The following is a 55,558-nucleotide window of genomic DNA, read 5'->3' on the forward strand; positions in this document are numbered from 1 at the left end:
CGCGCAGGGCGGCCAGGCCGCGTTCTGGTCGCTCGACGTCACGCATGAGGCCGATGTGGCGCGCGTGTTCGGCGAGATCGTCGCGCGCTTCGGGCGCCTCGACGTGCTCGTGAACAACGCGGGCATCGAAGGCCACAACGTGCCGACGCACGAGCTCACGCTCGCGCAATGGCAGCGCGTGCAGGACGTGAACGTCAACGGCGTGTTCCTGTGCACGCGTGCGGCGATTCCGCATATCGACGCGGCCGGCGGCGGCTCGATCGTGAACCTGTCGTCGATGTACGGGATCGTCGGCGGCCCCGACGTGCCCGCGTATCACGCGTCGAAGGCGGCCGTGCGGATGATGGCGAAGGTCGACGCGATGCTGTACGCGGCGAAGAACATTCGTGCGAACTCGGTGCATCCCGGCTATATCCGCACGCCGATGCTCGAGGAAGCGTTCCGCCAGATGGGGCAGGACCCCGATCGCGCCTTCGAGTACATGCAGACGAACGTGCCGATGGCGAAGATCGGCAGCCCGCGCGACATTGCGGCCGGCATCCTGTATCTCGTGTCGCCGGCAGGCCGCTACGTGACGGGTGCGGAGCTCGTGATCGACGGCGGCTTTACCGCGCGCTGACGCGGCGCGGCGCATGCAACGAAACAGGAGACAGGCAGTTGAAAGTGCTCGTGGCAGTGAAACGCGTGGTCGACGCGAACGTGAAGGTCGGCGTGAAATCCGACCTGACGGGCGTCGACATCGCGAACGTGAAGATGTCGATGAACCCGTTCGACGAAATCGCGGTGGAAGAGGCCGTGCGGTTGAAGGAGGCCGGCGTCGTGACCGAAGTGATCGCCGTGTCGGTGGGCGTCGTGCAGGCGCAGGAGACGCTGCGCACGGCGCTCGCGATCGGCGCGGATCGCGCGATCCTCGTCGAATCGCATGACGGCGTCGAGCCGCTGGGCGTCGCGAAGATCCTGAAGGCGCTGGTCGACAAGGAACAGCCGCAACTGGTGATCCTCGGCAAGCAGGCAATCGACGACGATTCGAACCAGACGGGCCAGATGCTGGCCGCTTTGGCAGGCCTGCCGCAAGCGACGTTCGCATCGAAGGTGACGATCGCCGACGGCCGTGCAACCGTCGCACGCGAAGTCGACGGCGGCGCGGAAACGCTGTCGCTTCAACTGCCCGCCGTCATCACCGCGGATCTGCGCCTGAACGAGCCGCGCTACGTGACGCTGCCGAACATCATGAAGGCGAAGAAGAAGCCGCTGGACACGGTGAAGCCGGAAGATCTCGGTGTCGATGTGAAGACACGCCTGAAAGTACTCAAGGTGGCCGAACCGCAGAAGCGCGCAGCCGGCATGAAGGTGCCGGACGTGCAGACGCTGGTCGCGAAGCTGAAGACCGAAGCCAAGGTGCTGTAACAAGGAGCGGATAGAAATGACGATTCTGGTGATTGCGGAACACGACAACGCGTCGATCAAGGCCGCGACGCTGAACGCCGTGGCAGCCGCACAGGCGCTCAACGCGGTGGGCGGCGGCGACGTTCATGTGCTCGTCGCTGGACACGACGCACAGGCGGCAGCCGATGCAGCGGCGAAGATCGCCGGTGTGACGAAGGTGCTGCTGGCCGATGCGCCGCAGCTGGCCGACGGTCTGGCCGAGAACGTCGAAGCGACGGTGATGAACGTCGCGAACGGTTACGCGCACATCGTTGCGACGGCCACGGCCTATGGCAAGAACATCGCGCCGCGCATTGCGGCGAAGCTGGATGTCGCACAGATCTCCGAGATCACGGCGGTGATATCGGCCGATACGTTCGAGCGTCCGATCTACGCGGGCAACGCGATCGCGACGGTGCAGTCGGGCGATCCGGTCAAGGTCATCACGGTGCGTGCAACGGGTTTCGATCCGGTGGCATCGGAAGGCGGCCGCGCCACGGTCGAGAAAATCGACGCGGCGGCCGATGCCGGAACATCGCGGTTCGTGAGCCGTGAAGTGACGAAGCTGGACCGTCCGGAACTCACCAGCGCAAGCATCATCGTGTCGGGCGGCCGCGGCTTGGGCAGCGGCGAGAACTACACGAAGGTGCTGGAGCCGCTGGCGGACAAGCTTCAAGCCGCACTCGGCGCATCGCGCGCCGCAGTCGACGCAGGCTACGTACCGAACGACTACCAGGTCGGCCAGACCGGCAAGATCGTCGCGCCGCAGCTGTACATCGCGGTCGGCATCTCGGGCGCGATCCAGCACCTTGCCGGCATGAAGGATTCGAAAGTGATCGTTGCGATCAACAAGGATCCGGAAGCGCCGATCTTCAGCGTGGCCGACTACGGCGTGGTCGGCGACCTGTTCACGCTCGTGCCGGAAGCGGCCGCGGCGCTCTGACCGATGCCGCTGTTCGAATTCAACGGGATGCGGCCGCGCATCGACCCGTCCGCGTATGTCGATCCGAGCGCGGTCGTGATCGGCGACGTGACGATCGGCGCGCGCTGCTACATCGGCCCGCATGCGAGCCTGCGCGGCGACTTCGGCGCGATCGTCGTCGAAGCCGGCAGCAACGTGCAGGACGGTTGCGTGCTGCACGTCGGGATCGGCGAGACGTGCCGGCTCGGCGTCAACAGCCACGTCGGCCACGGCGCGATCGTGCATGGCGCCACGCTCGAACCCGACACGATGATCGGCATGAACGCGGTCGTGATGGACGGCGCGACGATCGGCGCCACGACGATCGTCGCCGCGTGTGCGTTCGTGAAAGCCGGCTACGACGTGCCGCGCGGCGTGCTGCTCGCGGGCGTGCCGGGGCGCGTCGTGCGGCGGCTGAGCGACGCGGAGATCGACGCGAAGGCGAACGGCACGCGCATCTATCAGCAACTGGCGGCGGACTGCCTGCGCACGATCAGGCGGATCGACGGGTGAGCAGCGGGCATCCGGGCGGCCCAGGATGCGACGGATTGCCGGGCGGGTTGCCGTTGCCGTAAGATCGGCACTGGCTTTCCCACCGGCATCCGCGCCACATGAAAAAGCACGTCCGTTTGCGGCTCACAGTCATTGCGTCGGCTTTTGCCGTCTACAGCGTTTATATGCACATCCAGCAGTTCATCAATGGCTGCGTGTGGGTCAGGGGCCATCAGCGCTGCAGTTTCGAAAACAGCACGAATTTCGAAGGCTGGATGGATCTCGACCTGATGATCGCGTGCTGCTGGGTCGCCGCGGCGGTGGTGGGCTGGATTTCCGTGATGCAGGCCGCGAAGAAGCCGGGCTGAAGGCGGGCGCTTCCTTCACCTGGCGCCGATCGCTGTCAATCCGTGACAACGATCATTCATGCGGCATCGCCGCAATCGTCAATGCCTCTCCCGCATCCCCGCGCCGCAGGCGCAGCCGGCCACCCCACCGGGATCGGGCTCCGCTCCTTCGACGTGCTGGTCGGCTCCGACGTCGGTATGAGCGTTGCCGTCCATCGGCCGTCGTTGTGCTTTTTCCCGCCGTGCCGGGATAATGACCCGGCGTCGCGCACGCTGCGCGAGGGGAGGCTCCCATGCAATTTCCGACGGGATCGGTGGTCGCGCTCAGTTCGGCCGCCGCGACGATGTTTTCGATGGGCATGCTGTTTCTCGGCTACTGGGGCTGGCACGAGCCGCTGCCGTGGCGGTTCGGCGACTACGTCGTGATCCTGCCGGCGCTGGCCGGGTTCGCGTGCCTCGTCAGCGTGCCGTTTCTCGCCACGTCGCCGATGAAGACCCCCGACGACGAATCGCGGATGTTCGTCGCGCGGCGCGTGTTTCTGTGCGGCGCAAGTGCGTTGTGGTGCGCGATCGTCGCGTCGCTGGTCGTGTGAGATCCGTGCAGGATTCGCACGAGCCGACGTCCGCCGGTGGGGTCTTGCACGAGCGCGCCGAAGCGTCTTCCACGCGTGCTTGACTGGCGGTTTTCATGCGTCGATTCGGGCCGCCACGACGGCTTTGATTTCCCCTGTGCCGTGCACTAGATTCGAATCATTCCTGTGTAGCCGAGCGCGAGGTGGAGCCATGACGCCGTGGGAGATTCAGGGTACCGAATTGATCAATTGCAATTGCTCATACGGTTGCCCATGCCAGTTCAATGCGCTGCCGACCCATGGCCACTGCGCGGCGATGGGCGCGATTTCGATCGACAGCGGCCACTACGGAGACGTGGTGCTCGACGGCGTCAGGATCGCGGTCGTGTTCGAGTGGCCGGGAGCCGTCCACGAGGGGCGGGGCCGGTGCCAGCCGATCGTCGACGAGCGCGCCAGTCCGGCGCAGCGCGAGGCCGTGCTGAAGATCATGACTGGTCAGGATACCGATCCGTTTGCGACGATGTTCTCGGTCTATGCGTCGACGCTCGAGCAGGCGTTCGATCCGATCTTCGCGAAGATCGATTTCGAAGTCGATGTCGATGCGCGGCGTGGCCGGATTCATGTCGACGGCGTGTTCGACCTCGCGGGCGATCCCATCCTCAATCCGGTGACGGGCGCCGAACATCGCGCGAGGATCGACCTGCCGCACGGCTTCGAATACGAGGTGGCCGAAATCGGCTCGGGCACGTCGCGCTCGCAGGGCCACATTCCGCTGACTCTCGACGGCAGCTATGCACAGTTCGCGCGGCTGCACCTGAACAACCACGGGGTGGTCCGGCATCGCGTCGCGGCATGACTCCCGTCGACCCCTGGCTCGGGCGCGAGCGCGTCGTCACGCTGCTCGGTATGGCCGCGCTCGTCGGTCTGTGCTGGTTCTATCTCTGGACGGGCGCGGGAACCGGCATGTCGGCGCTGGAGATGACCGCCGTTACGCTCTTTCCGCATCGCCTGAAGGGCGCCATGGGCAGCATGGATCCGTCGCTGCCCACCGTGATCGTGATGTGGTGGGTGATGATGATCGCGATGATGACGCCCAGCGCGGCGCCGCTCGTGATGCTGTACCGGCGGGTGCTGCGGCAGCGCGGCGTGGATGGAGCGGGTGCGGCGTTCACGTCGCTGGCGCTGCTGGCCGGCTACCTCGCCGCATGGCTCGCGTTCTCGATCGGCGCGGCGTTGCTTCAGGCGATGCTGCAGCCGGCCGGGCTGATCTCCGCGATGATGCTGTGGTCGAAGAGCGCCATGCTTTCCGCGATCGTGCTGTCGCTCGCCGGGCTCTATCAATTCTCGCCGCTGAAACGCGCGTGCCTTCGGCAATGCCGGGCGCCGGCAGGGTTCCTGGTCGCGCACTGGCGCCCGGGCGTCGCCGGCAGTTTCCTGCTCGGCGCGCGGCACGGCATGGTGTGCGTGGGCTGCTGCTGGTTGCTGATGGCGCTGCTGTTCGTCGGCGGCGTGATGAACGTCGTGTGGATCGCCGCGCTGTCGCTCTTCGTGTTTGCGGAGAAGATCCTGCCCGGCGGCGAACGTGCCGGGCGCGCGCTGGGCGTCGTGCTGATTGCGTGGGCCGGTGTGACGTTGATCGTGTGACGGGCCGTCATGGTCAGGCCGGCGCGGCCTCGCGGAATCGCTGTGCACGGGTGACGGCCGGCCGCGGGCGGTCCTGCGTCGAGCGATGCCGGCATCACGCACTTTCGGTGCCGAGATCCACGAAGACCTTGTTGGCGCCCGCCTTGTACAGCCGCTTGCCGAGCTTCGGATAGTCGCACACGTCGTGTTCCGGCCGGTTGCCCGCCACGAGATAGACCAGCGGCTGATCGCCCGTATTCAGCATCGTGTGCGCGCTGCCGCCGCGCGGAAATCCCATGAAGTCGCCCGGGCCGATTGCATGGGTCCGGCCATCGACGACTGCCTCGCCGGTTCCCGACAGGACGTAGACGCATTCCTCCGCGTAGAGATGCCGGTGGTATTCGGTGGATTCGTGCCCGGGCATCAAGGTCATGAGATGAAAGCCGAGTTGCGTGAGCCCGGTTGCGTCGCCAAGCGAACGCTTCAGGCGGACGGCATTCTCGTTCAGCGGGTGGGTGGAATGCTCCGGTTCCATCGCCGCGATGTCGGCGGCTTTCAGCACTTCACGCGGAGTGTTCATCGTCTGTCCTTGTCGGGAGTCGGGGCGCCGTTCGTGCAGCGAGTGTGAATGATGAGGCGAGTGTCGGCGACAGCGCCGTTTCGCAGACTCGAATGATAGGGACAGGAGCAGGACTGCGTCTTTCTCCGCGCGATGCTACGTAACGCAGGGCCCGCGTTACGCACGCGTTACCCGGGACGCAAGGCTCGATCACGGCTGGTGAAGTCAGGCCCGTATGCCGTGCGTCGCACGCCGGACGGCCGTCGGGACGCGGCCGGCCGAGGCGGCTTGGCAGTCGTCGGCGATGCCGATCTCAATGGCACGATAGATGCTTGTCGGGATGATCGAGCTGAAAAAGAGAGCGGGGGCTTCCATGCAAAATCATTTCATCAAGGCGAACGTTGCGCTCGCCGCCATTGCGACGGCTTGCGCACTGGCTGCGTGCGGCGGCAGCGATGTGACGGCGCCGAAGCCGGGCGGTAACACCATCGGAACGAGTACGAGTGGCACGGGTGGGACTAGTGGCACGAGCGGGACCGGCGGCACGAGCGGAACCAGCGGGACGAGCGGCACGAGCGGAACCAGCGGAACCAGCGGAACCAGCGGAACCAGCGGAACCAGCGGAACCAGCGGAACCAGCGGAACCAGCGGAACCAGCGGGACGAGCGGGACGAGCGGGACCAGCGGTACGAGCGGAACCAGCGGAACCAGTGGCACAAGCGGTACGAGCGGAATCGGTGGCACAAGCGGCACGAGCGGCACCCCGGGCACGAACGGCATCGTCAGCGCCGTCGGCGCGGTCGTCATCGACGCCGGCGTCACGCTCGGCGACATGAGCCCGCCAGTGGGCAAGGGCGTGACCACCGGCCTCGGCAACACGGTCACGGGCGCGGGCACGATCATCCGCGACACGTCGAACGCCGTGAGCAACGGCATCGGTCAGATCGGCTTCACGGCGAACCCGGTCGGCACGACGGTCGCCGGGCTGGGCTCCATCGTCGGCTCGAGCAGCAACCCGGTCACCGGCCTCAGCGACACGGTGAAGGCGCTCGGCACCGGCCCGCTGTCGCCGCTGGCGCCGCTCACGACGCCGGTCGGCGGGCTGCTCGACACCGTCGCCGGCGGCCTCAAGACGGGCGGCACCATGCTCGGCGCGGCCCTGTCGTCGGGCCCGGTCCAGCAGACGACGCAGGCGATCAGCACGGCGATCACGCCGCTCGTCACGACCGTCGGCCAGGTCACGCAGCAGGTCGGCACGGCGACCGGCCTCGGGCAGCCCGTCGCGGGCCTGCTCGGACAGATCGGCGGCGCGATCACGTCGGCGGGATGGAAGGTGACGTCCACGTCACCCCAGCCGCTGGTCGGCGGCGTCGGCGACCTCGTGCGCGCGGTCGGCAACACCGTGACCAACGCGGGCGGCCTCGTGAACCCGGGCGGTGCGAACGGCGCGGTGCCGGTCGCGGGCCTGGTGACGAGCGTGGTCGGCGGTATTCCGGCGACCGTCCACAACGGTTCCACGACTGGCACGGGCGGCGGCTCACCGCTGGGTGGTCTCTCCAATCCGCTGGCACCCGTGACGGGGCTGGTGGGCGGCCTGCTGGGCGGCTTGGGCGGTCTCGCCGGCAAGTAGTCGATCGATGTCGATCGTCACGGCGGTAACCGGCCGAACGATAATCGGCCGCCGGTTACCGCCCGTCGGAATTGCCTGATGATCCCGTGCGGGAAGCGGATCGGACGGGCCTGTCGATGTGTCAATCGCGAACGACGTCGCGCCGCGACGGCGGCCGCGCCAGCCCGCGTGCGGGCAGCGGTGTCGACATCACGATCGACGTTCGGGTTTCACCGTACAGGTTGATGCGTTCGATCAGTTGTTCGAGATGGGTCATGCTGATGGCCGCGAGCCGCATCATGTACGAGTCCGCGCCCGTCACGTGATGGCATTCGACGACTTCGGGAATGGTCTCCAGCAACCGGAGGAATTTTGCCTTTGCCGGTTGCGGCACCGTGATGCCGATCAGCGCGCCGACCGGATAGCCGGCCGCGGCAGGATTGATCCGGGCCGTGTAGCCTTCGATGACGCCGGCCGCTTCAAGCCGCTTCACGCGTTCCGTCACCGCCGGCACCGACAGGTGCACCTGGCGCGCCAGCTCCGTGTAGCTGATGCGGCCGTTGGCCTGCAGCAGCGTCACTATCTTCCAGTCCAGATCGTCCATCACGGCGGTATTTTTTAAGGCGAAGTTGGCATTTTTCCTTAAAAACCGCATTCAGCGATGACGGGACTTTCCCTACGATGCCTGTTCAACATGTGACATGTCGCAAGGAGCAGGCAATGCTGTTCATCAAGTCCGTCGTCATGGGGCTGTCGATCGCGGTGCCGGTCGGGCCGATCGGCATGCTGTGCATCCAGCGCAGCCTGAGCCGCGGTTTTCAGGCGGGATTCGCGACGGGCGTCGGCGCCGCGTGTGCCGATGCGATCTACGGCCTGCTCGGCGCGCTCGGCATCGCGGGTATCGTCACGGCGTTCCCGATGCTGACCGTCGGCCTGAAAATCGGCGGCGGCGCGTTTCTCGTGTGGCTGGCGTGGACCATCGCGCGCCAGGCGCCGGCCGCGTCGACGGCGCAGCGCGACCTGCCGCGCACGTCCGTCCTGCGCGATTTTGTGACGACGTTCGGCCTGACGCTGTCGAACCCGATGACGATCCTGTCGTTCGTCGGGATTTTCGCGGCGCTCGGCCCGCTGTCGGGCGCGCGGGAAGGAGCGGTGTGGCCGGCCGTGGCGCTGATGGTCGCCGGTGTGTTCATCGGTTCCGCGACGTGGTGGCTGTGCCTGAGCGGTACGACCGCCGCACTGCGCACGAAGATGTCGTTCGCGTTCATGCACGGGCTGTCGCGCGTGTCGGCCGCGGTGATCGCGGTATTCGGCGTGATTCAGGTGGTCGCGGGCGTGCGCGGGGTCATCTAGGTCGGTGCGTCGAGCGGATCGCGTCGCCGTTCATCGATTGGCGCTCGACGGGTTCAATTCAACGTCGAACGCCGGCAAATGCGCATGCACGAAGCGCGCGATTTCCTGGCTCAGTTCCCTGTCCTCGGGCGCGCCCATGAATCCGCCATGCGGCATCCCTTCGAATACGTGAAGCTCGGTCGGCACCTGTGCGCGTCGCAACGCGCGATGCAGGCGCACCGCGTTCGACAGGAACAGGTCGCGCGTGCCGCTCTGGATGAAGGTCGGCGGGAAGCCGGCGGAGAAATCGCCGAACAGCGGCGACAGGTACGGATGCGCGAGATCGGCGCCGTTCGCGTAGAGCAGGTTGTTCGGCATCAGCGACGCGGGCAGCACGACATCGACGAGACGGTTGGTTTCGAAGCTGTCGCCGGATTCGGTCAGGTCGACTTCCGGCGACAGCAGCACCAGCGCGGCCGGCAGCGGCAAGCCTTCGTCGCGGGCGCGCAGCACCATCGCCGCGGCGAGGTTGCCGCCCGCCGAGCGTCCGCCGATGACGATGTTTTCCGGTGCGTAGTGCTTCAGCACATAGGCATAGGTCGCGATGCAGTCGTCGAGCGCGGCCGGATACGGATGCTCGGGCGGCAGGCGATAGTCGACGCCGTAGCATCGAATGCCGAGCCGGTCGGCCTGCATCTGCGCGCCGGCGCGACACGCGGCGCCGCCGCCGAGCACCAGCGCACCGCCATGCAGCTCGATGTACGCGCATTCGCTGGACGCTGCTGCTTCGGGCGTGGCGACATGCACGTCCGCCGCGCCGGCCCGGATCGTCTCCACGCTCGAACGCAGATAGCCGCCGAGTTGCTCGATGGCCGCCGCGTAGTGCGCATCGGCGGCCGCCTTGACGCGCATCCATGCATCGAAATCGTCCGGGGACGGCATCACGTGCAGCGCGTTCAGCGGCACGCCGTCGCTGCCGACCAGTCGTTGCAGTGCGGTTCGCGCTTCGTCGCTGATCGACGTCGGGAAGGGGACGACGCGGCTCGGCAGGGCGACACCGTCGGGTTTGTCTTTCATCGATTCGGTTCCGTTGGACATTGCGCGAGTCATGCGGCAGCAGGCCAGTGGCGCAGCATCACGTCCAGCGCATCGAGACTGCGCGACCACGACGCGTCGGAAGCCGGTGCGCTGTGCGCGAAACCGCCCGCGCTTTCGAGCGTGACGTAGCCCATGAAGAAGCCGCCGAGCAGGCGGATCGCATGCGCCTGTTCGGCGTCCGGAATGGCGTAGCTGCGCAGCACGGCCGAGGTCATCCTGACGAGCTGGCCGCCCGCGCTTTCGGCGGCGCGTTCGGCGCTTACCGGGTGGCGCGCTGCGGCGAAGCGACCAGGGTGCTCGCGGGCGTAGTCGCGATAGACGTTGGCGAGGGCGGTGAGCGCGTCCTTGGCGGTGCGGCCGGCCAACGCGTCGGTCGCGCGATCGGCGAGTTCCTTCAGCGCGAACAGTGCGATGCGGCTCTTGAGGTCGTCGAAGCTCGGGATGTGGGAGTACAGGCTGGCCAGTTTGACGTCGAAGTGACGCGCCAGCGCCGCGCCGGTCAGGTGTTCGAAGCCGGTTTCGTCGGCGAGTTGCGCGCCGGCTTCGACGAGTTTGTCCAGGGTGATGCCGGCACGTGCCATGGCGAATGCTATTCGAATTAGTGAAAAGGCTAATTGTATTAGGTTTTGGGGTGGCGTCAATTTCCCGAATTCGGCCGCCGCCATGTTCGTGACGATCACCCCAGCTCGAACGACGTCACCCCGAACACGCGATCGATCGCTATCTCCGGTGCTTCCTTCGTATACATCCGTGCGGTTTCGAACACGCTCGTCATGCCGTGCCGCTCGGCCAGCGCGACGGCCGCGGGGTTCGTTTCCGGCACGTCGAGCACGATGACTTCGCCGGGCATGCGCGCCGCCAGCGCGCGAAACAGCCCGGTGGCGACGCCCGCGTCGTCGGCGAAAAGCGGGCCGATCTTGCAGCCGGTCCTGCAACGGCGCACGACACCGTAGCCGGCGACACGGCCGCCGCTGATCGTCGCGAGCGCAACGGCCTCCGGCTGCGCGATCCAGGCGGAGACGAAACGCTCGCGCGCCGTGGGAAAGCACGCGCGATCATAGGCAAGCAACTGCTCGAACGGCACGTCGGCCGCCGCTACCACGTGCGCGCACCCGATGCCGTCCACGCGTCCCTCGTAGCGGATGTTGCGGTAAGCAAGCTCGAATCCGGACTTCCTGTAGTTCGCCTGCTGGGCGACGACGCCATCGAGCCCGATGTTGCGGTCTCCGAGGTAACGCAGGCCGTGCTGCCAGGTTCGGATACCGAAGCCTTTGCCGCGAAACCCGGGTTTCACGATGTAGAGGCCGATGAAGCCGAAGTGCTCGTCATAAGCGACAGCAGACAGGCACGCGACCGGCTCGCCGCGCCAGACGCCGATAAAGAACCCGGCCGGGTCCGCTGCCCTGAAACAGGAAGGATCGTGCAGGCCGGGGTTCCAGCCTTCTGCCGCCGCCCATTCGATCGACATGGCGACCTCGTCGGCCGACATGGTGCGCACGATGAAGTCTCCGCCTTGGTCCATGGTTCACCCCCATTCGCTGCGTTCACTGATTGCGCGTTGCGGTACCGGCTCCGGCGCCGAAGCAGCCATGACGGGCGATATACGCCGTTTGGCCCCATTCCTGTCGGCGAAAGATCTACGGATGGATGGTTTCGCCGCGATTCAGCATGTCGATGAATTCCCCGATTTTGCGCGCCCGTGTTTCCGGCTTTTTGGCATGCTGTATCCGAAACAGGATGGCATATCGGTTGCGGCTGTTCAGTGTTGCGAAAAACTTGCGGGCTTCCGGATTGGCGTCCAGGGCCGCCTGCAGGTCGTCCGGCACGATCGAGTTGCTGGCCGACGTATAGGCAGCCTGCCAGCGGCCGTCCGTTCTGGCTTTCTCGATTTCGCGCAAGCCGGGCGGGCGCATCCTGCCGGCGGCGATCAGCGCTTCAGCCCTGTCCGTGTTGAGTTTGGACCAGATGCTTTTTGCGGAGCGCGGGGTGAAGCGTTGCAACCAGTATTGCGCGCTCTCAGCCCGTTTTTGACCATCGATCCAGCCATGGCAGAGGGCGCTTTCCAACGCCTGTTCATAGGTGATGGTTTGCTGCGCGGTGCCTTTTTTCGCCAGACGCAGCCATGTTCCGTCCGACGTGCTGCCGTTTTGCTCCAACCAGTTTTCCCATTCGATCTGGCTGGTCAATGTCAGCGCGCATTCGGTCATGTCACTGTCCTGAATGGTGGAGTCCATGTGCGGGGAAGGCGTCCGCAGTCTAACAGTGTTGATACGGACAGCAACGTGTGCGGTGCGACGAAAGACCGACGGCTCGGTAGCCGTCGGTCCATCGCCCGGTTTTGGGGTGGCATCACCCGTTTCACGAACCCGGCGGCGCAGGCATCGGATGCGCCATGTCAAATGGGAGGCCCTGCCACCTGTCCGGCCAAAGCTTGCCCATTCCCGTCAGAACGTATAACTCACCTTCCCGAACGCCGTGCGCCCGAGCGTGTTGTACCCATACGCGGTCATGTACTGACGATCGAACAGATTCGACACCGTCGCCGACACCGTCAGATGCGAATTGATCCGGTACGACGCGCGCAGGCCCACCGTCAGGTACGAAGGCAGATAGGCCGAATTCGCCGGATCGTCGAACGTCGTGCCGCCATAAAGCAGCGACGCCCCCGTGCTCAACGCATGCAGGTGCAGTTCATCCCATGCGTGATCGATGTTGAGGCTGACCGTCTGGCGCGGCCGGCGGTTGAGCCACGAGTCGTTGGTTTCGTCCTGCGGATTCAGGATCCCGACCGCGACGCTCACCGGCGTCGAGCGGCCGATCGTTCCCTTGTACGACAGGTCGATGCCGCGAATATGCGCGCGGCCGATGTTCATCGGCGAGAACGTCGCCGGGTTGTACGCGATCAGGTTGGTGACGCGCGTATCGTAGATCGCGGCCGTGAACGTGCCATACGACGTGTTCGCATCGATCGCTGCCTCGACCGACGTGTTGCGTTCCGGGCTGAGGTTCGGGTTGCCGTAGCCGGGGTAGTACAGGTCGTTGAACGACGGCAGCTTGAACGCGTTGCCGTACGACACGCGCGCCGTGTACACCGGCGTGATCGCCCACGCGAGCGCCGCGTTACCCGTATTCACAGACTGCCCGGCGATGATTTCATGACGCCCCGCGAGGAACATCGTCACGCTGCCGAGCGTCGCCGACTGGTGCAGCGAGAACGCGGAATCGTTGCGCGTCGGCACGCCGTTCGGAATGTCGACCGGCAGGAATGCCTGCTCGCGCGTGAAGTCGTATGCGAGCTTGGTTTCGCCCGACAGCGGTAGCCCGAACAGATGGAATCCGCGCTCCTGGTGCGTCAACGACGTCGACGTGCTGACGCGCTGCGAATTGATCTGGTCGGTCGGGATGCTCGGATCGCTCGCGTAGATGAACCCGCGATCGTTCGCATAACCGAACGACTGGTCGAACTGCGTGTCCGGCGTGATGTCGAGGTGGAACGCGATACCGGCAGTCAGCTGATGATCGAGCTGGCGGTTCGCATAGCCGCGGTTGTCGTAGGACAGATCGGACCGGTGATACAGCGCGAACGTCGAGACCGACCAGTTGTCGCGTGCGTAGCCGACGCGCGCATCGAGATCCTGTGCGTGGTACGGGTTGCGACCTGCCTCGTGCCCGTACGCGAAGGGCCGCGTCGCGTCGATGCCGGCCGTGTTGTACGAGTGCAGGCCCAGCGAGTAGGTGAGCCCGCCGAGTGCGGCGAGCGGCCCGGTCGACGGCACCGTGCCCGACGTGCGCAGTTGCGTGTCGAACGTCTTGTTCGACCCGCCGCCGAACGACACGGTGGTCTGGTTCGGCTGGTTGGCCGCGCGGCGCGTGAAGAGCTGCACGACGCCGCCCATCGCATTGGCGCCGAACGACGCGGCGGCCGGCCCCGAGATCACTTCCACACGTTCGAACGCTTCGGTCGGCAGGTCGGCCCACGGCGCGATGCCGGTGGTCGGCGAGCCGATGCGGATGCCGTCGATGAACACGGCGACCTGGCTGGCCGACGAGCCGCGGATGCTGACCGACGCGGACGAACCGGGGCCGCCGTTCTGCGAGACGGTTACGCCGGGCAGCGTCGCGAGCGCCTGCGTGATGCTCGGGTCGCTCGGCGACAGCCGGTCGAGATCGGTGCGCGTGAGCACCTGGGTCGTCGCATAGCGCTGGTCGAACGACTCGGGCAGCCGGCGTGTGTCGGCCACGTTGATCGTCGGCAGGTCGGCGGCGTCGGCGGCCGGGGCCGGTTGCGCAACCGCGGTGTCGCCGGCGGCGTGGGCGAGCGGCGAGAGAAGCGCGGTCGCGGCGGACGTGGCAAGGAGGTGTCGAATCTTCATGAGGCTGTCGTTGTGGTCGGGCTGCGCATGCGTCGATCGTGAGCGGGCGGCGGCACCGGTTTTGTTGTCCGTGATCGGGCTATCGCGCGGCCGGGTCGAGCGGGCAGCAGTCGAGGGCGTCGGTGCGGCACATGCCGGCGGACGCGGTCGATCGGGAGCGGCGCGCGCGAGCAGGCGGGCCGTGCATGCCGGCGGTGTGCCGGCGCGACGCTTCCGGGGAGGAAGCGGATGCGGTAACAGTGGACATCGGGCGGATCCTGAGGTCGGGCCGTCCATGCAACGGGCGACCGCCAATGGCGGTGCCTGGCGCGCCGGGACACCCCGCCCGGTGCGGCTGCTTGGACCTCGGGTCGATGGCAGGTCTCCTGGCTCGCGGGTCCTGATTCGTGCCGGCCTTCCCGGTTTCCCAGTGGCATGCAGTGGCACGGATTCGCCGCTCACAGTTGCGGGGGCAGCCGCAGATTCGAGGCGCGGCCTCTCCTGCGTTCCCTTTTGATCCCATCCCTGGGAACCATCAGCGCGCAAGGGTAAAGGCGCGCGCTCCTGCGCGTCAATTGTCGGGCAGCCCCCGGATGCGAAAAAACGTCATCGATGCGCAAAAACTTTCGAAATCCTGTCTTTCATGCGTCGATGGCGCGTTTCATGTCTGACGAAATGGCGTGGTTTGCTGCCATGCAATCGCGCCGGAACCGGCTCGGGGCGATACCCGTCCACCTGACGAACGCGCGGCGGAAGGCCTCCTCGCCGCCGAACCCGAGATGCGCGGCAATCCGCGCGACCGGCCAGTCCGACTCGCGCAGGCAGCGTTGCGCGGCATCGGCGAGACACTGCTCCCGCAGCACGTGATAACCGCTGCCTTCGGCTACCAGCCGCCGCCGCAACGTCGCCTCGCTCACACCGAGCCACACGGCCAGTTCGGCGAGTGCCGGCAACGCCTGCTCGTGCGCGAGCGCCGCATCGAGAAAGCCGCGCACCTGCTGCGCCCACGACACGACGGCCGGCGCCGCATCGATCAGGCGAAACGGAAAATCGACGAGAAATGCGTCGAGCTCGGCCGGTTGCCGGATCACGCGGCACTCGAGCCGCGCCGCATCGAATGCGAAGCCGTAGCTCTTGCGGCCCACCTCGACCGGTGCATTGAACAACCCGAGCAGCGGCATCGCGTCGTCGCGGCGAGGATGACCGAGCCACACGTCGGTCGGCTGCAGCGGCTGCCCGATCAGCCAGCCGAACAGCTGCAGATAGCAGAACAACCCCGTCAGGTCGACGAGGCACGCGGCCGGGCTGCGTGTGCGGCGCAGCGAATCCATCCGGAACGTCGCGCGCCCGTCACGCACGGCGAGCGACAGCGCGCCGGCGCGCGGCGTCAGCATCTCGCCGAATTCGCGCGCACAGCGGATCGCGTCGGCGAGCGTCGCGCAGCTCAGCAGGCAGCGGCACATCAGGTCGACTTCGCGCTTGCGCATCGGCGGGTGGCCGTCGCCACGCGCGACCTGCGCCTCGAGGCGTTCGATCGCGTCGCGGTACAGCGCGACGAAATCGCCCGGCGTCGCTGCCGGTTGCGGCGGCTGCGCGTCGCGATCGGCCGGCGGCGCGCCGCTGCGCGTGAGTTCGCTCAGCAGGCGTGCACCGAGGCCCGGCAAGATGCGGCCGCGGGCCGGCATGACGCGCGGTTTCATGAGTCTCCCGATCTGAGCGTTGTGACAGGGGCCGGTGAGCGCGGTGGTAGGGGTCCGACGACCGTCGCCACGCAAGAATGCTATCCACGCCGACCGCCTTTGGCCTCACCGAAACGGCGTAGGCACGCTGCGCATCCCTGTCACGAACGACCCCGAACGACACGCGAATGATCCAGATCGTAGACGAAATCACGCTCGCGCCCGAGCGTATTCCCGACGTGCTTGCACTGCTGCGCGACCGTTACCTGCCGGGCCATGCGGCGCGCGGGCTGACGGCGGCCGGCCGCTGGGTGTCGCCGCCCGTCGCGGTGCCGGGGCAGTCGAGCACGCTGTGGCTGACCTGGCACGTGGCCGACGCGCCGGCCTACTACCGGATGCGCGCGCTGACGGATGCCGACGTGGCCGGTTTCTGGATGGCCGTCGACGCGCTGTGCGACGTGCGCCGCCGCCATGTGATGACGGATGCCGATGCGCCGCTGCCCGCGCTGACGGAGGTCGATCATGCGGCATGACACGGCACAGGTATTCGTGTCGGCGAATTGCGATGCCGGCGCGATCGAGCATGCATTGCACGAAGCCGCGCACGCGCGGCCCGGCACGAAACGCGTGGCATTGGCACGCAATCTGGACGGCAGCTGGGGCGCGGGAGACTACACGCTCGACGTATTGGACGACGAGTCGGCGGCCGACGGTACGGCGGATTTCACTGTATTGGCTCGATTGCCGGGCATCGAGCGCATCGACGGCGCTCGATGCCGCGCGATCGGCGGCGGCCTGCGCGAACCGGCGCTGCGCGACGGCGTGTGGCGCACGCTGATGCTGCGCGTGCGGCCGCAGGCCGGCACCGCGCGGATCGCCGCGCTCGAACGCGACCTGCTGCAGATGCCCGCGTTCATGCCCGGCATCCGCAACTGGCGCCTGAGCCGGATCGAGACCCCCGGCGCATGGACGCACGTGTGGCAGCAGGAATTCGCGCACGTCGGCGATCTGCTCGGCGAATACCTGATGCATCCGTATCACTGGGGCTGGGTCGACCGCCGGTTCGACGCCGAAAGCCCCGACTGGACGGTCGATGCGATCTCGCATGCGTTCTGTCCGCTCGCGTCGAGCCTGCTGGCCGATACGGCGGCGTGACGCGCAGCCCACATCGAGCCGACATCAGACCAACCCTGGAGACACGAAGATGCGAGCCCTGTTGATCGACCGCGTCGGTCATTCCGACACCTTGCGAATGGCCGACGTGCCGGCCCCGACGCCGGGCCCCGGCGACGTGCTGATCCGCGTCGCCTGCGCGGGCATCAATCCCGCCGACTGGAAATGCCGCGAAGGCTACCTCGGCGCATTCATGCAATACACGTTTCCGTTCGTGATCGGTTTCGACGCGGCGGGTGTGGTGGAAGCGGTCGGCGAGGGCGTCGACGGATTCGAACCCGGCATGCGCGTGTTCGCGCAGACCGACGTCGGCGCGGGGCGCTGGGGCGCGTTTGCGGAATACGTCGCGGTGCGTCACGACTCGGTCGTGCGCGTGCCCGACGCGGTGAGCCTGGCGGAAGCCGCCACGGTGCCGACGCCCGCGCTCGCCGCATGGGCCGGCCTGTTCGACGACGGCGGGCTGCAGGCGGGCCAGACCGTGCTGGTACACGGCGGCGCGGGTGCGGTCGGCACGTTCGCGATCCAGCTGGCGGTGCAGGCCGGCGCGCGCGTCGCGGCGACGTGTTCGGCGCGCAACCGCGAGACGGTCGAATCGCTGGGCGCGGCGGCGAGCATCGACTATCGCGCGCAGGACATCGCCGAGGCGCTGCGCTCATGGGCGCCCGGCGGTGTCGACCTCGTGCTCGACGCGGTCGGCGGCGACACGCTGGCCAATCCACTCGACCTGCTGGCGCCTGGCGGCACGCTGGTGAACATCATGACGCTCGCGGCCGGCGATGCGGAGCGGCTCGCCGCGACGGCCGCCGTTGCCGCACGACGCGGCCTGCGCACCGCGATGACCTACAGCCGGACGCCGAGCGGCGGCACGCTCGGCCGGATCGCGGCGCAACTGGAGAAGCGCGCGCTGCGCGTGCCGCGTTTCGATCGTTTTCCGCTCGAACAGGCGGCCCGCGCACTCGATCTCGTTCAAACGGGCGAGGCGAAAACGAAGCTGGTGCTTCATGTTGCGGATATCGCCCGCTGAGCGGCCCGCACGCACATCACAGGAGACAACGATGATCGATACCCGAACCGGCGTACTGGCCGGCAAGTGCGCGCTCGTGACGGGCGCAAGCCGCGGCATTGGCCGTGCGATCGCGCAGCGCCTCGCGTCCGAAGGCGCGACCGTCGTCGTGACGGCGCGCAGCCTCGCGCAATCGGCGACGACCGCCGGCACGCTTGCCGAAACGGTTGCGCTGATCGAGCAGGCCGGCGGCCGCGCGATCGCGCTTGCGGCCGACCTGTCGAACGCAGCCGAGCGCGATGCGCTCGTCGGGCGCGCGGCGCAAGCCGCCGGCGGCCTCGACATCCTTGTCAACAACGCGGGTGTGGCCGACTACGCGTGCGTCGACGCGATGCCGATGACGATGTTCGACACGACGATCGAACACTATCTGCGGATTCCGTTCGCGCTGGCGCAGGCCGCGATCCCGCTGATGCGCGCCCGTGGCGCAGGCTGGATCGTCAACGTCGGCTCGGTGACGGCGCTGCCGCCGCTGCGGCCGTTCGACGATTTCTCGCGTGCGGGCGGCGCGACCGTCTATGCGGCGGTGAAAGCGGCGCTGTCGCGCTTCACGCAGGGGCTCGCGGCCGAACTCGAAGCCGACGGCATCGCGGTGAATCTCGTCGCGCCGAGCACGGCGATCCGCACGCCGGGCGCCGCGCGCTACATCCCTGAAGGCTATCCGACCGAGGACGTCGCGTATCTCGCCGAAACCGCGCTCGCGCTGTGCCGCCTGCCGGCGCGCGAACGCACGGGCCTCGTCACGCACAGCCTGCATTTCCCGCTCGCGCAGCAACTCGCGGTGCGCTCGCTCGACGGCCGCACGGTGCTGCCGCCGCCGGTGATTCCCGCGTATGCGCATCCCCACATCGACCCGACAGGACTTTGATTGACATGACGAATTCGATTCGCTTCGACGGCGGCACCGCCGTGATCACCGGCGCGGCCAGCGGCATCGGCAGCGGGCTCGCACGCCACGCCGCCGGGCTCGGCATGCGCGTCGTGCTGGCCGATCTCGACCCGGCGAAGCTCGACGCATTCGCCGCGACGCTCGACACCGAGGTCCTGTGCGTGCCGACCGACGTCAGCCGGCCGGAAGCCGTCGACGCGTTGGCGGAGGCCGCCTGGCAGCGCTTCGGCGGCGTCGACCTGCTGTTCAACAACGCCGGTGTGATGGCGACCGGCTTCAGCTGGGAAATCACGTCGGAACGCTTCGAGCGCAGCTTCGCGATCAACGTGCACGGCGTGCTGAACGGCATTCGCAGCTTCGTGCCGCGGATGATCGAGCGCAACGTGCCGGCGCGCGTCGTGAACACCGCGTCGGTCGGCGGGTTCCTGCCGAGCCCGCTGATGTCGCCTTATTCGGCGACGAAATTCGCGGTGGTCGCGCTGACGGAGTCGCTGTATGGAGAACTGAAGATGCTGGGCGCACCGGTCGGCGTGTCGTTGCTCGCGCCGGGCCCCGTGCAGTCGGGCATCTTCAACGACCCGTTCGGCGCGGTGCACGACCGGCCCGAGGTGCGCGGCTTCGTCGACACGATGCGCTCGATGCTGAACGCGCACGGGCTCACGCCCGACGCGTTCGCCGCGCGGGTGTTCGACGGTATCCGGGCAGGGCGCTACTGGCTGATTCCGCAACCGGAGACGATCGACGGCGCGCTGCAGCGGCGCACCGACGACATCCTCGCTGCACGCGATCCGTCCCTGCCGTCGTTCTGACGGCCGGGCGCGGCAGCCACGCCCGGCGCGTGCCGTCACATGCGCATGCCGGAATGCGAGCGGCCGCTCGGTTCGCCGCCGCGATCGGGCGGCGTATTGTTCTGATCGATCTTCGCGAGCACGAAGCCGGCGTGCGGCAACGTGCCGGGCGAGCGGTGCGTCGCTTGCGCAACGGCGTCGTGCGGCGACGCGGCGGGGAAACCGGATGACGTCACGCCCGGTTGAGCGAACGCCGAAAGGGAAGCAGCCGCCAGGACGGCGGCGACGATCGCGTGCGATTTCATGGTGGCTCCTTCACGACTGGCTGCGGGAGAACGTAATCAGTCTAGGGCGCGAAACTTAACGCGACGTGAAGGAGTGATGCGGCGCGGATGACGGAATGTTCATGCGCGCCGCGACGTTCATGCCGGCGCCGATACCAGCGCGCAGAAGTTCTCGAGATCGACGTTGCCGCCGCTGATCACCACGCCCACGCGCTTGCCCTGCAGCGCGTCCTTCATCCGTCGCACCGCGGCGAACGACAGGCAGCCGGTCGGCTCGACCACCATCTTCATGCGCGTGGCGAAGAAGCGCATGCAGTCGACCAGTTCCGCGTCCGTCGCGGTCAGGATGTCGTCGACGTCGCGGCGGATGATCGGGAACGTCAGGTTGCCGAGGTGCTGCGTCTGCGCGCCGTCGGCGATCGTGCGCGGCGTGTCGATATGGACGATCGCGCCCGAGCGGAACGATTGCTGGCCGTCGTTGCCGGCTTCCGGCTCGACGCCGTAAAGCGTCGCGTGCGGCGACAGCGCGCGGGTGGCGAGCGCGGTGCCCGACAGCAGCCCGCCGCCGCCGAGCGGCGTGAATACCGCATCGAGCGGGCCGACTTCGTCGAACAGTTCCTTCGCCGCCGTGCCCTGGCCGGCGATCACGTCCGGGTGGTCGTAGGGCGGGATCAGCGTGAGCCCGTGCTGCGCGGCGAGTTCGCGCCCGATCTGCTCGCGATCCTCGGTGTAGCGGTCGTAAGTCACGACCTTGCCGCCGTAGCCGCGCGTCGCGGCCATCTTCGCGGCCGGCGCATCCTGCGGCATCACGATCGTCGCGGGAATGCCGAGCATGCGCGCCGACAGCGCGATCGCCTGCGCATGGTTGCCGGACGAGAACGCGACGACACCGTTGCGGCGTTGCTCCGCGTCGAAGCGCGACAGCGCGTTGAACGCGCCGCGGAACTTGAATGCGCCCATGCGCTGCAGGTTCTCGCACTTGAAGAACACTTGCGCGCCGAGTGCTTCGTCGATCGTCCGCGACGTCATCACCGGCGTGCGGTGCGCATGGCCTTCGAGCCTGGCCGCGGCGGCGGCGACGTCGTCGTATGTGGGGAGAGTCGGAGCGTTCATGGATTGCCTGGTGGTCGTTGGAATCGTTCAGCAGTAGAGCAGCGCGCGTGCCGCGCGCTTGCGTCATTTCGCATCGTTGTAGACGGTCGCGCGCGAGACGCCGAGGTGCTGCGACACGATCTCCATCGCGCGGCGCACTTCGAGGAAACCGTCGGCTTTCAACGTCTGCATCAACTCGCGGCGCTGGTCGGTCTTCAGTTCGCGCGGCGTCGTGGCTAGGCGCATCGCGAATGCGTCGATGCGTTGGCGGATCGCATCCGCGCCGGCCGGATCGAGCGTTTCCGCGACGGCTTCGCCGTCCGTGCTGCAGAACTGGTTCAGCATGCCCTGAAAGCCGCGGAACAGCGTGACGTCGGCATTCAGGCACAGCGCGGCCACGTAGCGGCCGGTCGAATCCTTGATGCCGATCGACGTGCTTTTCGCGGTGCGGCCGTCGGCGAAGCGGTTCGGGTAGTTCGCGAGCACGGGCGGGAAATCGTCGTCCGCGATGCGGGCGAGGCCGAGCTCGGTCGCGGGTTCGCCGACTGCGCGCCCCGACAGGTTGTTGTGGATCGCGAGGATCGCGTGCTTCGGCGTGCGCAGGTCGTGAACCACGACCTCGGTGAACGGCGCGAACATCGCGCCGAGCCCTTCGGCAATGCGCTGCACCTGTTCGATCAGCGATGCCTGTTCGGTCAGCACGAGTTTCCGGGTGGTGGTCATGATGGTTTCGAGGTCAGGTTTCGGATCGATGCGACGGCTTGGGGAAACGGGCGACCGGCGTGCTACTCGCCGCCCGCCGCCTCCGGCCGCGTGATGTCGGCGAGCAGCGGCTGCGCGATCCGCACGTAGTCGGCCGCATCGAGTACGACGGAGCGGTCGAGGCGACCCGCGTTGAAGGCGATCTCGGTGTTGCGTTCGACCAGTGCCGGATCGACGACGAGCGTCACGCTCGGGTCGAACACGAACGGCGGCACGGCGCCCATCACGCAGCGCGTGACGGTGGCCGCGAGGTCGGGCGATGCGAGGGTGGCCTTGCGGCGGCCGACCGCATCGGCGACCTTGCGGAAGTCGATCTTCAGGTGGCCGGGAATCACCGCGAGCGCGGTGGTGTCGCCGCCATCCTTGAACGTGCAGAGCATCGCCTTCGCGCCCTGTTCGGGGCGCGTGCCGCGCAGCGCGGCGATTGCGTCGGATTTCCCTTCGGCCGGATGCTCCAGCACGCGGAACCGCGCGCCGGACGTGTTCAGCAGATCGCAAAGCGTGTCGAAAACGGGATAGTCGCTCATGTCGTTCCGGGCAGGTGGGGCCGGGGGATCGAGGCGCGCCGGGGCGAGTGCTTCGGCGAGTCGGTCGATGGAATGTCCAAGTATAGACGTTTTGTCATGCGCGTGGCAAAGGGGCGGGAGCGCGGGGGGCGTCAACGGTGTTCGGTCGCATCGACGAAAATGCGTCACTCGACCCATTTTTGACGGGTGTCGGGCAAGTCATGGGTCCGCTCGCCAATCGACATCGGCGCCTGTCCCCGGATTTCCGATCCTGCGTAGAATGTCGCCGTCGGGTTCGGCCCTTCGGCCCCTGCAGTGAAACCGACACGACCCAGGCATCGATGTTTTGCAAAATCCGGTCGACCAACCTAAATTACCGCGCCTTGCGCATGGAGCGGATACGACGCGGTCGGTCTGCAAGCGGGCATGAGCGGCGCTGACGCGCCATCGGCACAATCGCCCGGGGCATTCGCTCACAGGGCAGCAGGAGGAATTCTTGAAGAGGGCGGCTCTCGATAACGGACGCGTCTTGACCGAGCGCGGCAAGCACGCTGTGAACAAGATTATGGCCGGTGCCATCGAGATCTTCGTCGACGAAGGCTACGGTGGGCTGACCATGAGGAAGGTCGCGGCAAAGGCGGGATTGGCGCTGTCGAACCTGCAGCACTACTTTCCCACGCGCGAGGACATCTTCGAGGCCATCCTGACCGTGACGAGGGAGGCGTATGCCAACACGTACGACAGCGTGCGTGCGGACACGTCGCTGACACCGGAGGGCCGTCTGGAGAAAGTGGTCCGACTGTTGCTCGAAGACGGAAAGCAACCGAGGACCCAAAGCCTGTTCGTGAACTTCTGGGCGCTGGCTCAGACGCAAGAGTTCGCGCGGAAGATGCTCGAAGAGGGGTATGAATTTCAACGCGGCGTGATCGCCGGCCTCATCGAAGCCGTGAACCCGGCGCTGCCACAAGCGGTACGCATCCGGCGCGCGGCGCTTGTTACGGCACAGATCGAGGGGCTCATCGTGCTGATACCGCAAAGGAATCGGTTTCCGTCGGATATCAAGGGAATCGAGGACGATGCGGTGATGGCTATTCTGGCGTTGGCCAAGGCGCCTTGAGCCGAATGGTTGCGACGGTGCGGTGCTATTCGGGCAGATCCCCGAGCACGAACGTCGGCCGGACGGGGCTTGCTCGTAACTGACCGAAAAAGTGGATCTACAAGACGTACAGGGGCAATGGTGACCAGCATGCAGGAAAGGCACGAAGAGGATTCATCGTCGGGGTGGCGACACTCAGGCGCCCGACAAGGCAAGAAGCGCCCCTTATACGCGCAGGCGGGCCTGGCGCTCATGCTGGCGCTTGCCGCACATTGCACGCTCGCCGCGAGCGACGTGACCGACAACGATCAGCAGCAAGCGGCGCTACGTACCTTGATGGGCAACGATCCGGCGCCGGCGGATAGTGTCAAGGGTGTCGCGTTGTCGCCTTGGGCGCACGGGCAGTCTGCGTCGGGGCCGCTATGGGTCGTGTCCGCTTTGGTCCAGCGCTCGACCGAGAACGTCGATGCGGAGTTGTGGACGGGTGTCCTGACCCGCGACGGGCAAGGGTTCCGCCTGCTCGCCAGTGATCGAAGCGAGCGCGTCGATACGTCACCGATGTTGTGGAATGTATTCCTGACCATGGACGTGATTCCCTACCGTATCAGTGCGCAGGAAACCGCCTTTGGCGTTCGCTTCAACAATAACTACACATCGACCGCGCATAGCGATTCGATCGAGATCCTGAGCCTGTATCGCTATGCCGATGCGCGCGTGACGCCCATCTTCACTGCGGTTACCGACTGGTCGACCTATGACAGGGACGCGGCAGCGGAATGTGTCGCTGAGAAGACGGGAAAAGGCGGGGATCCGGGCGACGCACGACAGGAAGCATGCGACGCGGAAAACACGACGGAGGTTCATTACGTGCTGTCGTTCAGCCCTCACATGACCAACGGCCACTACGACCTCCTCGTGCGACCAAAGGGCAAGGCCGCATCGGGCAAGCCCGCGCGATTTACCTGGAATGAGCGGACATATCAGCCGCGGCGCTTCGCCGGCGACTGGCGCTGAAAATCGATTGTTTGTGGCCCATCTCCGAGGAAGTCATTTGCACACCACGCAGACGGAAATCGAAGCGCCGGGCCCTGCCGGTCCGTTGAAGGGCACGCTCTTGTCCCCGGACACCGGCGATATGCCGGTGGTGCTGATCGTGCCGGGCTCGGGCGCGACCGACAGAAATGGCAACGCGCCGAGCTGGCTTCAGGCGTCGACGTACCGGTTGCTCGCGGAAGGATTGTGCGAAGAAGGTATCGCGTCGGTTCGAATCGACAAGCGCGGCATGTATGGCAGCGCGTCGGCGATACCGGATGCTAATGATGTCGTGATCGACGACTACGCGGCGGACGTCCATTCGTGGGTAGCCGCCATCCGCGCGCGCGCAGGTGCTTCCAGCGTATGGGTGTTGGGGCACAGCGAGGGCGGTTTGGTGGCGTTGCTGGCGGCGCGGCAATCGGCCGACATTGCCGGCCTGATCCTGGTTGCCGCGGCGGGGCGTCCGCTCGGGCCCGTATTGAGGCAGCAACTGCAATCGAACCCTGCCAATGTGCCGATCCTGGAAAATGCGATGTCGATCCTCGATTCCCTGGAAGCCGGGGATCGGGTAGACGCAGCCAGCATCGATCCAGTACTCATGCCGGCGTTCAGGCCGCAAGTCCAGCGCTTCCTGATGAGCGAATTGACCATCGACCCGGCAGCGCTGCTGGCCGATTACATGAAACCCGTGCTCATCGTGCAGGGCGCGCGGGATATCCAGGTTGCCGTGCAGGATGCCGAACTGTTACAGCGAGCAAATCCGCAGGCCGAAATGGCGGTGATCGCCGACGCCAATCACGTTCTCAAGGCCGTCCGCACGGCGGATCTGCAAGAAAACCTCGCTGCTTATTCGAACCCGGATCTGCCACTGGCGGACGGTGTCGTGGAGGCTATTTCAGCGTTCGTGCACGCATCGTCATTGAATCGGGCCTAGTCTCGGCCGAAGCTGGTTCGTCTTTCGTGGCGGCTTGTGCCACGGCGAGTAAGCGCTGGATGACGTCGAGCGTCTGCCGTCCGCAAGCGGGCGGGACCGCATCGACTGGCCCGGGCCGAACGCATTGAGCGGGAGTCGGCGGCAGGGGACATTCGACGGGCAAACGAAATCGCCGGAAAGCGTGCCGCGTCAGCGACTCAGATAATCTGTTACGCGCGCCTGCAGGTGCGGGATTGCGTCGGTGAGCCGCAGATACGCATCGACATCCATCAGTGTCCATTCCTGGCCTTCGTTGCCGAAACGGATCGCGGCGATTTCCGCTCCGCTCAACCAACTGGCGAAGAACCAGTGTGGCAGGCGATCCGGTCGACTCGACGGATAGACCCGCGACCAACTGATCCGGCTGCCTGGTATCGTCACTCCGAATTCCTCATGGAGTTCACGCAGCACGCAAGCTTCGGGCGTCTCGTTCCCCTCCCGGCCTCCGCCCGGCAGGTCCCACAGACCGGGAAACGGTATGTCGGGTTTGTCGTCGCGTCGATAGACGAGGATTTCCCGGTCCTTGAAGAGTGCGATTTTCGAACCACTGAAGGGGGCGAGCGATTCCATGCATGATCCATATCGTGGAAGCGGTGTTGTCATTGTAGATTCTCGGCATCCACGCGTACGCTCGATTTAATATAAGCATCCGTCTGGTACGACAACGATGACAGAGCGCGCTACGGCTGTTACCGCTCGTCAGCTTGAAACCATCCAGCGATGAACCCGCCTGTTATGAAGACTCTTTCTATAAAAAGCGGCCAATGGGTGTCGATCGGTGGACGGCAACGGAAAAATAAACCATGACAAACCTGATTCGATTCCGCGTTCGACCGGTATTTCACGGCAGCGATCTTCTGGTCGAGGTACTCGACGACCATCGCACGGCGGATTTTCCAGACGTCGCGGCGATCCTGCAAGACGCGCTGCATTCAGTCCAGGTTCCGCATCCGGATGGCCTTGATGAACCCGAGGTCGCCTTGTCTCAGGACCGTTACTTCAGCTACTGGACGTATGCCCGCGGCAACTACGAAATAGACGACGATATCTGGGGATTGTTCGTCACGGCGACGCTCGACAACGCGCGCGTCGTCGCGGACGTCGAAAACGCACTCCTGTCGACGGGAAAGTTCGTCAAGGAAGACGTGGATTTCCGCAGGTTCGAGTGAGTTGACGAGGGCCGGGAAAGCTCGTGTAACCACGACGAACGGGGCTCCCCGTGGCCAGCAGGGACCGTTCCAGGTCGATCAACGCCAACTGCGGAAATTCGCAAAGCAGCAAAAAGCAAGCCGGTCATGCGCACAAGCGCTCCACCGGCCCGCAACTTAAAACCGCAATCAATCCAGACGTAGGCGACCGCACCATGCGATCCCCCGACCTCACCCCCGCACAGCCTTCACCACATACTGGCTCGTCGGCACCACATCGATCTTGTCGAAATCGATGAAGCGCCCGCAGCTGTCCATCATCTCCGCCACGTTCCGCTGAAACTTCTCGTCGTCGCCGACCGCATCGAAGAACGCATGCGGATCGATCATCGCCGCGGCGGGGAAGCATTCCTCGACGATCGCGTCGTACCCGGGCGCCGCATGCGTGAGCGCGCGCACGACGACGTTCTGCACGTACAGGAAATTGTCCTGCGTATCGATCGCGACGCGCGTGTGATGTCCGTGCCACACGTCTAGCCACGCTTCGTGCGTCAGCCGCGGCGGCCGCTTTAAAAATGCGAGTTGCGAAAATCCGGTAGTGCGCTCACCTGGCCGCGCCGGAAAGCGCGTATTCGGAATCGGCTGCGACTCGGTGACGAGATACGCCGCCATGTGCGGGACCACGGCGCGCACCGCGTCGTCGAACGGCTGACGGAACATCGCATTCGCGCTGTCGACCCATACCGCGACGATCCCGTCGATGCCCGGGTGCGTGTTGGTCTGCTTCAGGCCGGCGGCCGGCGCGACATCCGCATCGGCGACGTTTACCTGCACGCCGTGCGCACCGAGCGACAGCAGCTTGTCGGCGAGCTGCGCGCGCACCGTGCGGCTCCACTGATCGGGCGCGGCCTGCGTATCGCGCCACAACACATACATGATTTTCTCCATTGCTCCGGCTCCAGAGGGGAATGACAGGATCGGCGGCATTGCCGCCGGGATTCAGGAAGCGGCTTCAGTCGATCCGGACATCTGACGCGCATTCGGCGCGAACCGGTTCGCGGTCAGCGTGAACGACGGCGGGATCGGCGACGTGACGGTTTCGAACAGCCGCTCGTGGCGCGTCGCATGAATGCGCCACACGCCATCGCGTTTCACGTACTGGTCGTCGTAGAACGCGGTGCCGTGCAGCAGGTAGTTATCCTCAAGATTGATCGCGTGATCCTCGAGAAACCACACGCCGCACGCGTGATCGGCCGAGACCAGCGTGAGCTCGGGGTGATGGCCGTGATGCATCGTCAGGAAGGTCGGCTTGCCGATCAGCGCGCGCAGGCTCGACACGAACGCGTCGCGGCCATCGTACGCATAGCGGCCGCCATACAGCCGCGCTTCGCAGTCTTCGGCCAGGCAATCCGCGAGCAGCGCCCAGTCGTGCGTGTCGACCGCGCGGAAATACCGGTACTTCAACTGTCTGATCTGCTCGTACTCATGGAGCGTGCGGGTCGTGTCGTCCATCGCCGGGTCTCGTGGTGGTGTCGTTCGATGGTAGGAACGAAGGCACCCGCAACACATCGTCTGTTCGGACGAACGCGCCGCACGCATGCGGCCCGTGCCGCCGGGTCGAATCGCCGGTTTCATCCGAACGGGTGATGGCCGACGCATCGCGCGGCGGTAACGTGGCATCGACGCGGCGTTCGAACCGCGCCGGCCCCGAACAAGGAGACAGGATGACCCTCATCGAATCGCTGGAAGCGCGCGTGCGCCGGCTCGAGGACGCCGACGCAATCCGCCGGCTGAAGGCGCGCTACTTCACATGCTGCGACCGCAAGGATCCGGAAGGGATGCGCGACTGCTTCGCGCCCGGCCCCGTGCATATCGACTACGGCCGGATCGGCACATTCGACACGCGCGACGCGCTCGTCGACGTCTTCGCGCAACTCGGCTGCCATCCGCACATCGTCGAGATGCACCACGGCGTGAATCCCGAGATCGACGTGCTCGATGCTACACATGCGCGCGGCACGTGGGGCCTGCACTACCAGATGATCGACACGAACGCGCGCACTCTCACGCAGCTCGGCGCTTACTACGACGACGCATACCGGAAGGTCGACGGCGAATGGAAGATCGCGGGCACGCGCTGCGTCGTCACGTCGACGCTGTCTGCCCGCTACGAAGGCGATGCGCCGGGTGTGCTGTTCGCCGGCGTGCAACCGCCGGCCGCCTGACGCAAGCGAACGCCATCCACGTGGCGCCCAGCACATTCCACAGGAGACATCGAACATGACACAGAACCACGAGGCGCCGGTCGCCGTCGTGACGGGCGCCTCGCGCGGCGCGGGCAAGGGCATCGCGCGCGCGCTCGGCGCGGCCGGCATGACCGTCTATGTGACGGGCCGTTCGCAGAACGAAGGCGATGCGCCGCTGCCCGGCACGATCCACGAGACCGCGCGCGAGATCGATGCGCTTGGCGGCCGCGGGATCGCGGTGGCCTGCGATCACGCGGACGACACACAGGTGAAGGCGCTGTTCGAGCGTGTCGAACGCGAAAGCGGGCGGCTCGACATTCTCGTGAACAACGCAACCTGCCTGCACGATCAGCTGATCCTGCCGGGCCCGTTCTGGGAGAAGTCGCTCGATCTCGTCAACATCCTCGATGTCGGGCTGCGCTCGGCCTATGTCGCGAGCTGGCACGCGGCGCGACTGATGGCGCAGCGCCGCAGCGGGCTGATCGCGTTTACGTCGTCGTTCGGGGCGAGCTGCTATATGCACGGCGCGGCGTACGGCGCGCAGAAGTCCGGCGTCGACAAGTTCGCGAAGGACATGGCCGTCGATCTGAAGCCGTTCGACGTCGCGGCCGTGTCGATCTGGATGGGCCCGCTGCGCACGGAGCGCACGACGCGCGTGTGGGAAGAACACCCGGATCTGTACAAGGAATTCTCGCTCGTCGCGGAAAGTCCCGAGTTCACCGGCCGCGTGATTCACGCGATTCATGGCGATCCGCAGCGCATGGCGCTGTCGGGGCAGGTGCTCGTCGGCGCGGAAGCCGCGCTGCGGTACGGCATCGCCGATCTCGACGGCAAGCAGCCGCCGTCGTACCGTGAACTGCTGGGTGGGCCTGTCCAGGCGCATCCGGCGATCGTCGCCTGAGGAGCACGCATGGGCATCCTGACAGGCAAGGTCGCGCTCGTGACGGGCGCGGGGCAGGGCGTCGGCCAGGGCGTCGCGCAGGCGCTCGCGGCGGAAGGGGCGCACGTCGCGGTGGTCGGCCGCACCCTCGACAAACTGCTCGCGACCTGCGAGGCGATCCGCGCGCGCAGCGGCGTGGCCGAGCCGTTCGTGTGCGACGTGATGGACGCGACGCAGATCGAGCAATGCGTCGACAACGTCGTCGCGCGGTTCGGTGGCGTGCAGATCCTGATCAACAACGCGCAGGTCGTGCCGCTCGGCCGCCTGCTCGACGTCACCGACGCGAGTTTCCTGGCGGGGCTCGAATCGGGGCCGATCGCGACGCTGCGCATGATGCGCGCATGCCATCCGCATCTGAAGGGTGATGGCGTGATCGTCAATTTCGCGTCGTCCGCCGCGGTGCGCTGGGATGCATCCGGCTACGGCGCGTATGCGGCGACCAAGGAGGCGATTCGTGCGCTGACGCGCGCGGCCGCGTGCGAATGGGGCGTGGACGGCATCCGCGTGAATGCGGTCGCGCCGCATGCGTTGTCACCGGGCCTGAAAGGCTGGGTCGACGCAAATCCGCAGGAAGCCGCCGCGTTCTTTCGCACGATTCCGCTCGGCCGCGTCGGCGACTGCGAGCAGGACATCGGTCGCGCGATCGTGTTCCTGGCGAGCCGCGACGCGGCCTACCTGACGGGCGCGACGCTGCCGCTCGACGGCGGCCAGGCTTACTGGGGCTGAAGGCGGGATCGAAGGTGCGCGGCACTGGGGCCGCGCGCGAATCATGGAACGGCAAACCTGCGCAGGGGCGTAGCGCGGCAGCCGGCAAACCGGAATCGAAGAGAGGGCGACATGGGTCGACTGGAAGGAAAGGTAGCGATCGTCACGGGCGGTGCGCGTGGGATGGGCGCGGCGACGTGCCGGCTGTTCGTCGCGGAAGGTGCGCGCGTCGTGATCGGCGACGTGCTCGACGTGGAAGGTGAAGCGCTCGCGCGCGAACTCGGCGACGCGGCGCGCTTCATGCGGCTCGACGTCGCCGACGAAGCGAGCTGGGTGCGCGCGACCGAAGCGACGATGGAGCAGTTCGGCCGGATCGACGTACTGGTCAACAACGCGGCCGTGCTGACGTTCGGCGGGATCACGGAGTTGTCGAAACGCGATTTCGAGCGTGCGGTGTCGATCAACCTCGTCGGGACGTTCGTCGGCATCCGGACCATCGCGCCGCACATGATCGCGCAGAAGAGCGGGGCGATCGTCAACATCTCGTCGGTCGACGGGCTGCGCGGCGTGAACGCGCTGGCCGCGTATGTGTCGAGCAAGTGGGGCGTGCGCGGGCTGACGAAGGTTGCGGCGCTCGAACTCGGCCATCAGGGCGTACGCGTGAATTCGATCCATCCGGGCGGCGTGAACACCGCGATGTCGAACCCGACCGGCGCGCCGCTCGAGGAAATCAACCAGCACTACGCGAACGTGCCGCAGCAACGCGTCGGCCTGCCTGACGAAATCGCGCGCGCGACGCTGTTCCTCGCGAGCGACGAAGCGTCGTACTGCAATGGCGCCGAGCTGGCCGTCGACGGCGGGATGGCAGCGGGCGCGTATTACCCCGGATTGCCCGGCGCGCCGTTTTGAGCAGGGGTGCTTGCGACACGCTCACGTCAGATGTTTGTGTACGCAACCTAATTCAGGGTTTGCCTGAGTAGCGAAAACGTGAATTCGACCGGCCCGCGCTCGTGCGGGCCGCGCGCGAGAGCGGGGCGGCAAATTTTCCGCTTCCGCGAAACCCTTGCCGGACGGCCGTCCTGGCCGTTTCGTCCCCAAAGCGCGCGCAATGGCGCTGTAAAAAGAACGCGCAGGCAACCGGCGTGCCGGCTCGCCGACATAGTTGTTTCTTGTTGCAACGCAACGTTTGCCGAATAACGGCGATGGTATGCTGGCCGTCATGGAGTTGTACGGCAGGTTGCTTGTATGGCGAAACTCGCGTTCGCACTTACTAAAGAGACGTCACCTTCTCTCGCTCGCATCGCGGCATCGACACGCGCTCCGCTCGCGTGTCCCGTCCTGCGCGCCGCCGCACCCTGCGCTCCAATCGCATACCCCATCTCGCGGGCTCGCTCCGCATCCCCCATCCTCGCCCAATAATCTGGAGACACCTCATGTCGCACAACAATCTGGCCGAAGTAACACACGGCCCGCTGATCGCTCCGCCGGCATTCGTCAAACATCGCAAGCTGATCGACTGGGTGTCGCGCATCGCGGCGCTCACGGAGCCCGAGCGCGTCGTGTGGTGTGACGGTTCGCAGGAAGAATACGACGCGCTGTGCCAGGCGATGGTCGACCAGGGCACGCTCAAGCGCCTGAACCCGGCGAAGCGCCCGAATTCGTATCTCGCGCAATCCGATCCGTCGGACGTTGCGCGCGTCGAGGATCGCACGTTCATCTGCGCGGCCTCGCGCGACGACGTCGGCCCGACCAACAACTGGATCGAGCCCGCCGAAATGCGCGAAACGCTCAACGGCCTGTTCCGCGGCTCGATGCGTGGCCGCACGCTGTACGTCGTGCCGTTTTCGATGGGCCCGCTCGGCTCGCCGATCGCGCACGTCGGCGTCGAACTGTCCGACAGCCCGTACGTCGTCGTGAACATGCGGATCATGACGCGCATGGGCCGCGAGGTGTACGACGTGCTCGGCGAGGACGGCGAGTTCGTGCCGTGCGTGCACAGCGTCGGCCATCCGCTCGAAGCCGCCCAGCAGGACGTGCCGTGGCCGTGCAACCCGGTCAAGTACATCGTGCATTTCCCCGAAACGCGCGAAATCTGGAGTTTCGGCTCGGGCTACGGTGGCAACGCGCTGCTCGGCAAGAAGTGTTTCGCGCTGCGTATCGCGTCGACGATGGGCCGCGACCAGGGCTGGCTCGCCGAACACATGCTGATCCTCGGCGTGACGTCACCGGCCGGCAGGAAATATCACGTCGCGGCTGCATTCCCGTCCGCGTGCGGCAAGACCAACTTCGCGATGCTGATTCCGCCGCAGGGCTTCAAAGGCTGGAAGGTCACGACGATCGGCGACGACATCGCATGGCTGAAGCCGGGCCGCGATGGCCGACTGTATGCGATCAACCCGGAAGCCGGTTTCTTCGGCGTCGCACCGGGCACCGGCGTGAAGACCAACCCGAACGCGATCTCGACGCTCACCGAAAACGTGATCTTCACGAACGTCGCGCTGACGGAAGACGGCGACGTGTGGTGGGAAGGGCTGACCGACACGCCGCCCGCGAAGCTGACCGACTGGCAGGGCAACCCGTGGACGCCGGAAATCGGCAAGGAAACGGGCCGCAAGGCCGCACATCCGAATTCGCGCTTCACGGCGCCGGCCGCGCAGTGCCCGTCGATCGACGGTGACTGGGAGAATCCGGCCGGCGTGCCGATCGATGCATTCATCTTCGGCGGCCGTCGTTCGACGACCGTGCCGCTCGTGACCGAGGCGCGCGACTGGGTCGAAGGCGTGTACATGGCCGCGACGATGGGCTCGGAAACCACCGCTGCGGCGGTCGGCCAGCAGGGCATCGTGCGCCGCGATCCGTTCGCGATGCTGCCGTTCTGCGGCTACAACGTCAGCGATTATTTCGCGCACTGGCTGAAACTCGGCAAGCAGCTCGAAGGCGCGGGCGCGAAGCTGCCGAAGATCTACTGCGTGAACTGGTTCCGCAAGGACGCGAACGGCAAGTTCGTGTGGCCGGGCTTCGGCGAGAACATGCGCGTGCTGAAGTGGATGCTCGATCGTCTCGAAGGCACGGGCGGTGGCGGCGAGCATGCGTTCGGCGTGTCGCCCGCGTATGAGGACCTGCACTGGGACGGGCTCGATTTCACGCGCGAGCAGTTCGATGCGGTGACGGCGATGAACGCCGATGAATGGCGCGAGGAACTGAAGCTGCACGCGGTGCTGTTCGATACGCTGAAGCTGCGCCTGCCGCCCGAAATGACCGACACGATGAAGAAGATCGAGCAGCGCATCGGCGCCTGACGGTCCGCATCGACACGTCGTACCCGACGTCCCGCCGCCGGCATGCATCGCCGGCGGCGGGACGTTTTTGCATCGGCGCGACACACGCGCCGTTCGCTTACTGCGCGCGGCAATGCGCGACGACTTCGTCCACCGCGCGCTGCACGTCGCCGCGCCGGTAGCGCAGCAGCGCGCTGTCGGCCGGATCGGGCTCATAGGACACGACGTTGCCGCGCCCCGTGTAGATCGCCATGTCGGGCAGCAGCGGATGCTCCTGGTCGAGCGACGGCACGTCCTGCGGATTGCCGGCCGCGCGGAAGAAGGCCGCGAAGTAATCGGCGAAGCTGAGGTTCTCGTCGCCGACGAGGTAGGCCTTGCCCGCTTCCCCGCGCTGCAGTGCCCCCCAGATCGCTTCCGACAGCGATTGCGTCGAGATGAAGTTGCTGCCGCCGGCCGGCCCGAACACGGGCAGCCCCGCGAACTGGCCCTGCGCATAGTTGGTGTAAGCCGCGAACATCTCGTTGCGCAGCCCCGGCACCGATCCGACGACGAACGGCGCGTTGACGCTGCACACGGCGAACGACGGCGTCGCGAGCGCACGCACGCGTTCGTCGGCGAGATGGCGCGAGCGCACGTACGGCACCGTGTCGACGAGCGCCGGCGCGACCTGCGGATAGAAGCTGCCGACCAGCACCGCGCGCTTCACGCCCGCGTCGCGCGCAAGCGCGAAGAAGCGCGGCACCGCGTCGACGTTCGCGCGTTCCCAGTGCGCGGCTTCGTCGGTGCCGGGCGGCAGGTGGCGGATGTCGTTGCCCGCTGCGAATACGACCGCGTCGAACGGCGCGAGATCGTCGCGCGTGAAGTTGCCGGCCACGTAGTCGCGCAGCAGCACGTCGAACCGGGCGAGTGCGCTGCCGGGCGCGGGCGGTTTGCGCGCGGCGAGCGTGACGTGGTTGCCCTGCGCGTGCAGGTGCAGCGCGGCATGGCCGCCGATGAGGCCGGTGCCGCCGACGATCAGGATCTTCATGGAGTCTCCGGTAGCGGCGCAATCGCGCCGCGTGAAAGGAACAGGCGAGGAACAGACGAGCAGTGCCGCTCAGAAGTTGAAGCCGTTACCCGTGACGACGGGCAGGTTGGTCCAGAAGCCGTTCGGGTCGCGATACCAGCCGGCCGCCGCGAGCGCGCCGCCGTCGACATGCAGCGTCGTGCCGGTGATCCACGCGGCGAGCGGGCTCGCAAGGAACAGCGCGGCGCCCGCGATATCGCCGGCCGCGCCGAAGCGCCCGAGCGGGATCCAGCGCGGGATGTGCCCGTGATGCTCGGCCGCGACCATCGCGCTGACGGGCACCTGCGGCGTCTCGGTGGTTTCGGGGGCGATCTGGTTCACGCGAATGCCGGCCGGCCCGAGTTCGACGGAAAGGCTCTTCGTGAAGCCGGTCAACGCGGCCTTGAACGACGCGTACACGGTGCAGTTCGGAATCGCGCGGAAGCCTTCGATCGACGACACGCCGACGATGCTGCTGCCCGCGCCGCGCTTGCGCAGCAACGGCAGCATCGCGCGCGTGACGATGAACACCTGGCGCAGGTTCACGTCGAACAGCCGTGCGATATCGTCGTCGGTGCAGTCGTCGAACGGTTTCGCGATCTGCAGGAAATCGCCCACATTGTTGACGAGCACGTCGAGGCCGCCGAAGCGTGCGTCGACGGTTCGCGCGAATGCGTCGACCTCGTCGCGGCGCGTGACGTCCACGGTGCCGACGAGCGCATCGACGCCCGCCGCTTCGAGTGCGTGGCGCACGTCCTGCGCGCGGGCCGGATCGATCTCGGCCACGGCGACGCGCGCTCCGGCCGCGCCGAACGCTTGCGCGCACGCACGGCCGATGCCCGCGCCGCCGCCGGTGACCAGCACGGTCTTGCCGGTGAATGAAATCATCGATGGACTCCTTTGAACGGGAAAGCAGTGAGGTGCGTCACAGCGACGACACCAGTTGCGCGTTGTCGATCCGCAGCTCCGCACCGTTCACGAAGCGCGATTCGTCGGACGCGAGGAACAGCACGAGATTCGCGACGTCCTGCGGGTCGCACATGCGCGCCATCGGATCGCTGCCGATGCCGAGCGCGGCCGGATCGAGATCGGGCATCAGCGCCTGCGTCATCGGCGTCCAGATGCCGTCCGGATGGATCGAGTTGCAGCGGATCCGGTAGCCGCTGCGCTTGCAATGCACGGCGACGCTGCGCGCGAGCGCCGTCACCGCGCCTTTCGACCCGGTATACGCGCACATCATCGGCAGCCCGCCGAGCGCGGCGACCGACGACATCATCACGATCGAGCCCGGCGTGTCGTTGCCCTTCATCGCGCCGATTGCGTACTTGCAGCCGAGGAAGTAGCCGTCGGCATTGGTGCGCATCACGCGCCGCCACGTGTCGAGGCTCGTGTCCTCGATCGAGCCGACCGGGCAGATCGCCGCGTTGTTGACGAGCACGTCGAGACGGCCGAAGCGCTCGATCGTCGATGCGATCGCGTGCTGCCAACCGGCTTCGTCGGCGATGTCGTGACGGACGAACAGTGCCGCGTCGCCGATCTCGCGGGCGAGCGCACGACCCGCGTCCTCGTCGATGTCGGTCAGCACGACACGTGCGCCTTCGGCGGCGAGCAGCAGCGCATCCGCGCGGCCGACGCCGCTTGCCGCGCCGGTGACCAGCGCGACCTTGTTTGCGACTCGATTCATGGTCGGTCGGATTCCCTTGACGTTGAAAGAAGGACGGCGCTCATGCGGCGCCCGGCGCGCGGCCGGCCTTGATCGCATCGAGCGCGGCCGTGCCGTAGATCTGCGCGATCGTGTCGTCGACACGCGGATTGGCGCGCAGCTCATGGCCGCCATCGACCGCGAAGCTCTGGCCGGTCACCCAGCCCGACTCGGGGCCGGCGAGATAGCGCACCGCATGCGCGATCGCTTCCGGTTCGCCGAGCGTGCCGAGCGGGATCTGTTCGAGAAAGCTGGCGACGAGCGCGCGGTTGTCGAACATCGGCGAGGTGGCTTCCGAGCGCGTGAGGCCCGGGCGCACCGCGTTCACGCGGATCTGCGCGCCGGCCAGTTCCTCGGCCGCGCCGCGCACGAGCGCTTCGAGCGCGGCCTTCGCGGTGCAGTACGCGGACAGCCAGCGGAAATTGATCTGCGCGGCCGTCGACGAAATGCAGACGATCGCGCCGCCGCCGCTTTCAGCGAGCCGCGGCGCGGCATGACGGATCGCGGCGAACGCGCTGTGCAGGTTCAGGTCGATTTCCGCGCGGAAGGTGTCGGCGTCGTGCAGCAGCAGCGGCCGGAAACCGGCTCCGCCGACCGTCGGCACGACGATGTCGAGGCGATGGTCGATCGCCCACGCGCGGTCGAGCGCGGCCTGCAGGTCGCCTTCGTCGCAGGCGTCGCCCGCATGGATCGCGACGCGGCTGCCGGGCACGGCGTCGGTCAGTTGCTGCTGCGTGCGTTCGAGCGCATCGCGGCGGCGGCCCATCAGCACGACGGCCGCGCCGTCGGCGACCAGTGCATGCGCGCAGGCCGCGCCGATGCCGCCGGCGCCACCCGTCACGAGGGCGGTGCGGCCGGCGAGGGGAGCAGGGGTGCGCATCGCTCAGCCCTCCAGCGGCAGGTCTTGCGCCCAGTCGACGTGCAGCGTGCGCGCGGCGAAGCGCCACGTGCCGCCGTCGAGCACGCAGCGATCGCGATAGCGCAGCCCCCAGTCGAGCTTGCGCTTCACGCCGTCGCGCACGTAGACGTGGCAGGCGACGCCGTAGGTCTCGACATCGGCCTCGCCGCCGTCGAGCGTGACGAGCTGGTTGTGCACGTGATGCTGGGTCGCTTCGTAGCGCTCGATCACGCGCATGCCGGCGACGATCGCGTCGCGGTCGTCGAAGCGGAAGCCGGGGCCGGCCAGGGCGGCATCGGGGGTGAAGAGCGCGGTGAGTCGTGGCCAGTCGCGCCGGTCGACGGCTTGCGCGTAGCGGCATGCAAGTTCGTACAGCGCGTGGCGGGGATTGGAATCGGTCATGCGTGGGCTCCCGTGGAAGAACGGAACGCGTTGGCCGCAAGGCGGGCCGACGCGGCGGCAATGCGCCGTCGACGCGCAGGTTCGCACCGGGCCGGCCGGGATTCATCGTCCATACGGAGCAGGGCGAGGGTCGGGGAAAACACCGGGGCGGGCCGCCGCATGTGGCATCAGGGTGCATGGATGGTGCGGCGCAGCGACCGGTGCGCGGCATGCGTCTGACGATTCGTGCGGCCGGCCGTGACGGGCGCGCGACGTGCCGCGTTTCCTTCATGCAGGCGCAGCCGTGGCGCGCGATGTTGCGATGCCGCAGGTCGCGCACCGTCTGCTCAGCGTTTGCCCCTAGTCGAAACGGACGATGGCCGACGGCCGGGCGCTGGCTACCGTGCAGTCATCCGGCGGCGCATGCGATGCCCGCCGGACACGAACCGCACCAGCGGACAACCGGAGGAGACGACGATCATGAGACTGACGACTCGCAAGCTGTGCGTATTGGCGATAGGCACGTTCGCTGCCATGGCGATGGCGCGATACGGCGCCGACCAGGTCCCGTCGCCGCCGTATGCAGCCGGCATCCTGCAATGCCGCTCGGTCGACGCGAACGGTTTGCCGGCAGGTTGCGTGCCGATCGATCCGGCGCACTTCGGTTTCGCCGCGATGCGCGGCATGTGACGCCGGCGCGGCCGCGCGCCGCGCAGCGCGGAAGCCGTGGCGGCGCGCTGGCGCACGGACGCCTTTCCGTACGACGACGGCTGAATCGCCGCGCGCCGGTCCCGCTTCACGCGGTTCGATTTCATCCGGACATGAGACGGTGGGCGTCTTGCACGCGCCCCGTTGCACGTCCGTCTCGGCAACGAGGCAGCGCGGCGACGGCCGCATCAGGCCTTCGCCACCTCCGCCGCTTTCCGCAGAACTCCCAAACGCTGACCCATTCCTCATGTCATCCGACTATTCCCTGACTCATCCCCTGAACACCCGCGACGTGCATCGCTGGGATGCCGAACACGATGTCGTGATCGTCGGCTTCGGTGCGGCCGGCGCCTGCGCGGCGATCGAAGCCGCGAGCGCCGGCGCCGACACGCTGATCGTCGAGCGCGCGTCGAGCTACGGCGGCACGAGCGCGCTGTCGGGCGGCGAGATCTACCTCGGCGGCAGCGGCGGCACGCCCGCCCAGCGGCAGGCCGGCTTTACCGACGACACCGAGGATCTGTACCGCTACCTGATGCTGGCCGGCGGCCGCGACGCCGACGAGTCGAAGGTGCGCCTCTACGCGGACGAAAGCCTGGCGCACCACGACTGGCTCGTCGCACAGGGCCTCACGTACAAGAACACGTTCGTCGCCGAGCGGATCGTCGAACCGGAAACCGACGATTGCCTGATCTGGTCGGGCAGCGAGGAAGCGTGGCCGTTCAGCGAGGCCGCGAAGCCGTGCCCGCGCGGGCACACTCCGCAATGGCCGGGCTGGGGCGGCGGACAGATGCTGATGCGCGTGCTGGCCGAACGCGTGGCGGCGCTCGGTGTCGCGACGCGCTACGACACGCGCTCGCTCGCGTTGGTCGTGGATGACGGCGGCACCGTATGCGGCGTCGTGCTGCGCGTCTATGGCGAGACGGCGTTCGTCCGCGCGCGTCGCGCGGTGATCCTGTGCGCGGGCGGCTTCGCGATGAACCGCGACATGGTGCGCCGGCATGCGCCGCAGTTCCTGCGCTCGGACGAACCGATCGGCAGCCCCGGCGACGACGGCTCGGGCATCCTGCTCGGCCAGAGCGCGGGCGGCGCGGCGATTCACATGGATCAAGGCTTCGTCAGCCTGCCGTTCTACGCGCCCGAATCGCTGATCAAGGGCATCTTCGTGAACGCGCGCGGCCAGCGCTTCATCAACGAGGACGGCTATCACGGCCGCACGGGCCATCACGCGTTTCACCAGGCCGACGATCGCATCTACCTGCTCGTCGACCAGGCCACCTACCAGGAGCCGCCTGCGATCGCGCGGATCGGCATCGCGGCGGCCGGCGAAACGTGGGAGGAAGTCGAACGCGACCTGCAGATGCCGGCCGGCACGCTGACGGCGACCGTCGACGTCTACAACCGCCATGCGGCCGAAGGCACCGATCCGTTGTTCCACAAGGCGAGGAAGTGGCTGCAGCCGCTGATCGAGCCGCCGTTCGTCGCGCTCGATTGCCGGATCGACTACGCGTTCTATCCGCACTTCACGCTCGGCGGGCTCGACACGCTGCCGACCGGGCAGGTGGTCGATGCATCACGCGCGCCGGTGCCGGGGCTCTATGCGGCGGGCCGCACGACCTGCGGGTTGCCGCGCTGGGGCGCCGGGTACAGCTCGGGGCTGTCGCTGGCCGACGCGACGTTCTTCGGGCGGCAGGCCGGGCGGCACGCCGCGCAAGCGGGGTGCGACGCAGTGCGCCGCGCCGCGTAGCGTTTTCAGGCCGGAAATGAACGACGCCCCGGGCAACCGCATTGCCCGGGGCGTCGTCGTTTCAAGCGGCCACGCGGCCAACCGATCAGGCCAGTCGGCGCTTAGCCGAGATCGAGCGCATTCGTCAGATCACCCGGCGGCGTCGCGCCGCGCGCGGCGAACGCCTTGTTGCGCGCGACCACGCCGTCGAGCGGCGCGAGCCCGTGCACGCGGCTGATGAAGCGCAGGATCGAGTTCGTGTCGTAGAGCGTGTGATCGACGAACCCCTTCTTCGCGAACGGCGAGATCACGAGCGCGGGAATCCGCGAACCCGGGCCCCAGCGGTCGCCTTCCGGCGGCGCGACGTGATCCCACCAGCCGCCGTTCTCGTCGTGCGTCATCACGATCACGGTGTTGTCCCATTGCGGCCCGCGCCGGATATGGTCGATCACGGTCGCGATGTGACGGTCGCCCGATTCGATGTCCGCGTAGCCCGCGTGCATGTTCAGGTTGCCCTGCGGCTTGTAGAACGTGACGGCCGGCAGGCGGCCCGCGTCGATGTCGGCGATGAAGTGGTTGGTCGACGGCTCGTCGCCGAGCCCCGCGTCGCGCAGGTGCTTGCTGCGCGCATCGGTGCCCGGCGCGTAGTTCGCGAAATAGTTGAACGGCTGATGGTGGTACTGGAAATCGGGCACGGTGCCCGTGTCGCGATGCTCGAGCGCGTACTGCCATGCGCCGCTGTACCACGCCCAGTCGACGTTCTTTTCCGACAGGCGGTCGCCGATCGTCGCATAGCCCTGCGGCGGCATCACGCGATGGTCGGCCGGATCCGCATACGCGGCGTTGCCCGGATCGGGCGGCGGCACGTAGCTCGGCTGGTACGGCGGCGCCATCGTGTTCACGCCGTAGCCGTCCGGTGTGAGCGGGCCGTCGGCCACGAACTTCGGCGGGCCGTCGAGCGCGGACGCGGGCGAATTGTCGGCGAGCTTCAGGCGCGTACCGGCCGGATCGTCGCCTTCGACCTTCGACAGCAGTTTCGCCGCATGCGGATGCTTGTGCGCGTCCGGATACAGCGGCGGCTGCGCGGAGATCAGGAACATGTGGTTCATCCACGACCCGCCGAAGGCCGCCATGAAGAAGTTGTCGCACAGCGTGTATTGCCGCGCGAGATTCCACAGCCGCAGCGTGTCGGCCGAATTGCGGTAGTGGCCCATCACGAGGCCGCCCGAATCGGCCCACGCGGCGAACTGGTTGTTGCGGCCGGCCGCGATCTGCATCTGGTTCTGGTAGAAGCGGTGCCACAGGTCGCGCGTGATCACGCCGTTCGGCAGCGCGTTGCCCTGTGCGTCCTTGATCAGGAACGGCGCGTTCGGCAGCTTGTCGATGTCGAGCTCGGCGATCGCGTAGCGCTTGCCGTCCACTTCCTGCGCCTGCGGCACGAGCCCGCCCCAGATCTTCGGCAGCACGGGCAGCGGCGTCTTGCCGTCGCGATCGAGCTGCTGCGCGTGTTCGGGCCGCACCTCGCTCAGCGGATGGCGCACGCCCGGGAAATCGCCGTACAGGTTCGCGAAGCTGCGGTTTTCCGCATAGATCACGACGATGTGCCGCACGCGCTGGCGCAACGCTTCGTCGATGCGCAGGTCGGCGGCCGAACGCGGTGCGCTGCCCGCCGTGGTTTCACAGCCGCTGAGCGCGACGCCCGCACCGAGCGCGGCGAGGCCGCCGAGCACACGGCGGCGGTCGGGATCGGCGGGAAGGTCGTCGGGGCGATCGGGAGTGTCGTTCACGTCGTGGGTTCCTCGAATGGGCGGGTGGACGGGGGCATGATGCGCGGCGGCGTCGCATAGGCTGCCGCGCCGCGCGATGGAACGCAACGGCCCGTGTCACGTATGGGCCGGCGCGATGCATCTGTCACGAAAATGTCACGAACGCGACTATAACGCGGCAACGAGGGCGGATGAAAGGCGTTTGTCGGACGATTCGAGTTGTGCGTCGGGCGATGCGCGACGCCTGCGCGCGAGCTAGACTGGATTCAGGGGCGGCGCGTCGCAGCGTGCCGCCCGGGCGAGGATTGCCCGGCGGCGCCGGCGCACGGCGTCGTCGCGGTGCCGTTGATGCGACGAACGAGGCGATGAAGCGAGGCGACGATGGCGCGCATGAATGCCGCTTCCGCATGGCCGCCGGTGGCACGCGCCGGCTGCGCGCGTGCCCGCACACGTCCGCCGTGCCGCGCAACGCAAGCGTAGCGCGCACGTCCGGCCCGATGCCATGGACAGGAAATTCGACTACCCGGGATTGCTGATCGCGGCGGGCTTCTTCGTGCTGTTCGCCGCGCAGTTGCTGATGCTGCATCCGACGTCGGCGCCGATCGCGTACAGCGATTTCCACCGGCTCGTCGCCGCACGGCTCGTCGACGATCTCGAAGTCGGCCCCGTATCGATCTCGGGCACGCTGAAGATGCCGCAGGCGGGCACGATGCTGCCGGCGTCCGAAGCCGCGGCCGTGCGGGAGGCTGGTGCGCCGTGGCACTTCACGACCAATCGCGTGGCCGACGCGCACCTGACCGACACACTGACCGCCGCCGGCATCCGCTATCACGGTGCGCCCGACACGAGCTGGATCGCATCGCTTGCGTCGTGGCTGCTGCCGCTCGTGCTGTTCGTGTTCATCTGGAACATGATGCTGCGCAGGCGCGGCGGGCTGCAGGATTTCACCGGGATGGGCAAGAGCCGCGCGCGGGTGTACGTGCAGCAGGAAACCGGCATCACGTTCGACGATATCGCCGGCATCGACGAAGCGAAGGCCGAGCTGCAGCAGCTCGTCGCATTCCTGCGCAATCCGGAGCGTTACCAGCGGCTCGGCGGCAAGATCCCGAAAGGCGTGCTGGTGGTCGGCGCACCGGGCACCGGCAAGACGCTGCTCGCGCGCGCGGTGGCCGGCGAGGCGGCCGTGCCGTTCTTCTCGATCAGCGGTTCGGCGTTCGTCGAGATGTTCGTCGGCGTGGGCGCGGCGCGCGTGCGCGACCTGTTCGAGCAGGCGCAGCAGAAGGCGCCGTGCATCGTGTTCGTCGACGAGCTCGATGCGCTCGGCAAGGTGCGCGGCGTCGGCCCGATGTCGGGCAACGACGAACGCGAGCAGACGCTCAATCAGTTGCTCGTCGAGATGGACGGCTTCCAGGCCGGCTCCGGCGTGATCATCATGGCCGCGACGAACCGGCCCGAGATCCTCGATCCCGCGCTGCTGCGGCCGGGACGCTTCGACCGCCACATCGCGATCGACCGGCCCGACGTGAATGGCCGAAGGCAGATCCTCGGCGTGCACGTGAAGCGCGTGAAACTCGCGGCCGACGTCGATCTCGGCGAACTTGCATCGCGCACGCCGGGCTTCGTCGGTGCGGATCTCGCGAACGTCGTCAACGAGGCGGCGCTGCACGCGGCCGAACTCGGCAAGCAGGCGATCGGCATGGCCGATTTCGACGAGGCGATCGACCGCGCGTTGACGGGCCTCGAGCGCAAGAGCCGCGTGATGAACGCACAGGAGAAGCTGACCATCGCGTATCACGAGGCCGGCCATGCGCTCGTCGCGGAAAGCCGCGCGCATTGCGATCCGGTGAAGAAAGTGTCGATCATTCCGCGCGGTGTCGCGGCGCTCGGCTATACGCAGCAGGTACCGACCGAGGATCGCTACGTTTTGCGCCGAAGCGAGCTGCTCGACCGGATCGATGCCCTGCTCGGCGGGCGCGTTGCCGAAGAGCTCGTGTTCGGCGACGTGTCGACGGGCGCGCAGAACGATCTCGAACGTGCGACCGCGATGGCGCGCCACATGGTCATGCAGTACGGGATGAGCGAGAAGATCGGGCTCGCGACGTTCGACGACGGCGATGCGCGCCAGGGCATGCCGGGCGCGTGGCATGGGGGCGACGGGCGCTGCAGCGAGCACACCGCGCGGATGATCGACGACGAGGTGCGCACGCTGCTGGCCGACGCCCATGCAAGAGTCGCGACGACGCTCGGCGAACGCCGCGATGCGCTCGAACGCATCGCGCGCCGGCTACTGCAATGCGAGGTGCTCGAACGCGACGCCCTGCAGGCGCTGATCGACGGGCGCGTCGAACCGCCGTCCGCAAAGACACCGGCGCCGGACGACGCAGCCGGCGCACGCGGCGGCGCGGTCGAGACGGAGCAGGCGTCGGCGGTCGAGCGCGATTTCGTCGCGTACGGGCCGCCACGCGAACCCGAGCGCTGAAGGTGCCGCGAACCTGCGAGCGGCGCGCGTCGAAGCGACTGCGTGCCGGCATTCCTTTCCCCGTTGATCTCCACGGAGTCGCCATGAGCGAGGCGCACGTATCGGTCGATGTCGCGCAGCAGGCGCGTTTCTGTTTCGAAGTCGCATTTGCCGGCACGACGCTGGCGCCGGTGCTTACCGACGAACCGCCGCCGCTCGGCGACGGACGCGGGCCGAACCCGATCCGGTTACTGGCCGCGTCCGTCGCGACCTGTCTCGCGGCGAGCCTGCTGTTCGCGCTGGAAAAGCAGCATGTCGATCCGCAGCCGATCGCCGCGCATATCGACGTCGACATGGTGCAGAACGAAGCGGGGAGGGTGCGCGTGGGCGCGATGTCGGTACGGCTGTCGATCGGCAAGACGTGGGCCGATCTCGCAGCCGCGACGCGCGTGCTCGATCAGTTCGATGCGTATTGCGTCCTGACGGAGAGCCTGCGCGAAGGCATTCCGGTTTCGGTGGACCTGTGCGACGTGAACGGTGCGGCGTTCGAATACGCGATGACGAACGCGTGAGCGCAGGTCAGGACTCGGTCGCGGCCGCGACTTCGGCGGCCTCGGCGAGTGCGTCGAGAAAGCGCGTGCGCCACCAGTCCACGTCGGTCGCGCGCACGATCGCCATCAACGCCGCGTGACGCTGGCGGCGCTCTTCGAGCGGCATTGCGAGCGCGCGCTGGATCGCCTGCGCGGTGCCTTGCGTGTCGTACGGATTGACGAGGAGTGCCGACTTCAACTGCTCGGCCGCGCCGGCGAAACGCGACAGCACGAGCACGCCCGGGTCGGCGGCATCCTGCGCGGCGAGAAACTCCTTCGCGACGAGGTTCATCCCGTCACGCAGCGGCGTGACGAGCGCGACGCGGCTCGCGCGGTAGAGGCCCGGCAAGCGCTTGCGCGCGACGGTGCGGTGAATGTAGCGCATCGGCATCCATTCGAGTTCGCCGTAGTCGCCGTTGATCGCGCCGCACAGGCTGTCCATCTCGCGCCGCAGGTCGTCGTACGCGCCGAGATCCTCTCGGCTCGGCGCGGCGATCTGGATCAGCGTCGCGCGGTTGCGGTTCTCCGGATATTGCTCGAGCAATTGGCGGAATGCGTTCACGCGTTGCGGCAACCCCTTCGTGTAGTCGAGCCGGTCGACGCCGACCAGCAACTGGCGGCGCGAGTATTCGTCGCGCATCCGGTCGAACATGTCGAGGCCGTCGCGATCGCGCGCGAGCGATTCGAACTCGTCGACGTTGATGCCGATCGGGAATGCGCCGGCCGACAGCGTGCGGCCGAACGCGCGCAGGCGGCCGTCGGGCAGCCGAGCGGCGCCGGCTTCCGCTTCGACGTAATGCTCGAAGTGAAGCAGGTCCGACTCGGTCTGGAAGCCGACGAGATCGTAGGCGAACAGCGAACGCATCAGCCATTCGTGCTCGGGGATCGCGGCCATGATCGGCGGCGGCGGCATCGGAATGTGCAGGAAGAAGCCGATCGGGTTCGTACAGCCCATCGCGCGCAACTCGGCGGCGAGCGGAATCAGCTGGTAGTCGTGGACCCAGATGGTGTCGTCGGGCCGCAGCAGCGTGCGCAGCTTGCGCGCGAACAGCTGGTTCACGCGCCGGTAGCCGTCGGCGAAGCGGCGATCGAACTGCGCGAGATCGAGCCGGTAGTGAAACACCGGCCACAGCACGTTGTTCGAATAACCGAGGTAGTACGCGTCGTAATCCTGCGGGTCGAGATCGATCGTCGCGAGCTGGATGCCGCCGACGTTCTGGATCTGCACTTCGTCGCCGTGCGCAGGCTGGTCGTCGCCGCCGCGTAGCCTCCCGCTCCAGCCGAACCAGACGCCGCCGGATTCCTGCAGGCTGTCCTTCACGGCGACGGCGAGCCCGCCGGCCGCGGCTTTACGGGGATCTGCAATGCGATTGGATACGACGACGAGTCGGCTCACCAGCTCTCCTGACGTTTGTTGAGGGAAAGGTTCGTGCGGCCGTGGCGCGAGAAGCAGACGCCGCCATCGACGCGCGATACGCGCAGAGCGATGGGGCCGCAATGCGATCGGACGGGAGTCAGGGCACGCGATTCGCCGTCCGAACGGGGAGTGCTTTTTTAAGCATACTCGTCATTCGGTCGTTTTAAAAGTCTGCATCGGCCATGCGACGCGCGTGCGGATGCAGCGTGATCTCCATGCCGCCGGTATGGCGATGTGCGAAACACGGGCGGGATCGAAATTTGCGCACCGCTGCAAACGTAGCGTGCGCCATATGATGTGGAGGAGCGCGCATCGCACGCAATCGTTCGTGATCGCGCGCATGGCCGGGCACGCGCACGATGCCGCGCCGGCCGGTAGAAACGACCGCCGACGACGCGGTTACGCACGTGTGCGCGTTACACGCACGCGTGCCGCGAACGCACGACGCGAACCGGCGAAGCGCGACGTCGTGCATGCGAACCGGCCGCGCCGGACGGTGACGATGCGCAGCGGTTGCGCGTGCCGCGTGCGGCCGCGCTTCGGGCGGTGCGCGCGAGCGTGACGCAGGCGGATCGGCGGAACAGCGGGCGCATCGTCGTCTCCTCGCGGTATCGGTTACGCGGTTATGCGGTTACGCAGCGGCCGGTTGCCAGTGATGCGCGGCGGGCGCTTGCGCGTATGCGCCCGGCGACGCCACGTGCGTGCCGGACGGCATCCGGAACGCGGCAACCGTTTCGGACAACTCGCGGCCTTGCGCCTCGAGCGACTTCGATGCGGCCGCGGCCTGCTCGACGAGCGCCGCGTTCTGCTGGGTCGTCTCGTCCATCTGCGTGATCGTCAGGTTCACCTGGTCGATGCCGCGGCTCTGCTCGGCCGACGCGGCCGCGATCTCGCCCATGATGTCCGTCACGCGCGCGACGGCCTGCGTGACGTCCGACATCGTCTTGCCGGCTTCCCCCGCGAGCTCGGAACCGTCGCGGATCGTCTGCACCGAAGCGGAGATCAGTTCCTTGATTTCCTTCGCCGCCGTGGACGAACGCTGCGCGAGGCTGCGCACCTCGCTCGCGACCACCGCGAAGCCGCGGCCCTGTTCGCCCGCACGCGCGGCTTCGACGGCCGCGTTCAGCGCGAGGATGTTGGTCTGGAACGCGATGCCTTCGATGATGCCCGTGATGTCCGCGATCTTCGACGAGCTGTGGCCGATCTCCGTCATCGTGTCGACCACGCGGCCGACCACCGAGCTGCCGCGCTGCGCGACGTCCGATGCGTTCGCGGCGAGCGAGCTGGCCTGTTGCGCGTTCTCCGCGTTCAGGCGCACCGTCGACGTGAATTCCTCCATCGTCGCGGCGGTTTCCTGCAGCGACGCGGCCTGTTCCTCGGTGCGCTGGCTCAGGTCGAGGTTGCCCGACGCGATCTCGCTGACCGCATGCGCGATGCTGTTCGACGAATCGCGCACGCGGCCGACGATGCCGATCAGCCGCTCGTTCATCGTTCGCAATGCTTCGAGCAGATCGCGCGTCTCGTCGTTGCCGCTCACGTTGATGCGGCTGCCGAGATCGCCGTTCGCGACCGTGCGCGCGACGTCCACGGCCGAGCCGATCGGCGCCGTGATCTTGCGCGTCAGCCACAGGCCGCCGCATGCCGCGACCACGACCGCGATCAGGCAGATGCCGGCCAGCAGGTTGCGCTCCATCGCATAGCGATCCGCGAATTGCTGCGCGATCGCGAGCTCGCGTTCATGCGTATAGGTTGCGTATGCATCGGTTGCGTGCACCAGTTGCGCGAGCAGCGGGCGGCAGTTGTCGTCGATGTCGGCGGTCGCCTCGTCCTTCTTGCCGGCCTGCGCGAGCCCGACGATGCGCAGCGCGACGGGCCCGTAGCTGGCTTCGATGCGCACGATGTCGGCCACCAGTTCGCGCGCGCGGTCGGAGCTGTCCGTCGCGTTCGCCATCATGTCCTTGAGCTTCGCGAGGCGATCCTGCACGTCCTTGTGCGCCTGGTTCACCTCGGCCAGTTCGAGCTCGACGTCGGACGGTTTGGTCACGAGCACGAGGTTGCGCGCGGCGATCGCGCGCCGGTCGACCGCGGTACGGATTTGCGCGGAAACGGTCGCTCGCGCATTGATGCCGTTCATGTAGCGGGAAAATTCGGCATTCGTATCGGATAGCGCCTTGAGTGCCATGCCCGACACGATCACGACGACCGCGGCGAGCAGGCCGAAGCCGCCAAGGAGTTTTGTTCTGATGCTCATTCTGGCGATTTTCACAGTGTGCCTCTGTGCGTGTGGTTGACGAATTGGATTTATTGTTCGACCAGATACGGGCTCGTGCCGGCATTAACGGGTATACGGGATGATTCTTTAGCCTTCGAAAACCCTGATATTAGTTTTTTTAGCGCTGGAATCGTTGCCGGACGGGCGCTCCTGATTTTGATCAAGAATCGGCGAAGTGCCCGTGATTAAAAGGTTTATACGTGGAATTTGAAACCGGTTTTCCTGGGTGGAACAGAAACTGTCGTTTTGCTAATAATTGTCTGATGAATCCGTTTCGATTTATGGATGAATATCGGATTTTGTTTCGACTGGATTGGAGAAGGGAACCGGTGCGCGTCGCTGGCGAATGTCGCGCAATGACCGGTAATGACGGATCAACGGAAATTCGCGGCGCAGGGAGAGTGCGCCGGAACGAGGCCCGCGGCGGGCGCCGCGGACCATGAGAGGGTCAGAACGTGGTGCGCAACCCGGCCATCACGCTGCGGCCGCCTTGCGGCGCGAAGCCGCGCACGACCGAGGTCGAATAGCGGATCTCCTGGTTCGTCAGGTTGTCGCCGCGCAGGTATGCGAGCCAGTGCGTCGGGCCGACGCGGATCTTGTAGGTGAGCATCACGCCGAGCGACGTGTAGCCGTCCGTCGAAAAATCGTTGTCGGGCACGCGGTGTTGCGACCATGCATGCGTGACTTGCGCACGCGCGCCGAACGGGCCGTAGCCGTAGTTGGCCGCGAGCGTCGCGCGCAGCGGCGCGATGCGCGGCAGCGGCTGGCCCGTGTCGACATTGCGCGCATGCGTGTAGTCGGCGGTCAGTTCCAGGTCGACCGTGTGGCCGTGCCGCGCGAAGGTGCGCCACTTGCCGTCCAGATCGATGCCGTAGAACTCGGCACGCACGCCGCGGTAGATCGCCTCGTTGAGCGAGCCGTCGGTACCGGGCGCGACCGGCTCGCCGTCGTCGTTCACCACGCGGCCTGTGTTGTACTCGGTCAGGTAGTTCGAGAAGCGGTTGTAGAACACACCGACGCTGCCGCGGTTCGGGCCGCTCGCATAGCGCAGCGACAGGTCGGTCGACACCGCCTTTTCCTTCGACGCGTTCGGGTTGCCGATCAGGAACTGGCCGGTCGCATCGTGCGGCCCGTTCGAATACAGCTCGTAGAAGGTCGGCGCGCGTTCGGTGTACGCGACGTTGGCCGCCACCGACCACACGGGCGTCAGCGAGAACAGTGCGCCGGCCGACAGGCTGCCCGCGTTGAATTCGCGCGGCTGCGCCCCCGCGAATTTCTCGACGCCGGCCGGATCGGGATCGACCTTCACGTGTTCGAAGCGGCCGCCGAGGCTCAGCTTGAGCGCCGGGACGACCTGCCATTCCTCGAGGCCGAACAGCGCGACGCTGTTCGTGCGCGTGGACGGCACGAGCATTTCGTCGCCCAGCGCGGAGAACGTGTTCCGGCCGAACTGCACGCCGATCGCCCCTTCGAACGGGCCGATCTTGCGATGCGTTGCCTCGATGCGCGCCTCGTAGCCGCGATTGCGGAAGGTGGTCGCGGTCTCGCCGTTGTCGACTTCCTTGTGGCGGTAGTCGGTGTACGCGAAGTCGAATTTCAGCTTCGTGAACGGCCCGCTCAGGTTGCGCACCTCGGACGCGAGCGCGAGGCGCTCCTGGCGCATCCGCAGCCGCACGTCGCTTTCGGCGACGGAGCCGTAATTCGATTCGTAGCCGCTGTAGGACAGCCCCGCGAAGCCGTCCGCCCACGTGTACGACGCACCGACCGCGCCGCCGTGCACGCGGCCGTCGCTGTTCGGCACGTTGCCGTACGGCTGCGGCGCGTCGGGGCCGTCGATCGCGCGTTGTGCGCTGCTGCGCGCGTAGCCGGGAATCCGCAGCTTGCTCGTCTCGCGGTCGAACGCATCGACGTGGAACGCGAAGCGGCCGTTGCCGCCTTCGACCTGCGCGGCGCCCGCGCGCACCGAATTCGCGCCGCCGTAGCGCGCGTCGAGCGCGCCGGTCACGCCCTGGATCGCTTCGCGCGGAATCCGGTTGTCGATCGTGTTGACGACACCGCCCACCGCATTGCCGCCGTACAGCAGCGCAGCCGGGCCGCGCACGAGCTCGACGCGTTCGATCGACAGCGGGTCCTGCGGCACCGCATGGTCGTACGACAGCGACGATGCGTCGTACGCCGCGACGCCGTTCTGAAGCAGCCGGATCCGGTCGCCATCCATCCCGCGGATGATCGGGCGGCCGACCATCGGCCCGTAGGTGGTGGTCGACACGCCGGGCAGCCCGTTCAGCGTTTCGCCGAGCGAATCGGCCTGGCGGCGCGTCAGCGCATCGCCGGAAAGCTGCGCGGTCGGCGCGATCAGCTCGTTGTCGCCGAGCGGGTTCGCGGTCACGAAGATCGGGGCGAGCGCGGTGGCCGGCGGCGTGCCGGACGCGGCGGGCGGTTCGGTCTGCGCGTGCGCGACGGCGGCGAACAGCATCAGCGAAAGGGACGAGAGCGGGCGAAGCGGCAGACGAGGGAGGTCGCGCATGGTCGGTGAATCGGTTGGAATCGGATCGGATAACGAGCGATGCGGATCACGGCTGGATACGATATATTGTTGCGTCTGCGACGCGCAGTGACCCGTTGGAACATGGCTCGGCGAGGCCCGGCCACCCGAAGTGGAACGGCGTCAGCTGGACGGGCACGCGAAATGATATGTTATATCATTTCAAAATCCAAGCCGGACGGCGGGATCCTGTCGGGTTTCTGTCGGAAGGGTGAAATGGTGGCGGGAGCGGAAACGGCCTGCGTGGTGTTCCGAACGATCGCCAGAACCGCGTGATTTCGGTGCGCGCGCCGACGCGTTGCCGATACGTCGGCCACGTGCGTGTTGCCCGCGTTCGGTGTCCGTCGAAGCGGCTCGCCGGAAGCGGCCCGGTGCCGATCGATGCGGCGGACGCGGACATCCGCGCCTGAATCAGGAGCCGGTGCGATTCAGCGTCGCGCAACGGTGCGACGTCTTGTAGCGATGGCCATCGCCATGCATTGCCCTGCGTGTTGATACGTATCAACGTCCGTCGATTCCGAAGCCGGATACTGGGTCGCTCATCGACCAGGCAGGAGCGACCTATGACCCAAACCATGAAAGCGGCCGTCGTGCACGCATTCGGCGAACCGCTGCGCATCGAGGAAGTGCCCGTGCCGACGCCGGGGCCCGGCCAGATCCTCGTCAACATCAAGGCATCGGGCGTATGCCATACCGACCTGCACGCGGCCGACGGCGACTGGCCCGTCAAGCCGACGTTGCCGTTCATTCCGGGGCATGAAGGCGTGGGCATCGTCGCGGCGGTCGGTGCGGGCGTCACGCACGTGCGCGAGGGGGACCGCGTGGGCGTGCCCTGGCTCTACACGGCCTGCGGCCATTGCGAGTACTGCCACACGGGCTGGGAAACGCTGTGCCACGGCCAGCAGAACACCGGTTATTCGGTGAACGGCAGCTACGCGGAATACGTGCTGGCCGATCCCGACTACGTCGGCCATTTGCCCGCGCAGGTCGCGTTCGACGAGATCGCGCCGATCCTGTGCGCGGGTGTCACCGTCTACAAGGGCATTCGCGTCACCGATACGCGGCCGGGCCAATGGCTCGCGATCTCCGGCATCGGCGGTCTCGGGCACGTGGCCGTGCAGTATGCGCGCGCAATGGGGCTGCACGTCGCGGCCATCGACATTTCACCCGACAAGCTCGCGCTGGCGCGGCAGCTCGGCGCGGAACTGACGATCGACGCGTCGATCGACGATCCGGCCAAGGTGATCCAGAAGGAGATCGGCGGTGCGCACGGCGTGCTCGTCACGGCCGTGTCGCGCAGCGCATTCGCGCAGGCGCTCGGGATGGTGCGGCGCGGCGGCACGGTGGCGCTCAACGGCTTGCCGCCCGGCGATTTCCCGTTGCCGATCTTCTCCACGGTGCTGAACGGCATCACCGTGCGCGGGTCGATCGTCGGTACACGGCGCGACCTGCAGGAATCGCTCGACTTCGCGGCCGATGGCCTGGTGCGCGCGCATATCCATCGCGACCGGCTCGGCAACATCAACGACGTGTTCGCGAAGCTGCGCGAAGGCAAGGTCGACGGGCGCATCGTGCTGACCGACATGCATTGATGCCGTGAACACGCACGCGCCGCCGCGCGACGCATCGCGTCGTGCGGCGGCGTGGCGGTCATGCAAGCGTCATGGTGCGAAGAACACGTCGGTGCGGTTCGTCAGGTTGCCCGCGTTGGTCTGGACGAAGAACGGATGGAACGACGACGACGGAAGCACGTCGAGCCCCTGGTAGTCGCCGATGAAGAAACCTTCGGCATTGGGCGCGAGCTTCATGTCGAAGGGGCCGCCGACACGCCGCTCGTCGGCGAACGTCGTGCCGCCGTCATGCGAGATCTTGCGCCAGAAGCCGGTCGGCAGCGTCGTGGTGTTGCCGGCCTGCAGGTCGCGGAAGTCGTAGTACGTGACCATCACGGCCCCCGTGTTGTCGACGCGCACCGACGGATTGAACGCGGGGCGTCCGGTCGGCGTGTTCAACTGTTGTGGCGCGCTCCAGGTCGCGCCGCCGTCCTTCGACGTCGATACCGCGATCTCGTCGTACGTGCCGCCGTTGAAGCGGCTGTCCTGCCACACGACGTACAGCTGCCCCGACGCGGGATCGATCGCGGGTTCCGGAATGATGTCGCCGGTACGCACCGGTTCGCCGGTCACCGGATCCGTGACGCCGACCGTCTGCAGGCCGGCGATCACCTGCGGTTTCGTCCACGTTGCGCCGTCGTCGGTCGACTTGATGAACGCCACCTTGCCGGCCGCCTTGCTGAACGGAGGCTGGATCAGGTCGAAGAAATCGTAGAGCGTGCCGCTCCTCGGATCGACCACGATCTGGTTGCCGATCGTCTGCTGGCGTGAAGGCACGTTGACGATCACTTTCGGGGCGCTCCACGTCTTGCCGCCGTCGGTCGTCTTCGAGAACAGCGTCGGGCCGCGGAACGCCTTCGTGTGCAGGTTCGCATAAGGGTTGCCGTTCGGCAGCTCGAGGCGGTCCCATACCGCGTAGGCCGTGCCGGCCTTCACCGGGTTCGCGGTGACCGATTCCTTGTCGTTGAAGAACTGCGTCGTCGGCTCGTCGTTCGCGATCAGCACCGCGGGGCTGCTCCAGGTCTGTCCGCCGTCGGACGACACCGACGCGGCAACCGCATTGCTGTTGTTCGACTGGTTGAACGAGATCGACACCGAGTACGCGGTGCCGTCCGGCCCGAACGAGACCCACGGATCGGACGCGCGCTCGTACTTGAGCCCGCCCGGCGCGCATGCGCTGAACGGCTGCGGCGTGCGTGCCCAGGTCGCGCCGCCGTCGAACGTGTAGCCGGCGACGAGCCCGTGGGCGCCGCCGTTCGACCAGCGGTCCTGCTGCCACACGCCGATCATGTTCATCGGATTTGCAGGGTTGACCGATAGCCACGGCTCGACTTCGGCGTTCACGTAGTTGGTGCCGGGGCCGCCGATGGTGCAGGCGACGAACGGGCTCGGGCCGGACACGACGACGGGTTCGGCGTGCGCCGCGGCAGCGGCGGCCATCGCCATCGCGGCGGACAGGCGGGTGACAAGCGAGTGGGACACGATCATGCGTCGCATGGACTGCTCCTCGTTGACGTGCGGGTGCGATGGGGCGGCACGACGCGGCAGCGCGATCCGGCGCGCGGCGTCGTATGCCGCGCATCGGGCCGATACGTGTCGTTCAGGATGCCGCTTCGGTCATCGCAATCCGCGTGCGCTGGACGCCGCCAGCACTTCGGTTAAGACTCCTTTTCATTTTCATTGATTGTCGGGCGTGACTGCGATGTCGACCGGACGGGAAGCCTTGCCCGGGCAGGCGACGAATGTGTCGAGGTGGATTGCAATGTAGGCGATTCGTCTGCCGCACGGCAGGCAGTTTTTTGTAACAGTGCGTAGCCGGAAAGCGTTGCCGGAAGAGGGCGACGGACGCGCAAAAAATGCCGTCGAGACGGCATGAAAATCGAATCGAAAATGCGAATCGGAATCGCTTTCGATGGGGCAGTTGAGCGCCGGCGGCGATGCGGGATCGTGCTGCTCAGCGCTCCGCCGGAAACCGCTCCTGCAGCGCATGCAGCCATCGCGCGACGACATCGAGTTCGTCGTCGGAGAACCCGTCGCACAGCTTGCCGTTGAGTTCGCGCAGCAGCACGCGCGCACGCTTGAGCGCGGCGTGGCCTTCATCGGTGAGGTACAACCGCGTCGCGCGGCCATCGTCCGAATCGGCGTGGCGCGCGATCAGGCCGGCTTTCGCCATCCGGTCGGCGAGCCCCGTCATCGCGGACGGCGCAAGCTGCAGCGCGGCGCCGACTTCACCGATCAGCGCGCCGTCCTGTTTCGCGAGACAGAACAATGCGCCGGCCTGCGCGGCGCTCGCGCGCGTCTCGGTCTCCGCCTTGCGGTCGATCCAGCGCTGCACGCGCCGCTGGCCGATGTTCAACATGAAAAACAGTCGTCGGTCTTCGCTCAAGCTGGGTTCCCGGCTGCAATGGAAAGGGAG

General features: G+C 67.0%; 58 protein-coding genes and 1 riboswitch (2 of these 59 only partly in view). Of the genes, 29 read left to right on the plus strand and 29 right to left on the minus strand.

The window, feature by feature from the left end; genetic code table 11:
- From C5O79_RS23980 to C5O79_RS24015, 8 genes are all read left to right on the plus strand, one after another.
- Positions 1-619, plus strand: partial view of an SDR family NAD(P)-dependent oxidoreductase gene (locus tag C5O79_RS23980; RefSeq protein ID WP_122475957.1) — the 3' portion only. It extends 170 nt beyond the left edge of the window; the window shows 619 of its 789 coding nt (coding positions 171-789); its start codon lies beyond the left edge, outside the window; the stop codon is at positions 617-619.
- A 38-nt stretch (positions 620-657) separates the two neighbouring features.
- Positions 658-1,407: an electron transfer flavoprotein subunit beta/FixA family protein gene (locus tag C5O79_RS23985; protein ID WP_122475955.1), complete on the plus strand. Its 750-nt coding sequence runs from the start codon at positions 658-660 to the stop codon at positions 1,405-1,407.
- A 16-nt stretch (positions 1,408-1,423) separates the two neighbouring features.
- On the plus strand, positions 1,424-2,368 hold the full coding sequence (locus tag C5O79_RS23990; protein WP_122475952.1) for an FAD-binding protein: 945 nt from the start codon (positions 1,424-1,426) through the stop codon (positions 2,366-2,368).
- A 3-nt stretch (positions 2,369-2,371) separates the two neighbouring features.
- Complete coding sequence (locus C5O79_RS23995; RefSeq protein ID WP_046547930.1) at positions 2,372-2,899, plus strand: transferase hexapeptide repeat family protein; 528 nt, start codon at positions 2,372-2,374, stop codon at positions 2,897-2,899.
- A 98-nt stretch (positions 2,900-2,997) separates the two neighbouring features.
- Entirely contained in the window at positions 2,998-3,246 is a 249-nt protein-coding gene (locus C5O79_RS24000) for a hypothetical protein (RefSeq protein WP_046547929.1), read from the plus strand.
- Between the two features lie 272 nt (positions 3,247-3,518).
- Positions 3,519-3,818, plus strand: a complete 300-nt coding sequence (locus C5O79_RS24005) for a hypothetical protein (protein ID WP_043186617.1) — start codon at positions 3,519-3,521, stop codon at positions 3,816-3,818.
- A 190-nt stretch (positions 3,819-4,008) separates the two neighbouring features.
- Positions 4,009-4,653 (plus strand): DUF1326 domain-containing protein, encoded by a 645-nt coding sequence (locus C5O79_RS24010; protein ID WP_047849903.1) that lies wholly within the window; start codon positions 4,009-4,011, stop codon positions 4,651-4,653.
- On the plus strand, positions 4,650-5,441 hold the full coding sequence (locus C5O79_RS24015) for a DUF2182 domain-containing protein (protein ID WP_122475950.1): 792 nt from the start codon (positions 4,650-4,652) through the stop codon (positions 5,439-5,441). Before C5O79_RS24010 ends, C5O79_RS24015 begins: the two co-directional genes overlap by 4 nt.
- Before the next feature lie 94 nt (positions 5,442-5,535).
- On the opposite strand, the gene C5O79_RS24020 is transcribed toward C5O79_RS24015, so the two are convergent.
- Both C5O79_RS24020 and C5O79_RS38220 read right to left on the minus strand, forming a co-directional pair.
- Positions 5,536-6,000: a cupin domain-containing protein gene (locus C5O79_RS24020; RefSeq protein ID WP_122475948.1), complete on the minus strand. Its 465-nt coding sequence runs from the start codon at positions 5,998-6,000 to the stop codon at positions 5,536-5,538.
- A gap of 204 nt (positions 6,001-6,204) precedes the next feature.
- The gene (locus tag C5O79_RS38220) at positions 6,205-6,354 is read right to left on the minus strand and encodes a hypothetical protein (protein ID WP_163008993.1); all 150 of its coding nucleotides are present in this window, start codon (positions 6,352-6,354) and stop codon (positions 6,205-6,207) included.
- Here C5O79_RS38220 and C5O79_RS24025 point away from each other — a divergent pair.
- Positions 6,353-7,609 (plus strand): collagen-like triple helix repeat-containing protein, encoded by a 1,257-nt coding sequence (locus C5O79_RS24025; protein ID WP_131931810.1) that lies wholly within the window; start codon positions 6,353-6,355, stop codon positions 7,607-7,609. The two genes, C5O79_RS38220 and C5O79_RS24025, sit on opposite strands and share 2 nt — an antisense overlap.
- 121 nt (positions 7,610-7,730) lie before the next feature.
- On the opposite strand, the gene C5O79_RS24030 is transcribed toward C5O79_RS24025, so the two are convergent.
- Positions 7,731-8,192 (minus strand): Lrp/AsnC family transcriptional regulator, encoded by a 462-nt coding sequence (locus C5O79_RS24030; protein ID WP_046547924.1) that lies wholly within the window; start codon positions 8,190-8,192, stop codon positions 7,731-7,733.
- A gap of 116 nt (positions 8,193-8,308) precedes the next feature.
- On the opposite strand from C5O79_RS24030, the gene C5O79_RS24035 reads away from it, so the two are divergent.
- Entirely contained in the window at positions 8,309-8,941 is a 633-nt protein-coding gene (locus tag C5O79_RS24035; protein WP_122475943.1) for a LysE family transporter, read from the plus strand.
- 30 nt (positions 8,942-8,971) lie between these two features.
- On the opposite strand, the gene C5O79_RS24040 is transcribed toward C5O79_RS24035, so the two are convergent.
- The 6 genes from C5O79_RS24040 to C5O79_RS24065 form a co-directional block, all read right to left on the minus strand.
- Positions 8,972-9,997: an alpha/beta hydrolase gene (locus C5O79_RS24040; RefSeq protein ID WP_122477439.1), complete on the minus strand. Its 1,026-nt coding sequence runs from the start codon at positions 9,995-9,997 to the stop codon at positions 8,972-8,974.
- A gap of 29 nt (positions 9,998-10,026) precedes the next feature.
- Complete coding sequence (locus tag C5O79_RS24045) at positions 10,027-10,698, minus strand: TetR-like C-terminal domain-containing protein (protein WP_236862329.1); 672 nt, start codon at positions 10,696-10,698, stop codon at positions 10,027-10,029.
- A complete protein-coding gene (locus C5O79_RS24050) occupies positions 10,695-11,540 on the minus strand; it encodes a GNAT family N-acetyltransferase (protein ID WP_122475938.1) in 846 nt (281 codons plus the stop codon). The genes C5O79_RS24045 and C5O79_RS24050 overlap by 4 nt, the downstream gene beginning before the upstream one ends.
- 115 nt (positions 11,541-11,655) lie before the next feature.
- Positions 11,656-12,225 carry a YdeI/OmpD-associated family protein gene (locus C5O79_RS24055; protein WP_122475936.1) on the minus strand — a complete coding sequence of 190 codons (570 nt, stop codon included), beginning with the start codon at positions 12,223-12,225 and terminating at the stop codon, positions 11,656-11,658.
- A 237-nt stretch (positions 12,226-12,462) separates the two neighbouring features.
- Positions 12,463-14,391 carry a TonB-dependent receptor gene (locus C5O79_RS24060; RefSeq protein ID WP_131931812.1) on the minus strand — a complete coding sequence of 643 codons (1,929 nt, stop codon included), beginning with the start codon at positions 14,389-14,391 and terminating at the stop codon, positions 12,463-12,465.
- 337 nt (positions 14,392-14,728) lie between these two features.
- Positions 14,729-14,922, minus strand: a riboswitch (cobalamin riboswitch).
- An 89-nt stretch (positions 14,923-15,011) separates the two neighbouring features.
- The gene (locus C5O79_RS24065; protein WP_122475931.1) at positions 15,012-16,070 is read right to left on the minus strand and encodes an AraC family transcriptional regulator; all 1,059 of its coding nucleotides are present in this window, start codon (positions 16,068-16,070) and stop codon (positions 15,012-15,014) included.
- A 167-nt stretch (positions 16,071-16,237) separates the two neighbouring features.
- Between C5O79_RS24065 and C5O79_RS24070 the strand changes: the two genes are divergently transcribed.
- From C5O79_RS24070 to C5O79_RS24090, 5 genes are read left to right on the plus strand one after another with little or no spacing between them, the layout of a single operon-like run.
- Entirely contained in the window at positions 16,238-16,582 is a 345-nt protein-coding gene (locus C5O79_RS24070; protein ID WP_122475928.1) for a hypothetical protein, read from the plus strand.
- Entirely contained in the window at positions 16,572-17,204 is a 633-nt protein-coding gene (locus C5O79_RS24075) for a Dabb family protein (protein WP_122475926.1), read from the plus strand. Before C5O79_RS24070 ends, C5O79_RS24075 begins: the two co-directional genes overlap by 11 nt.
- Positions 17,205-17,253: 49 nt before the next feature.
- Positions 17,254-18,246 carry an NADP-dependent oxidoreductase gene (locus C5O79_RS24080; RefSeq protein WP_122475923.1) on the plus strand — a complete coding sequence of 331 codons (993 nt, stop codon included), beginning with the start codon at positions 17,254-17,256 and terminating at the stop codon, positions 18,244-18,246.
- Positions 18,247-18,277: 31 nt separating this feature from the next.
- Complete coding sequence (locus tag C5O79_RS24085) at positions 18,278-19,153, plus strand: SDR family NAD(P)-dependent oxidoreductase (RefSeq protein ID WP_047849917.1); 876 nt, start codon at positions 18,278-18,280, stop codon at positions 19,151-19,153.
- Between the two features lie 5 nt (positions 19,154-19,158).
- Positions 19,159-19,983, plus strand: a complete 825-nt coding sequence (locus C5O79_RS24090; protein ID WP_122475921.1) for an SDR family NAD(P)-dependent oxidoreductase — start codon at positions 19,159-19,161, stop codon at positions 19,981-19,983.
- Between the two features lie 35 nt (positions 19,984-20,018).
- On the opposite strand, the gene C5O79_RS24095 is transcribed toward C5O79_RS24090, so the two are convergent.
- The 4 genes from C5O79_RS24095 to C5O79_RS24110 all read right to left on the minus strand — a co-directional run bounded on the left by C5O79_RS24095 (position 20,019) and on the right by C5O79_RS24110 (position 22,627).
- Positions 20,019-20,267, minus strand: coding sequence for a hypothetical protein (locus C5O79_RS24095; protein WP_122475918.1), 249 nt, complete (start codon positions 20,265-20,267; stop codon positions 20,019-20,021).
- A 117-nt stretch (positions 20,268-20,384) separates the two neighbouring features.
- Complete coding sequence (locus tag C5O79_RS24100) at positions 20,385-21,359, minus strand: threo-3-hydroxy-L-aspartate ammonia-lyase (RefSeq protein WP_046547911.1); 975 nt, start codon at positions 21,357-21,359, stop codon at positions 20,385-20,387.
- 63 nt (positions 21,360-21,422) lie between these two features.
- Entirely contained in the window at positions 21,423-22,061 is a 639-nt protein-coding gene (locus C5O79_RS24105) for a PAS domain-containing protein (protein WP_046547910.1), read from the minus strand.
- A gap of 62 nt (positions 22,062-22,123) precedes the next feature.
- A complete protein-coding gene (locus tag C5O79_RS24110; RefSeq protein WP_046547909.1) occupies positions 22,124-22,627 on the minus strand; it encodes a YbaK/prolyl-tRNA synthetase associated domain-containing protein in 504 nt (167 codons plus the stop codon).
- A gap of 475 nt (positions 22,628-23,102) precedes the next feature.
- Between C5O79_RS24110 and C5O79_RS24115 the strand changes: the two genes are divergently transcribed.
- From C5O79_RS24115 to C5O79_RS24125, 3 genes are all read left to right on the plus strand, one after another.
- A complete protein-coding gene (locus tag C5O79_RS24115) occupies positions 23,103-23,723 on the plus strand; it encodes a TetR/AcrR family transcriptional regulator (RefSeq protein WP_046547908.1) in 621 nt (206 codons plus the stop codon).
- 117 nt (positions 23,724-23,840) lie between these two features.
- Positions 23,841-24,716, plus strand: coding sequence for a hypothetical protein (locus C5O79_RS24120; protein WP_122475916.1), 876 nt, complete (start codon positions 23,841-23,843; stop codon positions 24,714-24,716).
- A 37-nt stretch (positions 24,717-24,753) separates the two neighbouring features.
- Positions 24,754-25,671, plus strand: a complete 918-nt coding sequence (locus C5O79_RS24125; RefSeq protein WP_236862328.1) for an alpha/beta fold hydrolase — start codon at positions 24,754-24,756, stop codon at positions 25,669-25,671.
- A 189-nt stretch (positions 25,672-25,860) separates the two neighbouring features.
- Here C5O79_RS24125 and C5O79_RS24130 read toward each other — a convergent pair whose 3' ends face one another.
- Entirely contained in the window at positions 25,861-26,280 is a 420-nt protein-coding gene (locus C5O79_RS24130; protein ID WP_047849922.1) for an NUDIX hydrolase, read from the minus strand.
- A 233-nt stretch (positions 26,281-26,513) separates the two neighbouring features.
- Between C5O79_RS24130 and C5O79_RS24135 the strand changes: the two genes are divergently transcribed.
- On the plus strand, positions 26,514-26,879 hold the full coding sequence (locus C5O79_RS24135) for a hypothetical protein (RefSeq protein ID WP_047849923.1): 366 nt from the start codon (positions 26,514-26,516) through the stop codon (positions 26,877-26,879).
- A gap of 210 nt (positions 26,880-27,089) precedes the next feature.
- On the opposite strand, the gene C5O79_RS24140 is transcribed toward C5O79_RS24135, so the two are convergent.
- Both C5O79_RS24140 and C5O79_RS24145 read right to left on the minus strand, forming a co-directional pair.
- Positions 27,090-27,806, minus strand: a complete 717-nt coding sequence (locus C5O79_RS24140) for an EthD domain-containing protein (protein ID WP_047849924.1) — start codon at positions 27,804-27,806, stop codon at positions 27,090-27,092.
- Positions 27,807-27,857: 51 nt separating this feature from the next.
- On the minus strand, positions 27,858-28,370 hold the full coding sequence (locus C5O79_RS24145; protein WP_047849925.1) for a nuclear transport factor 2 family protein: 513 nt from the start codon (positions 28,368-28,370) through the stop codon (positions 27,858-27,860).
- A gap of 212 nt (positions 28,371-28,582) precedes the next feature.
- Between C5O79_RS24145 and C5O79_RS24150 the strand changes: the two genes are divergently transcribed.
- The 5 genes from C5O79_RS24150 to C5O79_RS24175 all read left to right on the plus strand — a co-directional run bounded on the left by C5O79_RS24150 (position 28,583) and on the right by C5O79_RS24175 (position 34,048).
- Positions 28,583-29,083 carry a nuclear transport factor 2 family protein gene (locus tag C5O79_RS24150; protein ID WP_039367660.1) on the plus strand — a complete coding sequence of 167 codons (501 nt, stop codon included), beginning with the start codon at positions 28,583-28,585 and terminating at the stop codon, positions 29,081-29,083.
- A 55-nt stretch (positions 29,084-29,138) separates the two neighbouring features.
- Entirely contained in the window at positions 29,139-30,005 is an 867-nt protein-coding gene (locus C5O79_RS24155; RefSeq protein WP_047849926.1) for an SDR family NAD(P)-dependent oxidoreductase, read from the plus strand.
- Between the two features lie 9 nt (positions 30,006-30,014).
- Positions 30,015-30,770, plus strand: coding sequence for an SDR family oxidoreductase (locus tag C5O79_RS24160; protein ID WP_046547901.1), 756 nt, complete (start codon positions 30,015-30,017; stop codon positions 30,768-30,770).
- Between the two features lie 111 nt (positions 30,771-30,881).
- Positions 30,882-31,658 (plus strand): glucose 1-dehydrogenase, encoded by a 777-nt coding sequence (locus C5O79_RS24165; protein WP_122475910.1) that lies wholly within the window; start codon positions 30,882-30,884, stop codon positions 31,656-31,658.
- Positions 31,659-32,182: 524 nt separating this feature from the next.
- On the plus strand, positions 32,183-34,048 hold the full coding sequence (locus C5O79_RS24175) for a phosphoenolpyruvate carboxykinase (GTP) (RefSeq protein WP_122475907.1): 1,866 nt from the start codon (positions 32,183-32,185) through the stop codon (positions 34,046-34,048).
- A 97-nt stretch (positions 34,049-34,145) separates the two neighbouring features.
- Here the strand turns inward: C5O79_RS24175 and C5O79_RS24180 are convergent, their stop codons facing one another.
- From C5O79_RS24180 to C5O79_RS24200, 5 genes are all read right to left on the minus strand, one after another.
- Positions 34,146-35,054: an NAD-dependent epimerase/dehydratase family protein gene (locus tag C5O79_RS24180; RefSeq protein ID WP_046547898.1), complete on the minus strand. Its 909-nt coding sequence runs from the start codon at positions 35,052-35,054 to the stop codon at positions 34,146-34,148.
- Positions 35,055-35,123: 69 nt separating this feature from the next.
- Positions 35,124-35,957, minus strand: a complete 834-nt coding sequence (locus C5O79_RS24185) for an SDR family NAD(P)-dependent oxidoreductase (protein ID WP_205746233.1) — start codon at positions 35,955-35,957, stop codon at positions 35,124-35,126.
- 40 nt (positions 35,958-35,997) lie between these two features.
- Positions 35,998-36,756: an SDR family oxidoreductase gene (locus C5O79_RS24190; RefSeq protein ID WP_122475904.1), complete on the minus strand. Its 759-nt coding sequence runs from the start codon at positions 36,754-36,756 to the stop codon at positions 35,998-36,000.
- A gap of 40 nt (positions 36,757-36,796) precedes the next feature.
- Complete coding sequence (locus tag C5O79_RS24195; protein WP_122475902.1) at positions 36,797-37,654, minus strand: SDR family oxidoreductase; 858 nt, start codon at positions 37,652-37,654, stop codon at positions 36,797-36,799.
- Between the two features lie 3 nt (positions 37,655-37,657).
- Positions 37,658-38,074, minus strand: coding sequence for a nuclear transport factor 2 family protein (locus tag C5O79_RS24200; protein WP_047849933.1), 417 nt, complete (start codon positions 38,072-38,074; stop codon positions 37,658-37,660).
- A gap of 459 nt (positions 38,075-38,533) precedes the next feature.
- Here C5O79_RS24200 and C5O79_RS24205 point away from each other — a divergent pair, with 459 nt between their 5' ends.
- Positions 38,534-38,743: a hypothetical protein gene (locus C5O79_RS24205; RefSeq protein ID WP_046547893.1), complete on the plus strand. Its 210-nt coding sequence runs from the start codon at positions 38,534-38,536 to the stop codon at positions 38,741-38,743.
- A gap of 265 nt (positions 38,744-39,008) precedes the next feature.
- Positions 39,009-40,505, plus strand: coding sequence for an FAD-dependent oxidoreductase (locus C5O79_RS24210; protein ID WP_122475900.1), 1,497 nt, complete (start codon positions 39,009-39,011; stop codon positions 40,503-40,505).
- 101 nt (positions 40,506-40,606) lie between these two features.
- Here the strand turns inward: C5O79_RS24210 and C5O79_RS24215 are convergent, their stop codons facing one another.
- Positions 40,607-42,271 carry an acid phosphatase gene (locus C5O79_RS24215; RefSeq protein ID WP_122475898.1) on the minus strand — a complete coding sequence of 555 codons (1,665 nt, stop codon included), beginning with the start codon at positions 42,269-42,271 and terminating at the stop codon, positions 40,607-40,609.
- A gap of 481 nt (positions 42,272-42,752) precedes the next feature.
- Here C5O79_RS24215 and ftsH point away from each other — a divergent pair, with 481 nt between their 5' ends.
- On the plus strand, positions 42,753-44,729 hold the full coding sequence (gene ftsH, locus C5O79_RS24225; protein WP_122477436.1) for an ATP-dependent zinc metalloprotease FtsH: 1,977 nt from the start codon (positions 42,753-42,755) through the stop codon (positions 44,727-44,729).
- A gap of 83 nt (positions 44,730-44,812) precedes the next feature.
- The gene (locus C5O79_RS24230; RefSeq protein WP_039367628.1) at positions 44,813-45,280 is read left to right on the plus strand and encodes an OsmC family protein; all 468 of its coding nucleotides are present in this window, start codon (positions 44,813-44,815) and stop codon (positions 45,278-45,280) included.
- A 7-nt stretch (positions 45,281-45,287) separates the two neighbouring features.
- On the opposite strand, the gene otsA is transcribed toward C5O79_RS24230, so the two are convergent.
- From otsA to C5O79_RS24245, 3 genes are all read right to left on the minus strand, one after another.
- Positions 45,288-46,694 carry an alpha,alpha-trehalose-phosphate synthase (UDP-forming) gene (otsA, locus tag C5O79_RS24235; protein ID WP_046547888.1) on the minus strand — a complete coding sequence of 469 codons (1,407 nt, stop codon included), beginning with the start codon at positions 46,692-46,694 and terminating at the stop codon, positions 45,288-45,290.
- Between the two features lie 652 nt (positions 46,695-47,346).
- Entirely contained in the window at positions 47,347-48,966 is a 1,620-nt protein-coding gene (locus C5O79_RS24240; protein ID WP_122475896.1) for a methyl-accepting chemotaxis protein, read from the minus strand.
- A 469-nt stretch (positions 48,967-49,435) separates the two neighbouring features.
- On the minus strand, positions 49,436-51,514 hold the full coding sequence (locus C5O79_RS24245) for a TonB-dependent receptor (RefSeq protein ID WP_236862327.1): 2,079 nt from the start codon (positions 51,512-51,514) through the stop codon (positions 49,436-49,438).
- A gap of 581 nt (positions 51,515-52,095) precedes the next feature.
- On the opposite strand from C5O79_RS24245, the gene adhP reads away from it, so the two are divergent.
- Positions 52,096-53,124 carry an alcohol dehydrogenase AdhP gene (adhP, locus tag C5O79_RS24250; RefSeq protein WP_047849938.1) on the plus strand — a complete coding sequence of 343 codons (1,029 nt, stop codon included), beginning with the start codon at positions 52,096-52,098 and terminating at the stop codon, positions 53,122-53,124.
- A 69-nt stretch (positions 53,125-53,193) separates the two neighbouring features.
- Here adhP and C5O79_RS24255 read toward each other — a convergent pair whose 3' ends face one another.
- The 4 genes from C5O79_RS24255 to C5O79_RS24270 all read right to left on the minus strand — a co-directional run.
- The gene (locus C5O79_RS24255) at positions 53,194-54,639 is read right to left on the minus strand and encodes a sialidase family protein (protein WP_122475892.1); all 1,446 of its coding nucleotides are present in this window, start codon (positions 54,637-54,639) and stop codon (positions 53,194-53,196) included.
- 180 nt (positions 54,640-54,819) lie between these two features.
- The gene (locus C5O79_RS24260) at positions 54,820-55,152 is read right to left on the minus strand and encodes a hypothetical protein (RefSeq protein WP_131931814.1); all 333 of its coding nucleotides are present in this window, start codon (positions 55,150-55,152) and stop codon (positions 54,820-54,822) included.
- Complete coding sequence (locus C5O79_RS24265) at positions 55,097-55,528, minus strand: MarR family transcriptional regulator (protein WP_122475887.1); 432 nt, start codon at positions 55,526-55,528, stop codon at positions 55,097-55,099. Before C5O79_RS24265 ends, C5O79_RS24260 begins: the two co-directional genes overlap by 56 nt.
- A protein-coding gene (locus C5O79_RS24270; protein WP_122475884.1) for an alpha/beta hydrolase crosses the window boundary here: on the minus strand, positions 55,525-55,558 show its end. 884 nt of this gene lie beyond the right edge of the window; only the last 34 of its 918 coding nucleotides appear in the window; the start codon falls outside the window, past its right edge — the gene reads right to left on this strand; the stop codon is at positions 55,525-55,527. Before C5O79_RS24270 ends, C5O79_RS24265 begins: the two co-directional genes overlap by 4 nt.

The organism is Burkholderia sp. SRS-25 (assembly GCF_004343765.1).
In the GTDB taxonomy this organism is placed as follows: domain Bacteria; phylum Pseudomonadota; class Gammaproteobacteria; order Burkholderiales; family Burkholderiaceae; genus Burkholderia; species Burkholderia contaminans.

Bases quoted from the DNA above. Each gene is read 5' to 3' on its own strand.
- C5O79_RS23990 (WP_122475952.1), top strand. From the start codon at position 1,424: ATGACGATTCTGGTGATTGCGGAACACGACAACGCGTCGATCAAGGCC.
- C5O79_RS23995 (WP_046547930.1), top strand. From the start codon at position 2,372: ATGCCGCTGTTCGAATTCAACGGGATGCGGCCGCGCATCGACCCGTCC.
- C5O79_RS24000 (WP_046547929.1), top strand. From the start codon at position 2,998: ATGAAAAAGCACGTCCGTTTGCGGCTCACAGTCATTGCGTCGGCTTTT.
- C5O79_RS24005 (WP_043186617.1), top strand. From the start codon at position 3,519: ATGCAATTTCCGACGGGATCGGTGGTCGCGCTCAGTTCGGCCGCCGCG.
- C5O79_RS24010 (WP_047849903.1), top strand. From the start codon at position 4,009: ATGACGCCGTGGGAGATTCAGGGTACCGAATTGATCAATTGCAATTGC.
- C5O79_RS24015 (WP_122475950.1), top strand. From the start codon at position 4,650: ATGACTCCCGTCGACCCCTGGCTCGGGCGCGAGCGCGTCGTCACGCTG.
- C5O79_RS24020 (WP_122475948.1), bottom strand. From the start codon at position 6,000: ATGAACACTCCGCGTGAAGTGCTGAAAGCCGCCGACATCGCGGCGATG.
- C5O79_RS24025 (WP_131931810.1), top strand. From the start codon at position 6,353: ATGCAAAATCATTTCATCAAGGCGAACGTTGCGCTCGCCGCCATTGCG.
- C5O79_RS38220 (WP_163008993.1), bottom strand. From the start codon at position 6,354: ATGGAAGCCCCCGCTCTCTTTTTCAGCTCGATCATCCCGACAAGCATC.
- C5O79_RS24030 (WP_046547924.1), bottom strand. From the start codon at position 8,192: ATGGACGATCTGGACTGGAAGATAGTGACGCTGCTGCAGGCCAACGGC.
- C5O79_RS24035 (WP_122475943.1), top strand. From the start codon at position 8,309: ATGCTGTTCATCAAGTCCGTCGTCATGGGGCTGTCGATCGCGGTGCCG.
- C5O79_RS24040 (WP_122477439.1), bottom strand. From the start codon at position 9,997: ATGAAAGACAAACCCGACGGTGTCGCCCTGCCGAGCCGCGTCGTCCCC.
- C5O79_RS24050 (WP_122475938.1), bottom strand. From the start codon at position 11,540: ATGGACCAAGGCGGAGACTTCATCGTGCGCACCATGTCGGCCGACGAG.
- C5O79_RS24055 (WP_122475936.1), bottom strand. From the start codon at position 12,225: ATGACCGAATGCGCGCTGACATTGACCAGCCAGATCGAATGGGAAAAC.
- C5O79_RS24060 (WP_131931812.1), bottom strand. From the start codon at position 14,391: ATGAAGATTCGACACCTCCTTGCCACGTCCGCCGCGACCGCGCTTCTC.
- C5O79_RS24065 (WP_122475931.1), bottom strand. From the start codon at position 16,070: ATGAAACCGCGCGTCATGCCGGCCCGCGGCCGCATCTTGCCGGGCCTC.
- C5O79_RS24070 (WP_122475928.1), top strand. From the start codon at position 16,238: ATGATCCAGATCGTAGACGAAATCACGCTCGCGCCCGAGCGTATTCCC.
- C5O79_RS24075 (WP_122475926.1), top strand. From the start codon at position 16,572: ATGCGGCATGACACGGCACAGGTATTCGTGTCGGCGAATTGCGATGCC.
- C5O79_RS24080 (WP_122475923.1), top strand. From the start codon at position 17,254: ATGCGAGCCCTGTTGATCGACCGCGTCGGTCATTCCGACACCTTGCGA.
- C5O79_RS24085 (WP_047849917.1), top strand. From the start codon at position 18,278: ATGATCGATACCCGAACCGGCGTACTGGCCGGCAAGTGCGCGCTCGTG.
- C5O79_RS24090 (WP_122475921.1), top strand. From the start codon at position 19,159: ATGACGAATTCGATTCGCTTCGACGGCGGCACCGCCGTGATCACCGGC.
- C5O79_RS24095 (WP_122475918.1), bottom strand. From the start codon at position 20,267: ATGAAATCGCACGCGATCGTCGCCGCCGTCCTGGCGGCTGCTTCCCTT.
- C5O79_RS24100 (WP_046547911.1), bottom strand. From the start codon at position 21,359: ATGAACGCTCCGACTCTCCCCACATACGACGACGTCGCCGCCGCCGCG.
- C5O79_RS24105 (WP_046547910.1), bottom strand. From the start codon at position 22,061: ATGACCACCACCCGGAAACTCGTGCTGACCGAACAGGCATCGCTGATC.
- C5O79_RS24110 (WP_046547909.1), bottom strand. From the start codon at position 22,627: ATGAGCGACTATCCCGTTTTCGACACGCTTTGCGATCTGCTGAACACG.
- C5O79_RS24120 (WP_122475916.1), top strand. From the start codon at position 23,841: ATGGTGACCAGCATGCAGGAAAGGCACGAAGAGGATTCATCGTCGGGG.
- C5O79_RS24130 (WP_047849922.1), bottom strand. From the start codon at position 26,280: ATGGAATCGCTCGCCCCCTTCAGTGGTTCGAAAATCGCACTCTTCAAG.
- C5O79_RS24135 (WP_047849923.1), top strand. From the start codon at position 26,514: ATGACAAACCTGATTCGATTCCGCGTTCGACCGGTATTTCACGGCAGC.
- C5O79_RS24140 (WP_047849924.1), bottom strand. From the start codon at position 27,806: ATGGAGAAAATCATGTATGTGTTGTGGCGCGATACGCAGGCCGCGCCC.
- C5O79_RS24145 (WP_047849925.1), bottom strand. From the start codon at position 28,370: ATGGACGACACGACCCGCACGCTCCATGAGTACGAGCAGATCAGACAG.
- C5O79_RS24150 (WP_039367660.1), top strand. From the start codon at position 28,583: ATGACCCTCATCGAATCGCTGGAAGCGCGCGTGCGCCGGCTCGAGGAC.
- C5O79_RS24155 (WP_047849926.1), top strand. From the start codon at position 29,139: ATGACACAGAACCACGAGGCGCCGGTCGCCGTCGTGACGGGCGCCTCG.
- C5O79_RS24160 (WP_046547901.1), top strand. From the start codon at position 30,015: ATGGGCATCCTGACAGGCAAGGTCGCGCTCGTGACGGGCGCGGGGCAG.
- C5O79_RS24165 (WP_122475910.1), top strand. From the start codon at position 30,882: ATGGGTCGACTGGAAGGAAAGGTAGCGATCGTCACGGGCGGTGCGCGT.
- C5O79_RS24175 (WP_122475907.1), top strand. From the start codon at position 32,183: ATGTCGCACAACAATCTGGCCGAAGTAACACACGGCCCGCTGATCGCT.
- C5O79_RS24180 (WP_046547898.1), bottom strand. From the start codon at position 35,054: ATGAAGATCCTGATCGTCGGCGGCACCGGCCTCATCGGCGGCCATGCC.
- C5O79_RS24190 (WP_122475904.1), bottom strand. From the start codon at position 36,756: ATGAATCGAGTCGCAAACAAGGTCGCGCTGGTCACCGGCGCGGCAAGC.
- C5O79_RS24195 (WP_122475902.1), bottom strand. From the start codon at position 37,654: ATGCGCACCCCTGCTCCCCTCGCCGGCCGCACCGCCCTCGTGACGGGT.
- C5O79_RS24200 (WP_047849933.1), bottom strand. From the start codon at position 38,074: ATGACCGATTCCAATCCCCGCCACGCGCTGTACGAACTTGCATGCCGC.
- C5O79_RS24205 (WP_046547893.1), top strand. From the start codon at position 38,534: ATGAGACTGACGACTCGCAAGCTGTGCGTATTGGCGATAGGCACGTTC.
- C5O79_RS24210 (WP_122475900.1), top strand. From the start codon at position 39,009: ATGTCATCCGACTATTCCCTGACTCATCCCCTGAACACCCGCGACGTG.
- ftsH (WP_122477436.1), top strand. From the start codon at position 42,753: ATGGACAGGAAATTCGACTACCCGGGATTGCTGATCGCGGCGGGCTTC.
- C5O79_RS24230 (WP_039367628.1), top strand. From the start codon at position 44,813: ATGAGCGAGGCGCACGTATCGGTCGATGTCGCGCAGCAGGCGCGTTTC.
- C5O79_RS24240 (WP_122475896.1), bottom strand. From the start codon at position 48,966: ATGAGCATCAGAACAAAACTCCTTGGCGGCTTCGGCCTGCTCGCCGCG.
- C5O79_RS24245 (WP_236862327.1), bottom strand. From the start codon at position 51,514: ATGCGCGACCTCCCTCGTCTGCCGCTTCGCCCGCTCTCGTCCCTTTCG.
- adhP (WP_047849938.1), top strand. From the start codon at position 52,096: ATGACCCAAACCATGAAAGCGGCCGTCGTGCACGCATTCGGCGAACCG.
- C5O79_RS24255 (WP_122475892.1), bottom strand. From the start codon at position 54,639: ATGCGACGCATGATCGTGTCCCACTCGCTTGTCACCCGCCTGTCCGCC.
- C5O79_RS24260 (WP_131931814.1), bottom strand. From the start codon at position 55,152: ATGTCGTCGCGCGATGGCTGCATGCGCTGCAGGAGCGGTTTCCGGCGG.